Origin of the sequence: Salicibibacter cibarius, from assembly GCF_016495725.1 — a bacterium.
GTDB lineage: Bacteria > Bacillota > Bacilli > Bacillales > Marinococcaceae > Salicibibacter > Salicibibacter cibarius.
On the sequence record NZ_CP054705.1, the window covers coordinates 1,955,674 to 2,011,795 of the forward strand.

At 46.5% G+C, this 56,122-nt stretch carries 68 protein-coding genes and 1 tRNA gene (2 of these 69 running past the window's edge); 60 read left to right on the plus strand and 9 right to left on the minus strand.

From position 1 onward, the window contains the following. The 3 genes in view from gcvT to gcvPB are tightly spaced (at most 47 nt apart) and all read left to right on the plus strand, a layout consistent with a single transcriptional unit that may run on beyond the window. Positions 1-13: the 3' portion of a glycine cleavage system aminomethyltransferase GcvT gene (gcvT, locus tag HUG15_RS10240; RefSeq protein WP_200128532.1), read on the plus strand. 1,085 nt of this gene lie to the left of the window's left edge; only the last 13 of its 1,098 coding nucleotides appear in the window; the start codon falls outside the window, past its left edge; it ends in the stop codon at positions 11-13. 33 nt (positions 14-46) lie between these two features. Beyond that, entirely contained in the window at positions 47-1,408 is a 1,362-nt protein-coding gene (gene gcvPA / locus HUG15_RS10245) for an aminomethyl-transferring glycine dehydrogenase subunit GcvPA (protein ID WP_200128533.1), read from the plus strand. Between the two features lie 47 nt (positions 1,409-1,455). Then, on the plus strand, positions 1,456-2,916 hold the full coding sequence (gene gcvPB, locus HUG15_RS10250; protein ID WP_200128534.1) for an aminomethyl-transferring glycine dehydrogenase subunit GcvPB: 1,461 nt from the start codon (positions 1,456-1,458) through the stop codon (positions 2,914-2,916). A 405-nt stretch (positions 2,917-3,321) separates the two neighbouring features. On the opposite strand, the gene HUG15_RS10255 is transcribed toward gcvPB, so the two are convergent. Beyond that, positions 3,322-3,723, minus strand: a complete 402-nt coding sequence (locus HUG15_RS10255; RefSeq protein WP_200128535.1) for a rhodanese-like domain-containing protein — start codon at positions 3,721-3,723, stop codon at positions 3,322-3,324. 138 nt (positions 3,724-3,861) lie between these two features. Here HUG15_RS10255 and HUG15_RS10260 point away from each other — a divergent pair, with 138 nt between their 5' ends. The 3 genes from HUG15_RS10260 (at position 3,862) to HUG15_RS10270 (ending at position 5,868) form a co-directional block, all read left to right on the plus strand. Then, complete coding sequence (locus HUG15_RS10260; RefSeq protein WP_200128536.1) at positions 3,862-4,698, plus strand: lipoate--protein ligase family protein; 837 nt, start codon at positions 3,862-3,864, stop codon at positions 4,696-4,698. Continuing rightward, positions 4,680-4,838: a hypothetical protein gene (locus HUG15_RS10265; protein WP_200128537.1), complete on the plus strand. Its 159-nt coding sequence runs from the start codon at positions 4,680-4,682 to the stop codon at positions 4,836-4,838. The genes HUG15_RS10260 and HUG15_RS10265 overlap by 19 nt, the downstream gene beginning before the upstream one ends. 643 nt (positions 4,839-5,481) lie before the next feature. Continuing rightward, positions 5,482-5,868 carry a DinB family protein gene (locus HUG15_RS10270; RefSeq protein WP_246516580.1) on the plus strand — a complete coding sequence of 129 codons (387 nt, stop codon included), beginning with the start codon at positions 5,482-5,484 and terminating at the stop codon, positions 5,866-5,868. A 1,100-nt stretch (positions 5,869-6,968) separates the two neighbouring features. On the opposite strand, the gene dat is transcribed toward HUG15_RS10270, so the two are convergent. Beyond that, complete coding sequence (dat, locus tag HUG15_RS10280) at positions 6,969-7,826, minus strand: D-amino-acid transaminase (RefSeq protein WP_200128925.1); 858 nt, start codon at positions 7,824-7,826, stop codon at positions 6,969-6,971. Between the two features lie 157 nt (positions 7,827-7,983). Between dat and mntR the strand changes: the two genes are divergently transcribed. Further along, positions 7,984-8,400, plus strand: coding sequence for a transcriptional regulator MntR (mntR, locus tag HUG15_RS10285; RefSeq protein ID WP_200128539.1), 417 nt, complete (start codon positions 7,984-7,986; stop codon positions 8,398-8,400). A 172-nt stretch (positions 8,401-8,572) separates the two neighbouring features. Here the strand turns inward: mntR and ytvI are convergent, their stop codons facing one another. Next, complete coding sequence (ytvI, locus tag HUG15_RS10290; RefSeq protein WP_246516581.1) at positions 8,573-9,661, minus strand: sporulation integral membrane protein YtvI; 1,089 nt, start codon at positions 9,659-9,661, stop codon at positions 8,573-8,575. 200 nt (positions 9,662-9,861) lie between these two features. Between ytvI and HUG15_RS10295 the strand changes: the two genes are divergently transcribed. From HUG15_RS10295 to HUG15_RS10305, 3 genes are all read left to right on the plus strand, one after another. Beyond that, a complete protein-coding gene (locus tag HUG15_RS10295; RefSeq protein WP_200128540.1) occupies positions 9,862-10,059 on the plus strand; it encodes a hypothetical protein in 198 nt (65 codons plus the stop codon). Positions 10,060-10,160: 101 nt separating this feature from the next. Continuing rightward, positions 10,161-10,667 (plus strand): spore coat protein, encoded by a 507-nt coding sequence (locus tag HUG15_RS10300; protein ID WP_200128541.1) that lies wholly within the window; start codon positions 10,161-10,163, stop codon positions 10,665-10,667. Positions 10,668-10,856: 189 nt separating this feature from the next. After that, positions 10,857-11,741, plus strand: coding sequence for a patatin-like phospholipase family protein (locus HUG15_RS10305; protein ID WP_200128542.1), 885 nt, complete (start codon positions 10,857-10,859; stop codon positions 11,739-11,741). Positions 11,742-11,859: 118 nt separating this feature from the next. Here HUG15_RS10305 and HUG15_RS10310 read toward each other — a convergent pair whose 3' ends face one another. Together HUG15_RS10310 and HUG15_RS10315 are read right to left on the minus strand one after the other, a co-directional pair. Then, on the minus strand, positions 11,860-12,171 hold the full coding sequence (locus HUG15_RS10310; RefSeq protein WP_200128543.1) for an SA1362 family protein: 312 nt from the start codon (positions 12,169-12,171) through the stop codon (positions 11,860-11,862). Positions 12,172-12,189: 18 nt separating this feature from the next. Beyond that, positions 12,190-13,143 carry a DUF1385 domain-containing protein gene (locus tag HUG15_RS10315; RefSeq protein ID WP_246516582.1) on the minus strand — a complete coding sequence of 318 codons (954 nt, stop codon included), beginning with the start codon at positions 13,141-13,143 and terminating at the stop codon, positions 12,190-12,192. Between the two features lie 135 nt (positions 13,144-13,278). On the opposite strand from HUG15_RS10315, the gene HUG15_RS10320 reads away from it, so the two are divergent. The 29 genes from HUG15_RS10320 (at position 13,279) to HUG15_RS23360 (ending at position 36,816) form a co-directional block, all read left to right on the plus strand. Continuing rightward, positions 13,279-13,767, plus strand: a complete 489-nt coding sequence (locus HUG15_RS10320; RefSeq protein WP_200128544.1) for a YqhR family membrane protein — start codon at positions 13,279-13,281, stop codon at positions 13,765-13,767. A 66-nt stretch (positions 13,768-13,833) separates the two neighbouring features. Then, positions 13,834-14,901: a M24 family metallopeptidase gene (locus tag HUG15_RS10325; protein ID WP_200128545.1), complete on the plus strand. Its 1,068-nt coding sequence runs from the start codon at positions 13,834-13,836 to the stop codon at positions 14,899-14,901. Between the two features lie 14 nt (positions 14,902-14,915). Further along, complete coding sequence (gene efp / locus HUG15_RS10330; protein WP_200128546.1) at positions 14,916-15,473, plus strand: elongation factor P; 558 nt, start codon at positions 14,916-14,918, stop codon at positions 15,471-15,473. A 267-nt stretch (positions 15,474-15,740) separates the two neighbouring features. Continuing rightward, on the plus strand, positions 15,741-16,925 hold the full coding sequence (locus tag HUG15_RS10335; protein ID WP_200123767.1) for an IS256 family transposase: 1,185 nt from the start codon (positions 15,741-15,743) through the stop codon (positions 16,923-16,925). 607 nt (positions 16,926-17,532) lie between these two features. Continuing rightward, entirely contained in the window at positions 17,533-18,456 is a 924-nt protein-coding gene (gene spoIIIAA / locus HUG15_RS10340) for a stage III sporulation protein AA (RefSeq protein ID WP_246516583.1), read from the plus strand. Then, positions 18,453-18,965: a stage III sporulation protein SpoIIIAB gene (spoIIIAB, locus tag HUG15_RS10345; RefSeq protein WP_200128547.1), complete on the plus strand. Its 513-nt coding sequence runs from the start codon at positions 18,453-18,455 to the stop codon at positions 18,963-18,965. The genes spoIIIAA and spoIIIAB overlap by 4 nt, the downstream gene beginning before the upstream one ends. A gap of 31 nt (positions 18,966-18,996) precedes the next feature. Continuing rightward, positions 18,997-19,203 carry a stage III sporulation protein AC gene (spoIIIAC, locus tag HUG15_RS10350; RefSeq protein WP_114370173.1) on the plus strand — a complete coding sequence of 69 codons (207 nt, stop codon included), beginning with the start codon at positions 18,997-18,999 and terminating at the stop codon, positions 19,201-19,203. A 4-nt stretch (positions 19,204-19,207) separates the two neighbouring features. Next, a complete protein-coding gene (spoIIIAD, locus tag HUG15_RS10355; protein WP_114370175.1) occupies positions 19,208-19,603 on the plus strand; it encodes a stage III sporulation protein AD in 396 nt (131 codons plus the stop codon). A gap of 14 nt (positions 19,604-19,617) precedes the next feature. Then, positions 19,618-20,847 (plus strand): stage III sporulation protein AE, encoded by a 1,230-nt coding sequence (spoIIIAE, locus tag HUG15_RS10360; RefSeq protein ID WP_200128548.1) that lies wholly within the window; start codon positions 19,618-19,620, stop codon positions 20,845-20,847. Between the two features lie 48 nt (positions 20,848-20,895). Continuing rightward, on the plus strand, positions 20,896-21,468 hold the full coding sequence (gene spoIIIAF, locus HUG15_RS10365) for a stage III sporulation protein AF (protein WP_200128549.1): 573 nt from the start codon (positions 20,896-20,898) through the stop codon (positions 21,466-21,468). Continuing rightward, positions 21,461-22,111: a stage III sporulation protein AG gene (spoIIIAG, locus tag HUG15_RS10370; protein WP_200128550.1), complete on the plus strand. Its 651-nt coding sequence runs from the start codon at positions 21,461-21,463 to the stop codon at positions 22,109-22,111. The genes spoIIIAF and spoIIIAG overlap by 8 nt, the downstream gene beginning before the upstream one ends. A gap of 16 nt (positions 22,112-22,127) precedes the next feature. Next, positions 22,128-22,841, plus strand: coding sequence for a SpoIIIAH-like family protein (locus HUG15_RS10375; RefSeq protein WP_211202373.1), 714 nt, complete (start codon positions 22,128-22,130; stop codon positions 22,839-22,841). 464 nt (positions 22,842-23,305) lie between these two features. Next, complete coding sequence (locus HUG15_RS10380; RefSeq protein WP_246516584.1) at positions 23,306-23,734, plus strand: hypothetical protein; 429 nt, start codon at positions 23,306-23,308, stop codon at positions 23,732-23,734. A gap of 15 nt (positions 23,735-23,749) precedes the next feature. Beyond that, entirely contained in the window at positions 23,750-24,163 is a 414-nt protein-coding gene (locus HUG15_RS10385; RefSeq protein ID WP_200128552.1) for an Asp23/Gls24 family envelope stress response protein, read from the plus strand. Between the two features lie 31 nt (positions 24,164-24,194). Next, positions 24,195-24,623, plus strand: a complete 429-nt coding sequence (nusB, locus tag HUG15_RS10390; protein ID WP_200128553.1) for a transcription antitermination factor NusB — start codon at positions 24,195-24,197, stop codon at positions 24,621-24,623. Next, positions 24,604-25,461 carry a bifunctional methylenetetrahydrofolate dehydrogenase/methenyltetrahydrofolate cyclohydrolase FolD gene (gene folD, locus HUG15_RS10395; protein WP_200128554.1) on the plus strand — a complete coding sequence of 286 codons (858 nt, stop codon included), beginning with the start codon at positions 24,604-24,606 and terminating at the stop codon, positions 25,459-25,461. Before nusB ends, folD begins: the two co-directional genes overlap by 20 nt. Then, positions 25,451-26,830: an exodeoxyribonuclease VII large subunit gene (gene xseA / locus HUG15_RS10400; protein ID WP_246516585.1), complete on the plus strand. Its 1,380-nt coding sequence runs from the start codon at positions 25,451-25,453 to the stop codon at positions 26,828-26,830. The genes folD and xseA overlap by 11 nt, the downstream gene beginning before the upstream one ends. Positions 26,831-26,873: 43 nt before the next feature. Further along, positions 26,874-27,077: an exodeoxyribonuclease VII small subunit gene (gene xseB / locus HUG15_RS10405; protein ID WP_246516635.1), complete on the plus strand. Its 204-nt coding sequence runs from the start codon at positions 26,874-26,876 to the stop codon at positions 27,075-27,077. Positions 27,078-27,229: 152 nt separating this feature from the next. Next, on the plus strand, positions 27,230-28,123 hold the full coding sequence (locus HUG15_RS10410; RefSeq protein WP_246516586.1) for a polyprenyl synthetase family protein: 894 nt from the start codon (positions 27,230-27,232) through the stop codon (positions 28,121-28,123). Positions 28,124-28,349: 226 nt separating this feature from the next. Further along, positions 28,350-30,239: a 1-deoxy-D-xylulose-5-phosphate synthase gene (gene dxs / locus HUG15_RS10415; protein ID WP_200128930.1), complete on the plus strand. Its 1,890-nt coding sequence runs from the start codon at positions 28,350-28,352 to the stop codon at positions 30,237-30,239. Further along, positions 30,236-31,033 (plus strand): TlyA family RNA methyltransferase, encoded by a 798-nt coding sequence (locus tag HUG15_RS10420; RefSeq protein ID WP_200128557.1) that lies wholly within the window; start codon positions 30,236-30,238, stop codon positions 31,031-31,033. The genes dxs and HUG15_RS10420 overlap by 4 nt, the downstream gene beginning before the upstream one ends. 61 nt (positions 31,034-31,094) lie before the next feature. Continuing rightward, positions 31,095-31,544, plus strand: a complete 450-nt coding sequence (gene ahrC, locus HUG15_RS10425) for a transcriptional regulator AhrC/ArgR (protein WP_200128558.1) — start codon at positions 31,095-31,097, stop codon at positions 31,542-31,544. 14 nt (positions 31,545-31,558) lie between these two features. After that, entirely contained in the window at positions 31,559-33,271 is a 1,713-nt protein-coding gene (recN, locus tag HUG15_RS10430) for a DNA repair protein RecN (protein WP_200128559.1), read from the plus strand. A gap of 152 nt (positions 33,272-33,423) precedes the next feature. After that, on the plus strand, positions 33,424-34,665 hold the full coding sequence (gene spoIVB, locus HUG15_RS10435; protein ID WP_246516587.1) for a SpoIVB peptidase: 1,242 nt from the start codon (positions 33,424-33,426) through the stop codon (positions 34,663-34,665). Positions 34,666-34,963: 298 nt separating this feature from the next. Further along, a complete protein-coding gene (gene spo0A / locus HUG15_RS10440; protein WP_200128560.1) occupies positions 34,964-35,752 on the plus strand; it encodes a sporulation transcription factor Spo0A in 789 nt (262 codons plus the stop codon). Between the two features lie 59 nt (positions 35,753-35,811). Then, the gene (locus HUG15_RS10445) at positions 35,812-36,036 is read left to right on the plus strand and encodes a hypothetical protein (protein ID WP_200128561.1); all 225 of its coding nucleotides are present in this window, start codon (positions 35,812-35,814) and stop codon (positions 36,034-36,036) included. Between the two features lie 12 nt (positions 36,037-36,048). Then, complete coding sequence (locus HUG15_RS10450; RefSeq protein WP_200128562.1) at positions 36,049-36,198, plus strand: hypothetical protein; 150 nt, start codon at positions 36,049-36,051, stop codon at positions 36,196-36,198. 49 nt (positions 36,199-36,247) lie between these two features. Next, entirely contained in the window at positions 36,248-36,382 is a 135-nt protein-coding gene (locus HUG15_RS23355) for a hypothetical protein (protein ID WP_281393612.1), read from the plus strand. Positions 36,383-36,681: 299 nt separating this feature from the next. Continuing rightward, a complete protein-coding gene (locus HUG15_RS23360) occupies positions 36,682-36,816 on the plus strand; it encodes a hypothetical protein (protein ID WP_281393613.1) in 135 nt (44 codons plus the stop codon). A 37-nt stretch (positions 36,817-36,853) separates the two neighbouring features. Here HUG15_RS23360 and HUG15_RS10465 read toward each other — a convergent pair whose 3' ends face one another. Beyond that, on the minus strand, positions 36,854-37,081 hold the full coding sequence (locus HUG15_RS10465; RefSeq protein ID WP_200128565.1) for a DUF2627 domain-containing protein: 228 nt from the start codon (positions 37,079-37,081) through the stop codon (positions 36,854-36,856). Between the two features lie 147 nt (positions 37,082-37,228). Here HUG15_RS10465 and HUG15_RS10470 point away from each other — a divergent pair, with 147 nt between their 5' ends. The 10 genes from HUG15_RS10470 (at position 37,229) to HUG15_RS10515 (ending at position 47,790) form a co-directional block, all read left to right on the plus strand. Continuing rightward, positions 37,229-39,286: a sigma-54 interaction domain-containing protein gene (locus tag HUG15_RS10470; protein ID WP_200128932.1), complete on the plus strand. Its 2,058-nt coding sequence runs from the start codon at positions 37,229-37,231 to the stop codon at positions 39,284-39,286. A gap of 226 nt (positions 39,287-39,512) precedes the next feature. Then, on the plus strand, positions 39,513-40,586 hold the full coding sequence (locus HUG15_RS10475) for a Glu/Leu/Phe/Val dehydrogenase (protein WP_200128933.1): 1,074 nt from the start codon (positions 39,513-39,515) through the stop codon (positions 40,584-40,586). Positions 40,587-40,629: 43 nt separating this feature from the next. Continuing rightward, on the plus strand, positions 40,630-42,054 hold the full coding sequence (lpdA, locus tag HUG15_RS10480; RefSeq protein ID WP_200128566.1) for a dihydrolipoyl dehydrogenase: 1,425 nt from the start codon (positions 40,630-40,632) through the stop codon (positions 42,052-42,054). Between the two features lie 11 nt (positions 42,055-42,065). After that, positions 42,066-43,058 carry a thiamine pyrophosphate-dependent dehydrogenase E1 component subunit alpha gene (locus HUG15_RS10485; RefSeq protein WP_200128567.1) on the plus strand — a complete coding sequence of 331 codons (993 nt, stop codon included), beginning with the start codon at positions 42,066-42,068 and terminating at the stop codon, positions 43,056-43,058. A gap of 15 nt (positions 43,059-43,073) precedes the next feature. Beyond that, on the plus strand, positions 43,074-44,057 hold the full coding sequence (locus HUG15_RS10490; RefSeq protein ID WP_200128568.1) for an alpha-ketoacid dehydrogenase subunit beta: 984 nt from the start codon (positions 43,074-43,076) through the stop codon (positions 44,055-44,057). A gap of 13 nt (positions 44,058-44,070) precedes the next feature. Next, positions 44,071-45,270 (plus strand): dihydrolipoamide acetyltransferase family protein, encoded by a 1,200-nt coding sequence (locus HUG15_RS10495; RefSeq protein WP_200128569.1) that lies wholly within the window; start codon positions 44,071-44,073, stop codon positions 45,268-45,270. A 359-nt stretch (positions 45,271-45,629) separates the two neighbouring features. Continuing rightward, on the plus strand, positions 45,630-46,091 hold the full coding sequence (locus tag HUG15_RS10500) for a BrxA/BrxB family bacilliredoxin (protein WP_200128570.1): 462 nt from the start codon (positions 45,630-45,632) through the stop codon (positions 46,089-46,091). Positions 46,092-46,145: 54 nt separating this feature from the next. Further along, entirely contained in the window at positions 46,146-46,505 is a 360-nt protein-coding gene (locus tag HUG15_RS10505; protein WP_200128571.1) for a hypothetical protein, read from the plus strand. Between the two features lie 83 nt (positions 46,506-46,588). Next, positions 46,589-46,663 (plus strand) — tRNA-Arg (locus tag HUG15_RS10510). Positions 46,664-47,250: 587 nt separating this feature from the next. After that, on the plus strand, positions 47,251-47,790 hold the full coding sequence (locus HUG15_RS10515) for a L,D-transpeptidase (protein WP_200128572.1): 540 nt from the start codon (positions 47,251-47,253) through the stop codon (positions 47,788-47,790). On the opposite strand, the gene prli42 is transcribed toward HUG15_RS10515, so the two are convergent. Beyond that, the gene (prli42, locus tag HUG15_RS23655) at positions 47,787-47,879 is read right to left on the minus strand and encodes a stressosome-associated protein Prli42 (protein WP_200128573.1); all 93 of its coding nucleotides are present in this window, start codon (positions 47,877-47,879) and stop codon (positions 47,787-47,789) included. The two genes, HUG15_RS10515 and prli42, sit on opposite strands and share 4 nt — an antisense overlap. Positions 47,880-48,071: 192 nt before the next feature. Here prli42 and HUG15_RS10525 point away from each other — a divergent pair, with 192 nt between their 5' ends. From HUG15_RS10525 to HUG15_RS23025, 5 genes are all read left to right on the plus strand, one after another. Then, positions 48,072-48,524 (plus strand): YaaR family protein, encoded by a 453-nt coding sequence (locus HUG15_RS10525; RefSeq protein WP_200128574.1) that lies wholly within the window; start codon positions 48,072-48,074, stop codon positions 48,522-48,524. 13 nt (positions 48,525-48,537) lie between these two features. Next, positions 48,538-49,002: a low molecular weight protein-tyrosine-phosphatase gene (locus HUG15_RS10530; RefSeq protein ID WP_200128575.1), complete on the plus strand. Its 465-nt coding sequence runs from the start codon at positions 48,538-48,540 to the stop codon at positions 49,000-49,002. Continuing rightward, a complete protein-coding gene (locus HUG15_RS10535; protein WP_200128576.1) occupies positions 48,993-49,841 on the plus strand; it encodes a fructosamine kinase family protein in 849 nt (282 codons plus the stop codon). The genes HUG15_RS10530 and HUG15_RS10535 overlap by 10 nt, the downstream gene beginning before the upstream one ends. A gap of 290 nt (positions 49,842-50,131) precedes the next feature. Then, complete coding sequence (gene iscB / locus HUG15_RS23015) at positions 50,132-50,725, plus strand: RNA-guided endonuclease IscB (protein WP_246516589.1); 594 nt, start codon at positions 50,132-50,134, stop codon at positions 50,723-50,725. Positions 50,726-50,850: 125 nt separating this feature from the next. Then, positions 50,851-51,378, plus strand: coding sequence for a hypothetical protein (locus HUG15_RS23025; RefSeq protein WP_246516720.1), 528 nt, complete (start codon positions 50,851-50,853; stop codon positions 51,376-51,378). Between the two features lie 76 nt (positions 51,379-51,454). On the opposite strand, the gene uppP is transcribed toward HUG15_RS23025, so the two are convergent. Next, positions 51,455-52,276 carry an undecaprenyl-diphosphatase UppP gene (gene uppP / locus HUG15_RS10545; protein WP_200128577.1) on the minus strand — a complete coding sequence of 274 codons (822 nt, stop codon included), beginning with the start codon at positions 52,274-52,276 and terminating at the stop codon, positions 51,455-51,457. A 48-nt stretch (positions 52,277-52,324) separates the two neighbouring features. On the opposite strand from uppP, the gene HUG15_RS10550 reads away from it, so the two are divergent. Next, positions 52,325-52,846 carry a TlpA family protein disulfide reductase gene (locus tag HUG15_RS10550; protein ID WP_200128578.1) on the plus strand — a complete coding sequence of 174 codons (522 nt, stop codon included), beginning with the start codon at positions 52,325-52,327 and terminating at the stop codon, positions 52,844-52,846. Positions 52,847-52,867: 21 nt separating this feature from the next. Here HUG15_RS10550 and mciZ read toward each other — a convergent pair whose 3' ends face one another. Next, complete coding sequence (gene mciZ, locus HUG15_RS10555; RefSeq protein WP_200128579.1) at positions 52,868-52,990, minus strand: Z-ring formation inhibitor MciZ; 123 nt, start codon at positions 52,988-52,990, stop codon at positions 52,868-52,870. A 356-nt stretch (positions 52,991-53,346) separates the two neighbouring features. On the opposite strand from mciZ, the gene HUG15_RS10560 reads away from it, so the two are divergent. The 5 genes from HUG15_RS10560 to xerD form a co-directional block, all read left to right on the plus strand. Next, positions 53,347-53,877, plus strand: a complete 531-nt coding sequence (locus HUG15_RS10560) for an NUDIX hydrolase (RefSeq protein ID WP_200128580.1) — start codon at positions 53,347-53,349, stop codon at positions 53,875-53,877. Positions 53,878-54,071: 194 nt separating this feature from the next. Then, complete coding sequence (gene spoIIM, locus HUG15_RS10565; RefSeq protein WP_200128581.1) at positions 54,072-54,725, plus strand: stage II sporulation protein M; 654 nt, start codon at positions 54,072-54,074, stop codon at positions 54,723-54,725. A gap of 105 nt (positions 54,726-54,830) precedes the next feature. After that, positions 54,831-55,313 (plus strand): ferric iron uptake transcriptional regulator, encoded by a 483-nt coding sequence (gene fur / locus HUG15_RS10570; protein ID WP_200128582.1) that lies wholly within the window; start codon positions 54,831-54,833, stop codon positions 55,311-55,313. A 106-nt stretch (positions 55,314-55,419) separates the two neighbouring features. Further along, positions 55,420-55,647, plus strand: a complete 228-nt coding sequence (locus HUG15_RS10575) for a DUF4227 family protein (RefSeq protein ID WP_200128583.1) — start codon at positions 55,420-55,422, stop codon at positions 55,645-55,647. A 15-nt stretch (positions 55,648-55,662) separates the two neighbouring features. After that, a protein-coding gene (xerD, locus tag HUG15_RS10580; RefSeq protein WP_200128934.1) for a site-specific tyrosine recombinase XerD crosses the window boundary here: on the plus strand, positions 55,663-56,122 show its 5' portion. It continues 434 nt past the right edge of the window; only the first 460 of its 894 coding nucleotides appear in the window; the start codon lies at positions 55,663-55,665; the stop codon falls past the right edge of the window.

Here is a 56,122-nt window from a genome sequence, read left to right on the forward strand (position 1 = left end):
CTATTCTCGATAAGGTGTTATAAAAAGACAATTGGAGGGATTCAAGATGGAAAAAACCCATCGCTATTTACCGATGACAGAAAATGACCGCCGGGAAATGTTGGAGACCGTGGGGGCGGGTGACGTTGCCGAGTTATTTTCCGATATCCCGGAAAACGTTCGTTCCCAATCGGACTTGAACATACGGAAAGCTTTGCCCGAGCAATCACTCGTCGAGTACTTTCAATCGTTAGGATCCAAAAATGAAGCGGTGAAAGATTACCCATCCTTTCTCGGTGCCGGTGTATATGACCATCATATCCCGTCAACGGTGGATGCAGTCATTTCACGGTCCGAATTTTACACGGCCTATACGCCATATCAACCTGAAATTTCGCAAGGAGAGTTGCAAGCGATTTTTGAATTTCAAAGTATGATTGCAACCCTCACCGGCATGGAAATTGCGAATTCCTCGATGTACGACGGCCACACCGCTCTCGCTGAAGGCGCATTGATGGCCGCTACACAGAAGAGAATGAAAAAGCAGACGATATTGATCTCCGAAACCGTACATCCGGAAGCAAGAGACGTAGTGCAAACGTTTGTGAACGGTCCGAGGCTTACATTGAACACGATCCCAAGCAAGGCAGGGAAAACAGATGTCCAAATGTTAAAAGAGATGCTTAATGATGATGTTGCCGCGGTCGTCATAGAGTACCCGAACTTTTACGGAACGATCGAAGATCTGAAAGCGCTTCGTGAAGCGGCAGATGCCGTAGATGCGTTGCTTATTGTAAAAAGCAACCCGCTTGCGCTCGGCGCCCTTACTCCTCCGGGTGAATTCGGAGCGGATATCGTCGTAGGCGACACCCAACCGTTTGGCATTATGGGCCAGTATGGAGGCCCGCACTGCGGTTATTTTGCTACGAAAAAAGCTTTTATGAGAAAAGTGCCGGGCAGACTTGTCGGCGAAACGGTCGATGAAGAAGGGCAACGTGGCTATGTGCTAACGCTTCAAGCACGTGAGCAGCATATCCGGCGGGATAAAGCTACCTCTAATATTTGTTCTAACCAAGCATTAAACGCGCTCGCTTCGTCGGTAGCCATGTCTGCATTCGGAAAACATGGCATCAAGGATATGGCTACGCAAAACATGCAAAAAGCCCATTATGCAAAAACGTCTTTGCAGGCCGCCGGTTTTAACCTCGTGTATGACGGTCCGCATTTCAATGAGTTTGTCATCGATGTCGGTTCTTCGGTCACAGACGTGAATCAGTCGTTATTTTCCAAGGGAATAATCGGTGGATTGGACTTGGGCCGCTTTAATGGAGAGCAAGATCATCATATGCTCGTTTGCGTGACGGAACTGCGTACGAAAGCGGAAATCGATCAGTTTGTGGAGGCTTTAAAGGAAACGGCCGCTAAATAAGCTGCGTCATAAATGCTTTTAGATATAGAAAGGAAGTGGACATCCCTATGAAAAGGAAAGAACAAGCGCTCATCTTTGAATTAAGCAGAAAAGGCCGGAGCGGAGCATCGTTGCCGGAAAATGACGTTCCCGAAGTCGATGTCGAAGATTTATTGCCGGATGATTATGTGCGAACCAAGGCACCTGAACTTCCGGAAGTGTCGGAGCTACAGCTGATACGCCATTACACGGCATTGTCAAAACGAAATTTCGGTGTGGATTCCGGTTTTTATCCACTCGGTTCCTGCACGATGAAATATAATCCGAAAATCAATGAAGTGATCGCCCGAATGCCGGGCCTTGCCCATCTGCATCCTTATCAGCCGGAATCGCACGTGCAAGGTGCGCTGCAATTAATGCACGAGTTGCAGGAATCTCTGGCTGCCATCACCGGCATGAAAGAAGTTACGTTACAATCCGCAGCCGGTGCCCACGGGGAATGGAGCGGGCTCATGATTATTCGCGCCTTCCATGAATCGAACGGGGATTTTAACCGTACGAAAGTGATCGTCCCGGATTCCGCACACGGCACAAATCCGGCTTCGGCAAGTGTGGCCGGATTTGACCCGGTAACGGTGAAAACGGATGAACGTGGACTCGTTGACATGGACCATTTGCGGGAAGTGACCGGTGAGGACACGGCAGCGTTAATGCTTACGAATCCGAATACGCTCGGGCTCTTTGAAGAAGACATTGTGGAAATGGCTGAAATCGTTCACGGGGCGGGCGGCAAGCTGTATTATGACGGCGCCAATTCCAACGCGATTTTAGGAAAAGCAACGGCAGGAGACATGGGCTTTGACGTTATTCACCTGAATTTGCACAAAACGTTTACCGGGCCGCACGGAGGAGGTGGGCCGGGAAGCGGGCCCCTCGGTGTGAAAGCGGAACTTGTTCCATATTTGCCCCGGCCATTGCTTGTGAAGGAAGACGGGCAGTATAAATGGGATTATGACCGTCCAAAGTCTATTGGGCGCATTAAACCGTTCTACGGCAATTACGGCATTAACGTCCGTGCCTATGCGTATATCCGTTCTATGGGACCGGAAGGATTGCGCCAAGTGTCCGAAGATGCCGTTTTGAACGCCAACTATTTAAGAAAACGGCTGGAACCTTATTACGATATTCCTTACCCGCAATATTGCAAGCATGAATTTGTTTTATCGGCGAAACGGCAAAAGAAACTGGGTGTGCGCGCCCTTGATATCGCCAAGCGTTTGCTCGATTACGGGATGCATCCGCCAACAATCTATTTTCCGCTCAATGTGGAAGAGTGTATGATGATCGAGCCCACCGAAACCGAAGCGAAAGAAACGCTCGACGAGTTTGCGGACGCAATGATCGCGATTGCCAAAGAAGCAGAAGAAGATCCGGACCTTGTCTTGGAAGCGCCGCATGAAACGGTTATTTCCCGGCTCGACGAAACAAAGGCTGCGAGGAAACCGGTATTGACGTATTTGGATCAATAGTTAGAAACGGCTCATCATTCTATGGTGGGCCGTTTTTTGGGTGCGTAATCCCTCAAACGGAAGTCGAGCTGCTCCGAGAGGGACAAGAGAAGCGAAGTATCCCTCAAACGGAAGTCGAGTTGCTTCGAGAGGAACAAGAGAAGCGAAGTAATCCCTCAAACGGAGGTCGAACTGCTCCGGGAGGGACACAAGAGAAGTCAAGTAATTCCGTCCCTCTATGCACGCCTTAGAGGGATGACAACGTGTACCCTGTCCCATACCATCGGGAGGAAAAATGGGTATGGCGAACAAAGGGAAAAAGAACAATACTCAGGAAAAACACGCCTTGCTATCAAACATTTAAAATAAATATATTATGTAAACTTTTAAACAGGTTGGAAAACCCTTATCAACAACAAGGGTTTCCTATTTTTTCTTTTTCTTTATTTTGCCTGTCCATTTTTTAAAGCCGTTTTTTAAATAATGAAGGTTATCGTTGCCGGTTTTTTTCTTGAGAATGCGCGCGGCCTGGCGGCTTTTCGCGCCTGAATTGTCATAAAGATAGACTTGTTGGTCTTTGCGAACTTCCTGCAGGCGTTGTTTAAGTTGTGACAGGGGGATGTTCCGTGCTCCCCAAATGTGGCCGCCATCATAGTCCTTCTGCTCACGCACATCGATCAATTGCGCTTTTCTGTACCCTTGGATAAATTCATCCTGGGTAAGCGGTGTGAGGTAAGAAGGCGTTCGTAAGCGGCGTATAAGCATGGTAGCGGCGAAAACAATGAGTCCGCCCCAAAGAATGATTGATAAGATCTCATAAAAATCCATCTAAATTGCTCCTCCTTTTCGTTCCCCTTCATATTATAAGAAACTTACTGGCGAGACGCAAAACAATATCCTTATTATTTTTTATATGTTGCTGAATTTGATAAACTAAAAAAGAAGACAGAAGGGCGTGAATACAATATGGAAAAAGAAAAATGGTTGTTCATCGACTCCGGAGCTTGTTCACCTTCGTATAATATGGCTTTGGATGAAATGCTTTTACATTGGCATAGCGAGGGGCTTATCCCGCCGGTCATCCGATTTTATGAATGGAATCCGGCCACGCTTTCCATCGGTTATTTTCAAAAAATACATAAAGAAATCAATTTGGAAGCGGTAGAGCGGCACGGACTCGGGTTGGTGAGGCGTCCGACGGGCGGTCGAGGCGTTTTGCATGATAAGGAATTAACGTACAGCGTGATCGTGTCCGAAGATCACCCGTACATGCCCGCGACTGTTACCGAGGCCTATCGCGTAATTTCGACGGGGCTTTTGGAAGGGTTTAAAGCCTTGGGATTGAACGCTTCCTTTTCGGTACCCTCATCCGAAAGCGCGCGGGAGGAACTAAAACAACCGAGGTCTGCCGTATGTTTCGATGCGCCTTCTTGGTATGAGATGGTTGTCGAAGGGCGTAAAATTTCCGGCAGTGCCCAAACGCGCCAGAAGGGCGTGATTATGCAGCATGGCGTCCTTTTGATCGACCTGGACACAGAACAGCTTTTTGATGTCTTTTTGTATCCGAGTGAACGCGTGCGCAGACGAATGCAAAAAGCGTTTGCGGACAAAGCGGTGCCCATCAATGACTTAACGAATGAAAAATTGGATGTTGATGATATACGCGCGGCTTTTACGGAAGGCTTTGAACGCGGTTTGGAGATTAACTTGTCCCGTTACGAATTAACGCCTACCCAGGAAAAAGAAGTGCGGGAGCTCGCGAAATCACGCTATGAAAATGAGGAATGGACGTATCGAAGGTAGCCTTGCGATTATCGGTTTTTCATCGTTGGGGGTTGCTGCTGTCAATGTGTCCGTTGCTCCATGATATACGTGGCATGGATCTCAAAGTAGACGACGGCAGAAGCGAACTTGGTGTTACTCTTAAGCAACCGGTCATTTAATGGAATAAAGCACTGAGATTAGGAATGATAGGGTGAATATTAGATCAAACAATAAAACAGAAGTCAAGAAAATAGTAGAAATATGGTATGAAGGCTCTTTAATAGCACACGACTTTATTGATAAGAATTATTGGAAGTCGCAGCAAACGGAGATGGAAGAAAAGTATATCCCATTCATCATAAAAAAATGAATGGGCGGTAATATAAAATTATTGCAATTGATAACAAAAGTGATACTGAAACAACGGTAAAAGAAGATGTCGAAAAAGATTCAGAATTAAAGTAGAAGTTGTTACAGTCTAAAAAGGATATTAAAGAAGGAAATTATTTCACCTTTGAGGAAACGCGAGAAATGATTCGAAGCGGTCAAATATAAGGTGGAATTTATTTGGTTGAAAACAAGAAGGAGTCATTTGAGAATAATGATAGTAAACATTTTTCTCATAGTGAAACCATCGAATATAAATTAAGGTTGGTAGAACGTATTGAGGATAAGATACAAACACTTGGTACGAGTACAAGAGCAGACAAACAGAGTGGAAGGCGAGTCATAAAATCCTCGTAGAGAAGAGAGATTATCTTGAAGGGGTGAATAGTCATAGATTCTGATGGTTTTCTTTATGCAGCTGAGATGACTAATATTTTGGCAAAGGAAATTCCGGAAAATAAATGGGATATTCAGCTGATTGAAGAATTAGGGTCACTAAGGAAATTATTTATCCATATCATTCGGGTTAGAAACATTTATAGGGATGGGCTAAGAACCGGCATCGTAGAATTTCCAGGTGAGCCACCATTAAGTGACGACAATTTAATTGAGCAATTGGACAGATCAATGAATGATTTAGCTTTTACATTTACACAAGCGAGTAATCAACGTATTAAAATGGGTGAAAAATCTTTATCTATAGAAGAGCTTCTAAACACTGCGGTTCAACATGAAGGTATTCATCAAGGACAGTATTTTGTTGCCCTAAATCAAGCAAACATTAAGCTACCAAAACAATGGATTCAAGATTGGGGTATGTAAGTATGTTGTTTCTTTGACGTGGCGCTATTCTGGAATAAGATCTGCGCCGCCTTGACGACGCGATAGTTGAATAGCAATAATTAAGTGAGCCGCATTTATCCGAGGATAAATACGGCATTTTCACCTAGCACTAGTAGAGCGTACTAGAAATTGTTTCCTTGCGAGAACTGTTTTCGTCCCTCAAAGGGAAGGAATGTTGCACCTAGGGGTACGGCAACTCCGTTCTTGTCCCTCTAAAGGAATAATACTACGCTTAGAGGGACGCCAAACCCGATCTCATCCCTCAAATGAGATGAATTCGTCTATTTTTTGAAAACTACATCACCATAGGAAAGAATTTTTGAAACGTTCCACGAGTGCAACGTGGCTTAATTACCAATTATGGAGACAGTTGGAAGAAGTTCGGTCGGCAACGCTTCTGGCTCCCTAACGGACAATTTACCGCATCATGGCGACCGAAAAAGCGGTCGGTTCTCGTGTTCGGTCGCCATGAACTGTTTCATGGAGACCGGGGAGCCTGCTTCGCAAGAAGACATTCGGTCATTGACGATAGCCTTTGATACCTTAACTCGGGCTGCGGCAGTTTAATCCAATCGACCACTAAACCCAGTTTGAAGCTCCAATCCGAGCTTTCGGTCGTCGATGTGATCGCTTATTTCCGACAGGCTGCACTAGTGTCTTGTTTCCGAAGTTCTTTCCAAAACGCCTGTTCACGTTTCACCGATAGATTGATAAAGCGGATAACCCATCGCACCTCCGAGTAGTGGTTACGGTCTTTTTAAGCTCCACAACGTCCCCTGATTTGGCAGAAATTGCTGATCCGAGGGACGTTGAAAGATCCAACGTCCCCCGATTTGGCAGAAACTGTTGATCCGAGGGACGCTGAAAGGTCCAACGCCCCCTGAATTGACAGAAACACCTGATCCGGGTGCGTTGAAAGGGGCAAATTGGAGGTGGAATAAAACCTCTTGATTACATCCCGGAGTAGCGCTTTTTGTATTTGAGGTACATTGTGGCTTTTTTAGCTATAGCCACTAATGATGGACCGTTACTGTCTTCCGGCAGGAAAGAACTTATGAAACGTTCCACCAGCCCTCATTTCATTCCCCGCTGCGAGTTCTTTCGATATCTGCTTGCAACTCGCTTTGCAATTGTTTGGTGATCGGACCGATTTTCATCATTCCGTGTTTCGTCCCCCGCCATTCTATGATCGGCGTAATCTCATTAATGGTGCTCGTAATGAAGGCTTCATCGGCTTCAAGCATTTCTTCGGTTGTAAATGCGGTCAATGATACGGACAGCCCTTGTTTCTCTGCCAAATCGATAACCACTTGCCGGGTGATGCCATTTAAGATCAAGTTATCAGCGGGATGAGTCTTTAACTGTCCGTCCTTGACGATGAACAAGTTGGAGGAAGAACCTTCCGTGACCGTATCCCCCCGGTGTTGAATCGCTTCCGAGCAGTCATGATCGGCTGCTTGCCGTTTCGCCAACACATTGCCGAGCAGGTTTACGGTTTTGATATCACAACGCAACCAACGGATGTCTTCGGTCAAATAAACCGCTATCCCTTGTTCTTGTTGGTTTAGAGGGGTTTCCATCTCTTTTGTGAAAGCAAAAATAAACGGTTCAATATGCCGCTCATACAAGTGATCACGTGCAGTGGCCCCGCGAGACAATTGAAGGTAGACATAGCCGTCACCGTTAAGGTTGTTTGTGTCGATTAATTCCATCACGCTTTTTTTAAGCGATTGTTTTTCTTTAATGGAGTAAGGGATGTCCAATTCATCAGCACTTCTTTGCAGCCGTTGCAAATGCATCTCCAACTTATAAGGGTGTCCACTGTAAACGCGAATCACTTCATAAACGCCGTCGCCAAAATACATGCTGCGGTCATCAAATGAAAAGGAAGCGTTCTCGCGGTCAATCATTTTATCATTAAAAAGAACTTTTTCCATGCATTCCATCCCTTTCTCGCCAACGTTTGTAAGTAAAGTTTTGTTTATCATAACATTTTTCCGGAATAGTTCGCGAGCCCTTTGTTGAGGCTTGTCATCGATTTATGTACAATAGAGGATAGCATAGCTATTGATATGCAGATTTGGGGGTGGTTAAATGGCGACGGCCAGTATGGAAGATTACTTGGAGCGTATTTATCAATTAATAGAGGAAAAAGGATATGCTCGGGTTTCAGATATCGCGGACACACTTGAGGTTCATCCGTCTTCAGTGACGAAAATGGTTCAAAAACTGGATAAAAGCGGCTACCTCGTTTATGAAAAATATCGAGGATTGGTCCTCACCGCTAAGGGAAATAAAATCGGCAAACGTTTGGTTTACCGGCACGAATTACTCGAAGATTTTTTACATATGATCGGCGTTGATGAAAGCTATATTTACCGTGATGTTGAAGGCATCGAACATCATCTCAGCTGGGACGCGATTGACCGAATTGGGGACCTCGTCCAGTATTTTCAAGCGGATGAAAATCGATTAAAAGCGTTGCAGGAACATCACAAAAACCCGGAATAAAATTCCAGTCTCTTCATCAAAATTATCATTGATGTCAGTGGATAATTATGGTAATGAAACTAGCTAGCGTCGTGTTTTTCCGTAGCAGTTATCATAGTGCATGACCCATTTGTCAACCATAGAGTTTAGTGTTGACCAAATTCCAAAAGCAAGAAAAGCGAGACGTCCTTCATCAGGGTTGGTCTCGCTTTTCTTCATCATCTGTCAAATTTAACTCAAACAATCCGGATTCTTTCGCAGATTTAAATGCCATATACACGAATGGTCCAAGAATCAAACCCATCACGCCGAAAAACACAAATCCGAAATACATGGAAAGAATCGTTGGCAATGCATGAAGACCAATGGAATCCCCGAGCACTTTCGGTTCCACAATACGGCGAATGACGAGCAGAATGACGGCCAAAACAGTCAATTGAATCCCCATCGTCATATCCCCGATGATCATCGCGAATACTCCCCACGGCACTAATATCAAGGCAGGGCCTACATAGAGAGGAATAATATCAACGACCCAAACGAGAAGGGAAACGAGTAATGCCGGCCCGGGTGCGATGTAGAGCAAACTTAGATATGAAAGAATGAAAATCCCCAGGCTCATAATAAATTGAGCCTTCCACCAGCCGAGAAACACTTTTCCCATCCGCTGAAACACGTAACGTAGTTTATCGGAGGTTTCCCTTTTAAACATGTTGAAGAAATTGTTCAGCAACCTCGGCAGGTCCAGGCTGAACAAAAATAAGGTAATTAAATAGACGAGCCCGATAATGAGCATGTTCGGAACAGACATGATGATTTCGTATAAATAGGCAACAAAATTGGTAGACCAATTTAATGCCGTGTTAATCGCATTGTTGGCTACTTCATCCACCGCCCGCACAATTTGCGGGCCTTGGGGAAATTCGGCAATGAATTGATCAAATGCTTGAATAAGCTCATTTACAACCAGTTCGATCTCACTTATGTATCCCGGTATTTGCCGGGACCAGTCAATCAAACTTTCAATTAAGTAGGTCAACATGATGTAGATTAAAAAGGTGCTCACAATGAGAAACACGGTAAAAACAATGGAAACGGAGAGAAGGCGTTTGTGAATGTTTAACTTTCTCATTAAAAATCGAACAAAGGGTTCAAAAATCATCGCCGTCAGCAACGCGAGCAACACCGGCATAAAGGCAGATAAGTTAAAATAGACGAATAGCCCAACGAGGATGAGCGCAATGATGATTAATATCCGTTTAACGAGTGGTTTGCTTATCAATGACAACCTCCTGGAAAAAAGATGTGGCTTCATACTTTGAATGGTTTCGCTGACCGTTCTTTATTATAACAAATTTAGCACTTGAACGTATAAAAATTCGTGGCTTTGGCCTATTTTCTCCTCCCCTCCTCATCCCCCCAAACGAATCGTGGTCCGGTGACATATATTGTGGAGAATCTGATTTAGGGGGAGGGATCTGTATGGATATGCAAAAGCTGATGAATGTAATGGTAGAACGAGTGCTGGCAAAACGCAATGTTACAAAAGAATCCGTAGACATTACGGAGGAGGAAAAAGCGCGTATTCGCGAAGTTGTGGAAAGTATTCAGGAAGAAGTGAACGACTTTTTAGAAAACCAAACGACAACCGTAACGGATGAAGGCGAGGACGAAGCGTAAGGCTTTTGAAAAAACAACGAATTGATCATGGCGTTCTGTCCACGCAAATGACAAGGGAGTATCATATCGTGTAGTAGACTTTTAAAAAGGAGGGAAAATATATGTCCATCCATTTAGGACAACAACGAGGCCGAAGTTGTTATGATCCAACACCTTATCAGGGTGATCAAAAATGGAGCGCGTTGTGCGATGATCGTGGAAAGCACCCCATGGCGTGCCCTGTTGATGACGATGAAGGTGTCACTCAAGAGGGCACCCAATCCAACAAAGAGGTGCAAGTGTCGGAAGATTTTATGCTGATTAAAGATTCTTGTGATGTGAATGTTACAACCACGGACGTTCAAGCCGCCGTCAATTTGCAGGCAGCTCTGCAAGCCGCGATTGTATTGGTCATTCGAATCTCGCTCGCCGGCTCCACGGACGATGCCGAAGACATCACGCAAGAACTTTTCCAAGCATCAAAAATCAAGCAAAGAACATCCCAAAAGACCATTGTTGAGAATTCCCGTGATGTGAACGTGACTTCTACAGATGTGCAAGTGGCGCTTAACATCCAACTCTTGTTGCAAATATTAGTCGCCCTCGTCATTACCTTAGATATTCTCTAGAATATGCAGGTGAATGTCCGAGTGGAACTTTTCTAACCTAAAAAGCACTCGGGACATCTGATGTTAGCTATGCCAGGCTACGGGCGTTGGCATAGCTTTTTCTAATACACTCAGTGCTATTTCCATCGGACAACACGCAAAAAGTGATGGTTTGCATAGGCTGGATGTGTAGAGGCAGGTGATTGAAACGTGTTGATTGACGGCGTATTTGCGGGCGGAGGGGTAAAAGGTTTCGCCTTTATCGGTGCTTTGGAGGAACTCGAAAAACGCAATTACCGATTTAAACGTGTCGCCGGCACGAGCGCTGGGGCCTTGGTTGCCAGTTTGATCATGGCCGGATATACGAGCGAAGAATTAAATGACATGATGGAAGAATTGAATCCGCAAACCTTATTGGACCCGACACCTTGGACGCAACACTTTCCGCTGTTGCTGAAATGGCTAGGTGTCTATTGGGGACTGGGTTTATATAAAGGCAACCGCTTGGAAGAGTGGGTCGGAGAAAAATTGGCAGCGAAAGGCATTCGCACATTTAATGATTTACCGTCAAAATCGCTGCGGATTGTGGCTTCGGATTTAACGAGGGGACAGTTGCTTGTTCTCCCCGATGATCTGCATGTGTACGGGATCATCCCCGAAACGTTTCCAATTGCGCGAGCAGTGCGCATGAGTTGTAGCTTGCCGTATTTTTTCCAACCGGTAAAGCTTTTCGATAAAAATGGGGAAACGGCGATCATCGTAGACGGTGGGATTTTAAGCAATTTTCCCATGTGGCTTTTTCGGAGGGAAGAACGGGTGAAGCGCCCCCTTCTGGGTTTTCAGCTGAACCCCGAGCCCGATGACACGAGAAATACGATTAACAATGCCCTGGAACTGTACAGTTCTGTGTTTGAGACGATGCAAAAAGGCCATGATGCCCGCTACGTTGAAAAACATAAGCAAGAAAATGTCGTTTTTATCCCAGTGAACCGTATAAAAACAACTTCCTTTTCCCTCACAAAAGAAGATCGAAAGCGGCTCGTTCAGCTCGGTAGGGAAGCAACGCAAAATTATTTAAAAAGCTGGAGCGGTTAGATAAACTTGACTTATCGCCAAGGATGGCGAAAGTCAAAGTCTTCTCTTATACTATCATCCGAACAATTTATACATTCTGATAGTGTTAGAAAAGAAACGCGCGATACTCGCACGTTTCTTATTTTTTTCGATTGCCGTCGATCACTTTTAGATGGCGTTTCTTTTTTTGGTTATTTTTTCTCGCGGATTCTTTTTGTTTTTGCCGTTGCTTGCTCTGTTTTAACGCTTTGCGATAATTGCTGTCCATGCCGTTTCTTCGCTTCGGCATGACCAGACGCGTGAGTAAAAAGTAGAGACCGACGGCGATCAACGCGGTAATGGCGAGACCGAGGAAAAAACCGCCGGGATTGGTGGCGAGCCGGTAAATGAGTCCGATTGCCGCCAGCGCTAAAATCACGATGATCACCGGGTTCCGGATACCCTTAGCCATACATTCACCTCCGTGTGATTAGACGATAGGGCCTCCAACCTTTTCCTCGTCCTCCAGTGTCTTTTCTCGTTCCAACATTTTTTCAAACGAAGCGATAGAGACTTCGACTTGATCATCTTTTGGCTGCTTGGTCGTTAAGAGTTGCAACCATAAACCGGGCAGACCTAACCATTTCAACACGGGAATGTTTCTCAGTTTATTCGTCCCTTGCAAAACTTCATAGGAAACGCCCAATACAACGGGGATGAGCAAGAGGCGATGGACGACCCGTTCAATGATATTGTCAAAAGGGACGAGCAAATAGATCATCACACCGATAATGACGGTGAAGAGCATGAAGCTGCTGCCGCAGCGATAATGGAGCCGGGAATGTTCCTGAACGTTTTCAACGGTTAACGGTTTACCCGCTTCATACGCGTTGATCACTTTGTGCTCGGCTCCGTGGTATTGAAAAACACGTTTGATTAACGGCATAAATGTAATCAGGTAAATGTAACCGACGAGAATGAGAAACTTAAAGAAACCTTCAAGCAAATTCTGCGCTACGTGCCCCGGGAAAATAGGGGAGAACAATTCCGCGATAAAAACAGGGATCGCGGTAAATAGAACGTTGCCGAACAGAAAAGCAAATACGCCAACGGCGGCAACACCAAAGATCATAGCCATTTTTGATGTTTTTTCTGCCGATTCAATCTCCCCATCGTCATCGGGATGGACGTCCAAGCGGTCGGAGGCATAATTGAGGTGCTTATTGCCAACCGAAGTCGCTTCAATCAAGGCGACGGTTCCTCTTACAAATGGGATTTTTTTAAGCTTTTGCAGTACGGGACGGTTAACTTTACGTTCTTCGTAATACTCAATCGCATTATTTTTTCTGCGAATGGCGGAAACGGTAATTCGCTTACCGGCAAACATTACGCCTTCGATGATTGCTTGTCCGCCATATGCAGGTTTTTGGTTTTGTTGACTCAAGTCGCTCACCAGCCTATTCAGATGTATCGATCCCCATTTTACATGAAAGATCTTTCAACCTCCATCTTTTCGCAAAAATAATTGTTTGGCATGATTCGATTGATGAACGATCATACTAACAAATGAGGTGATCAAATGAGCGGAAATCGCAATGAACCTAAAGAGATGTCTTTTGCGGTAAAAGTTTTGCTTACAGGCCTTTTCGGCGGCTTATTATGGGGTTCCATTTGGTACGGGGCTTATTTTTTCAATTTTACCGATGTGGGACCTTCGCTCTTTTGGATGGCTTGGTCAATGGGCGATTGGGAAGATCAGATGATTGGTCAATGGGCGGCTGTCGGTATTTTTACGCTCTTGTCCATCGTTGTTGCTTTTTTTTACCGGTATGTGTTTGCCCGTATCAAAGGCATGTGGATGGGTTTTTTTTTCGGGGTGATTTTATGGATTCTCGTTTTCTTCGTTGCCAATCCCCTGTTTGTTGATCTGGAACCACTTCTTGAAATGGAAGGCATTACGATTGTTACGACCCTTTGTTTATTTATTATGTATGGCCTTTTTATCGGGTACTCCATTTCCTACGAATACGAATTGTTACAATTTGAGCGAAAGTACGGCAGCAATTAAATCGCAGTGTTAACGAATATATGCTAAAATGGGGGACGTTGATCGTTAGCAAAAGGAGGAAAAACAATGAACCGTCTCGAACTGGTTCGTATGCAGTTGGAACAGGAAGGCATTGACGCGCTTCTCGTGGAAAGCCCGACAAACCGAAGGTATATAACGAATTTTACGGGAACGGCAGGTGTTGCACTAATTACCTCCCGTGAAGCTTTCTTTGTCACCGATTTTCGTTACGTGGAACAAGCGAAAAATCAATGCGAAGGTTTTACGGTTATTGAGCATGAAAACGGGCTGAGTAAAGAGATAAATAGACTCTTAGAGACACAAAAGGTTACTTCTGTCGGCTTTGAAAAAGCGCATACGACATATGAAAAATATGATACGTATCAAGAGGCATTTAACGCGGAGCTGGTCCCGGTTGCCGGCATCATTGAAAATCTTCGCTTGTTTAAAAGTGGGGAAGAACTGAAAACGATGCAAAAAGCGGCGGAAATCGCTGATGCTGCTTTTGAACATATTGTTACGTACATAAAGCCCGGGGTCCGTGAACGTGAGATTGCCAATGAACTTGAATTTTATATGCGCAACCTCGGTGCGGAATCGTCATCATTCGACATCATCGTCGCTTCCGGTGAGCGCGGTGCACGCCCGCACGGGGTCGCAAGCAACAAACAGGTCGAAAAGGGCGACATGATTACGATGGATTTTGGCGCTTATTATGAAGGGTATTGTTCCGATATTACCCGTACCGTGGCCGTTGGGGAACCGAGCGATGAAATGCAACGCGTCTATGACACCGTTTTAAAGGCGCAACTCAAAAGCTTGGAATACATTAAAGCCGGTATGACAGGAGTAGAGGCCGATAGAATTGCCCGGGACTACATTTATGCCGAAGGGTATGAAGGCTATTTTGGACATGGGCTTGGCCATGGCCTTGGCATGGACGTTCATGAAGAACCCCGTTTGTCGCCGAAAGGCAATTTACAATTGGAACCCGGCATGGTCGTCACTGTTGAACCGGGCATCTACCTCCCGGGCAAAGGGGGCGTCCGGATCGAAGATGACATCGTCATTACAGAGGATGGAAATGAACGCTTAACGTTATCGGAAAAATCATTGAAAAAGATTGAATCATAAAGGGGGAGGAAGAAATGGTATCGGTAAATGATTTTAGCACCGGATTAACGATTGAAGTCGACAACGATATTTGGACCGTCGTTGATTTTCAGCATGTAAAACCTGGGAAAGGAGCAGCGTTTGTTCGCTCCAAACTTCGTAGCCTGCGTACGGGAAACATCCAGGAGAAAACGTTCCGGGCCGGCGAGAAAGTCAATCGGGCACATATCGAAAAAAATCGCATGCAATACTTGTACGCAGATGGCGACAACCACGCCTTTATGAACATGGAAACGTTTGAACAAATCGAGCTCTCGGGCGAGCAGATCAAATACGAGCTTAATTTTTTAAAAGACAACATGGAAGTACAAATGATTTCCTATGAAAACGAAACGCTCGGCATCGAGCTCCCGAATAGCGTCGAGTTGACGGTAATCGAAACAGAGCCTGGCATTAAAGGAAACACGGTGTCCGGTGGCTCAAAACCGGCAAAACTTGAAACAGGTTACACCGTGCAAGTGCCGTTGTTTATCAATGAAGGCGAAACGCTCGTTATCGACACCCGCAAAGGGGAATATACGCAAAGAGCTTAGAGAAGAATGGCAAAAGACCCCGATGAGGGGTCTTTTTTTGCTTCATGGTGCCCGAAAGCTGGAGAGAACCGAGAATTCGGTCGTCATGGGGCTTCATGAAGCCCGAAAGCCGGAGAGAATCGAGAATTCGGTCGCCATGGGAGCTTCATGGTGCCCGAAAGCTGGAGCGAAGGTATAGTCCATATAATTGTGTAAAAAGAAAAAGGGTCAAGTCGACTCCCGTGTTACAATGTTTTCAGCGAAAAAAACAAACAGGAGGAATCGACAATGACCCAGTTCCATCTTACCCTAAACGCGGATCAATTAAAAGAAGAGCTCATGAATTCAGACATGAGTGCCGTCGCGAAATCCTCGATGGTCCTCGTCCTGAATCAAATCATGGAGCAGGAGCGCGATGATTACTTACAAGCAGCAGCCTATGAACGCAATGGCGCGCGTGTGGACTATCGAAACGGCTATTACGAACGTGATTACACGATGTCTTTTGGGAAAGTCACACTGACCGTTCCACGCACGCGCAACGGCGAATTCTCTCCCTCTGTGTTTGAGAAATATGCACGTTCCGAACAAGCCTTTCTCTTAGCGATGTTGGAGATGGTCGTTAACGGCGTATCCACGCGGAAAGTCACGAAGGCTGTGGAAGAGCTTTGCGGCGAGCGTGTGTCCAAATCTTTCGTGTCCTCGCTCACCGAAAAATTAGACCCGGTCGTCAACGAATGGGCCCAGCGCCCTTTGAACGTGAATGCCTACAGGTATGTCTACGCCGATGCCATGTATATTAAAGTCCGTGAGGATCAAAAGGTCGTCTCCAAAGCCGTTTATATCGCGCTCGGGGTCAATGACCAAAACAAACGGGAAATCATTGGTCTTCAAGTGAATCATGCCGAATCCAAAGAGGGATGGTTTCAATTCTTTCAATCGCTTCAAGCCAGGGGTCTGGCATCGCCACAATTGGTGATTTCCGATGCGCACGAAGGCCTGAAACAGGCCATTCAACAAGCGTTTGTTGGAACCTCGTGGCAACGGTGCACGGTTCATTTTAAGCGAAACTTGTTTGAACACATCCCCAAAAAAGGTTCAGAAGGCTTTCGTTCGCTCGTTAAGGAGCTCTTAAACGGGAGTTCTCCTGCAAGAGCCCGCCAGTTACGCACCGAGATCTTTGATCAATACGAGGGCGTCAAAGGTTATGAAAAAGCGTTAGAGAAACTCGATGAAGGATTTGAAGATGCGATTCAATTTATGAATGAACCCATCGCTTATCATGACCAATTGCGCACGACAAACAATCTCGAAGGGATAAATTCCGAGGTTCGCCGCCGCGAGCAAGTCATTCGGATTTTTCCAAATACCCAATCCGCCTTTCGATTAATTGGAGCGTTGCTCAAGGAACATGAAGAAAGCCTTGATCGTGGTAACCGAACGTTTTTAAAAGGAAAACCAACCGATTTGTAAGCAAATGAAAAGGCAAGAAAGCAAGGGTGATTCAGCAAAATTTTCCTTCTAGGGCGCCCGCGGGCGCCCTAGAAGGAAACACCCCAAGTTCAAAACCTATCTCCCACTCGCTGATTCATTGTGATACTTTTACACATAATTAAGGACTTGACTGGAGCGAAGCGGAGTTTCGGTCGTCATGGACGCTTCATGGTGCCCGAAAGCCGGAGCGAAGCAGAGTTTCGGTCGCCATGGGAGCTTCATGATGCCCGAAAATCGGAGAGAAACAAAGCTTCGGTCGTCATAACCGCTTCATCAACTGAATTTGGACTACATATTAAAATTTCACATACCATAATAGAAAACCATCGCAATGTCTTCACACATCAAACCAGAGTGCTTAACAAAGAATCTTTCGCATGAACCTGATTGATTTTTCATACACATGTACAACAGAAGCGGTCCATTGCCAAGGAGGTAAAGCAATAAGTGATGAATAAACAACGCAATAACACCAACCGAAGGTTCTAATATTGATCTAGTTTCATACATTGTACAAGCAGACTCCCATGGGGTTTTTAATGGAATCGATGATGGGCCCGAAGTTGACAAATGGGGGTGGTAAAAAGTGTCCGACACGCTAAGGGAGAGCACCATCGTTTCAAAACAAACGATTGTTGCCCTTGTTCCTGAGCGATTCAAAGAAAATATTCGTGCTGCGTTACGGTCGAATGATTTAGAAGAAATTCGTTTGCGTGTGAACCGCCCGCCTGAACTCATTTTTCGAAATGACACTTATTTTATGGGTGCTGAAAAGCTGACAAAACATGATGCAGAATTTGTCATGAATCAATTAAGCCAACATTCCGTATACGCTTTTGAAGAAGAACTGCGCAATGGTTTTCTCACGTTGGCCGGTGGTCATCGAGTGGGATTGGGCGGAGAGACAATTGTAGAAGCGGGAATGGTGAAAACATTAAAACATGTGCGTTCCTTTAATATACGGATCACTCGGGAGATGAACGGCGTAGCCGGTCGTTATCTAACGGAGTTGTTTCGCGGGCAATGGCGAAATGTTTTAATCGTTGGACCGCCCCAGTCAGGAAAAACAACGCTTTTGCGGGATATTGCGCGTACAGCCAGTTACGGCCATCAATCAAAACAAATTCCTTCGCGGAAGGTGGCGATCGCTGATGAGCGTTCGGAAATTGCGGCTGCATTCGAAGGCGTGCCGCAACATGATCTCGGTCCAAGGACCGATGTGTTGGACCGTTGTCCGAAAGCAGAAGGCATGATGATGCTCGTCAGGGCGATGAGTCCGGACCTTCTTATCGTTGATGAAATCGGCAATGAACGCGATAAATCAGCGCTGCGGGAAGCGATGAACGCCGGCGTCTCCGTTATTTGCAGCGCGCATGGGCGCACCATTGAAGATATGGAAGACCGACAGCTTCTTCGAACATCGTCCGGTCGTCCGCTCTTTGATCGTTTGCTTCTTCTCGACGAAGATAAACGCGGGAAGCTCATCATGCCAAGGAAGGTGAGAGCGTGAGGTGGATCGGTGCCCTTTTCGTCTTAATATCGCTCACGGCTGTCGGGTTTGAATGGTCTCGGCGGCTGTCCGGACGGTCGCGGCAAATTCGCCGGCTCACGACTGCTTTACAAATGTTGGAAGCGGAAGTGATGTATGGCCATACGCCGCTCCCAGTTATTTCCCGAAAGCTGGAAAAAACACTCGAGTTGCCACTTTCCTTAATTTTTGCCACCTTTGCGCACTTTTTGGAAACAGAAAGCACGGATGTGCAGGAGGCATGGGAGCGAAGCATTGAACGGCATTGGTCATCAACCGCTTTACGGCACAAAGAAAAAGAAGCGCTTTTACAGTTCGGACAAACGCTTGGCCGGCACGGGCGTGAAGAGCAGCGAAAATATATTCAACTCACACTTGCCCATTTGCGTTCCGAGGAATTTGAAGCCATTGAAGAACAGCGAAAATATGAAAAAATGGCGAAATCATTAGGTTTTCTCGGAGGGTTACTTGCCATCATTGTCATGATTTGAGAACACGGGCGCTTCGAAGGGGGGGAATGCGGTGGGTTATGATGTGGACACGATTTTTCAAATTGCCGGAATTGGCATTGTCGTTGCCATGATACACACCGTTTTAAAACAAATGGGCAAAGAGGACTGGGCGCAATGGGTAACGTTGATCGGGTTTGTGGTGGTGCTTTACATGGTCGCTACCATTGTGGACGATCTGTTCCAAAGAATCCGCGGCATCTTTCTTTTCATAGGGTAGTCCAATGTCCGCAGAAATGATTCAAATCGTTGGAATCGGCCTGATTTCTGTATTTCTGGCAATGATTGTTAAAGAGCAAAAGCCAGCATTCGCTTTTTTGTTAACGTTATTCGTCGGTGCGATGATTTTTCTGTTTCTGCTCGATCACATCGTAACCGCGTTTCAATTGATTGAAACATTGGCAAATGAAGCGAATATTAACATGGTTTACCTCGAGACGATGCTGAAAATTATCGGGATTGCTTACATTGCCGAATTTGGGGCACAAATTGCCAGGGATGCGGATCAAGGCGCAATTGCACAAAAAATAGAGCTTGCCGGGAAGGTTTTGATCGTTGTGATGGCGATCCCCATTTTTAACGTTTTGATTGAAACGGTCATTTCCTTGATTCCGGGGTGAAAGAGTGGGTCGATATGAAAAAGCAGTGGGCAATGTTGTTCTTGATCGCCATCTTGATAAGTGTTCCGTTCGTTGTATCGGCAGAAGAGGATGGCGAATTGGAACAGGGATTGCCCATCGAAGATGAAGAAGACGTCCCTTCGGCCGAAGAAATGCTCGATGAACAAATGGACGAGCAGATGGATAGGCTCGGCCTCTCGGATATCGAAACGTTCTGGGAGGACATTCGCACGGAATACGAGTCGTTTTTGCCGGAGAGCCAACGCGGGGAATTGAGCGATTTCATTCAGGGAGAGCGGCAGTTCAATCCTGTTGATTGGGGACAAGCTTTTCTTCGCTTCATTTTTAATGAAATTACCTCGAATTTGGCGTTGCTCGGCACTTTGCTGTTATTGACCGTTTTCACGATGGTACTCAGGGCGTTGCAAAATGCATTTGAACATGCCGCCATTAGCAAAATTGCTTATAGCGTAACGTTTACGGTGCTTATCATTATTGCAATGAACAGTTTCTATGTGGCCATGTCATACGCACAAGAAGCAGTGCAAAGCATGGTGAGTTTCTTGATTGCCCTGTTGCCGATGCTTCTGTCTCTGTTGGCCATCACCGGTGCCGCAACATCGGCCGCCCTGTTCCATCCGTTAATCATCGTCCTCGTGAATACGAGCGGGTTGTTGATCGATCGTCTCGTTCTGCCTTTATTGTTCGTATCGGCACTTTTGGCTGTCATTAGTACGATGAGTGAAAAATTTCAATTATCGAAACTCGCGGGACTTATTCGCAATGCAGCGATGGCGATACTAGGTGCTTTTTTAACGGTATTCCTGGCAGCCATTTCCGTTCAGGGAGCAACTGCAGCCGTTACCGATGGGATCACGGTGCGGACGGCTAAATATATCGCCGGAAACTTCGTTCCGGTTATCGGCCGCATGTTCACGGATGCGACCGATACCGTGATTGGCGCGTCTTTGCTATTAAAAAATACAGTCGGGGTTGCTGGCCTGGCGATTCTTTTCGTCATTGTTGCCTTCCCGGCGCTTAAAATTCTCGCGCTCGCGATTATTTTTCAAATGTCAGCGGCTGTTATGCAGCCCCTTGGCGGAGGACCGCTCGCGGCATGTCTCAGTTTATTTGCAAAAACAGTGTTATTTATGTTCGCGGCCGTGGCCGTCGTTAGTTTAATGTTTTTTCTCGCGATCACGATTATTATCACATCCGGAAACTTGTCGTTAATGGTGAGGTGAAAGACAATCGCCTATTTTAATGAATGGATAACGACGTTAATCGTTTTTTTGCTCATTGCTGTCATTCTTGAACTATTGTTGCCGACATCAACGATGAAACGGTATGCGGATTTAATCCTTGGCTTAATTATGATGATTTTAATTTTGCAGCCGGTGTTTGATTTGCTGAATAGGGAACCGGAGACATGGTTCGATTGGGGGGATTTTCAAGTGACGGAAGGTGTCGATGAAATGGAAATTGCTATAGATGAGAAGAAAAGTGAAATACAAGCCAGTCATGATGCATATATTTCAGAACAAGTAGGTGCTCGTCTTGACAGTGAGGCTGAACAGGTGCTGGAAGAGGAGTTCGACCTTGGCATAAAAGAGATTGCAGTTTCTTCGGATGCCGAGTTGGAAGTAGCTTTGGTTGTCGGAGAGATAGACGAGCTGGAAACTGAGACGGTTTCCGTCCAACCTGTTGAAGAAATATCCACGGACCGTACAACCGAAACGGATGATTCCCCGCCGCTAGGAGAAGATCATGAGACCGAGGAGGTGCGTGCACGTCTTGCTGAAGTATGGGAAATCGATGAAGACAGTATTGACGTCAGCCTGGAGGAGGAGGGGCTGAATGAGTGAAGAAAAAAAACCACCATTTTCCAAGTGGTTTCCGCCCGGTGATGGCTCCCGTAAATTTCGTTGGTATTATTTAGGCGGATTACTTGTCGTTGGCATACTATTTATGTTTATAGGCACGAGCGGAGGTGATGAAGAGGAACAGCCCGGGGGTTCTCCTTCCTCCTCATCCGGTGTGAATGAGGAGCAGGAGGAAACAGGCGTTCCAAGTAATGACACAGAGGGTCAGCAGCACCCCCTTGGAGATATTGCAGAGCTTGAGCATGCGTATGCCAATCAATTGGAAGAAACGCTCGAATCAATGAGCGGGGTATCAGGCGTTGACATTGTTGTGAACCTTGAAGCTTCTGAAAGCAAAGTGTATGAAAAAGACACAACCAGCCGCGAACAAATAACGGACGAGACCGATACGGAAGGCGGAAATCGAACATTGGAGGAAGGGACGGACGAAGAAACTCTCGTCCTCATTCAAGAAGGAGATTCGGAGCAACCTCTGCTTATTCGTACGGAGAAACCGGACGTTACCGGAGTGCTTGTCGTAGCCGAAGGTGTAGAGGAGCTTGACCATAAAGAATCCGTGATTGAAGCTGTCACCCGTACACTGGATGTTCCCGCCCATCGCGTATCCGTATTGCCTAAACAGTAAAGAAAGGATGAGTGATTTGGTTTTGAAAAAACAAACGGTTTGGCTGTTGACGATGCTAAGTTTAGTTGCGGTTCTCGGTGTTTACTTCTTCACACCTGATGGTCCGGCGGAGCACGAAACGGCCCTTGTCAGTGATGAAGAAGAGTCTTTGGAAGAATTTGAAGGCGACCTATGGGAACAATTTTTGGAAGAAAATCCTGACAGTGCCGTCGTCGTAGAAGAATGGGAGGAAGACGGCGAACCTGAAGAAAGTACCGAAGAAGCGCCTGCCAAGGGAGAGGAAGAAGAGGAACCTCCGGCTGATGAAGATGCACCCTCCGACGAAGAAACAAGCGAAGATGTAGAAGTATCCGCAGACGCCTCGGATAGCAGTGACTGGTTCAGCGCCTTGCGAATTCAACGCGAGGAAAATCGCAGCGAAACGAGAGAACATTACACGGATGTGCTGGCTTCAAGCGATGCGACGACAGAAGAAAAAAATGAAGCGCAGGAAGAGCGGGAAAGGCTTCAATCAATTGCTGATCAAGAACATGCGCTAGAGCAAACAATCCAATCCCAAGGGTACAACGATGTGATCGTCATGAGTGAAGCCGATGAAGTTCGAATTCTCGTTGAGGCTGAAGAGCTTTCCAGAACCGAAGTCGTGGAAATTAATCGGATAGCAAGCGAAGAGTTAGGCGAACGCCCGGTTTCCGTAGGGTATCATTTTGATGAAAATGAAACAGGTTGACGTTTTCGGGATCCGCCATCGGGTCCTTTTTTTACACTATCAGAATGTATAAATTATTCGGGTGATAGTATAAGAAAAGACTTTGACTTTCGCCATCTTTGGCGATAAGTCAAGTTTTTCTAAGTCACCAAGAATCCTCGTCCAAAGGATGAAATGAACATCGCTACGTGCTATAATCAACCATATAAAGTGAAACTGCCATCAGAGGGGCTTTGCCTCTGAATAAGGAAGTCGCCTAAAACCGCCACGTCCTGTGGCAATGCCGGCACTAGCCCGTCCCGGGCGTCGGAACGAATCGGGGTGTTAGTCACCCGCTTTCCCGGAAATCAGACTACAGAGGCCGGAAGTTGGAAGAGAATTGTTCGCTTCCTAAAAAAGCTTTTTCCGACCTCTGACCTCTGGAATCACGGGCGCTTATCACCGGGAGAAATGCACCGTACTTAACTAAGGAGAGGTTCTTTTACATGGAATGGAACGATTTGACGGAAGGCGCCAAAGCCGTTTTGGAACAAACCCGCAATTTAAAAAATGACCATATACAAATTGTGGAATTTGAAGTTGGGTATGAAGAAGAGGCCTCTGAAGATAATCCGTACCCGGTATCGATTCAAGAAGACGACTATGAAAACCTTAAGAAGTTTACGAAAGAGAATGAGTATGAGGAACATTACCATATGGCGAGAAATAAAAACATGGTAAAGATTATTTTGCTGGAAAATAAAAAAATCCCGGATAATCTTTCGGAGTTTCCGGTGTTTCGCCAGTACAGAATGGATCGTTTGCGTGAAGAACGGGAAAGGCTTGCAGCTGAACGGGAAGCAGAGGAACAAGCGGAACAGGCAGGAGAAGAGCCGGGGGCCGGGGAAACCGGAGAAGATACGGAACAATCCTAAGGGGGCAAGACAAAAATGAACGAATATCAAATGCTTGATATCGAGGAACAGGAAAACGATTTGGGCAAGGTGGAAATATCCCCGGAAGTGATTGAAGTAATTGCCGGGCTTGCCACATCTGAAGTGGATGGCATTGCAGCTTTACGCGGGAATTTGGCGACGGATGTTGCCGAACGTTTTGGAAGAAAAAACCACGGAAAAGGTGTGAAAGTAGAGCTCGGGGACGAGGGTGTCGTCATTGATGTTTCGATTGTTGCCTACTACGGAATCTCTGTCCCTGATGTTGCCAACCAAGTGCAACGAAACATTCAACAAGCGTTGGAAACAATGACCTCCATCGCGATGGACAAAATTAATGTACACGTCGTGGGCATTTATTTCGAACAACCGGAAGAACAACAAGGGCAATTGGAACAAACGGCCGATTGATGGATCCGAAGACAAGTCGAGGTATCGAGATATGAATCGAAGATTGGCACGAATACGGGCGGTACAAGCATTGTACCAGGTTGAGATGACAGGAACCGAATGGAAACAGGCTCTCCAAGCCTCAATGGAAGATGAGGAAGAAGCAGACGATTATCTTTTTGACGTGATTCCCGGCGTTCTCGGGACGCTCCTGGAGATCGATGAACAAATTGCAAGGCAGTTGGAACATTGGGCTTTGGAGAGAGTGGGCAATGTTGACCGGGCCGTCATGCGTCTGGCCGTTTATGAAATGCAATACTGTGATGATATTCCCGTAAATGTAGCGCTTAATGAAGCGATTAATACAGCGAAGGCATTTGGCGGGGATGAAGCAGGCAAATTTGTCAACGGAGTGTTATCGAACTTACGCAATGCGCGTGAATTGGGGGCAAAGAACGAGTATGACAGCAAAGATCATTAGCGGCAAAGAGTTATCCACACAATTGCGAGGCGAATTGGCTGACGAAGTCCGTGAGTTAAAAGTGACGCCATCGCTTGCAGTTATTCTGGTCGGGGATGACCCTGCTTCGCACAGTTACGTGCGAGGGAAGGAAAAGGCCTGTAAAGCAGCAGGCATTCACTCGATTGTCAAGCACCATCCTTCGTCATTGCGGGAAGATGAATTGCTGGCTGAAATCGATGCGTTCAATGAAGACAGCAGTGTCCACGGTATTCTAGTGCAGTTGCCGTTGCCGGAACATATATCCGAAAACGCCGTTATCGAAAGAATTGCCGTAAACAAAGATGTGGATGGCTTTCATCCGGTCAATGTCGGGCGGTTATTGACAGGGAAAAAAGCATTTACGCCTTGCACGCCGCTAGGAATCATGAAGATGTTGGAAATTAGTGGCGTAGAGCCGAGAGGCAAACGCGCGGTCGTCGTTGGCAGGAGCCAACTCGTAGGCAGACCCGTTGGGCAGCTTTTGTTGAATGAAGATGCCACGGTGACCTATTGCCATTCGAAGACGAAAGATTTGGCGTCAGTTACAAGCCAAGCGGATATTCTCATCGCTGCTGCCGGACGCGCGGGCATGATCGGCGAAGCCCATGTTAAAGAAGGTGCGGCAGTGATTGACGTCGGCGTGAACCGCGTGGAGAGCACAGGGAAACTGACCGGTGATGTGCAGTTTGAAGACGTCAAAGAAAAAGCAGGTTGGATTACCCCTGTCCCCGGTGGCGTAGGTCCGATGACGATTACCATGCTCTTACATAATACCGTAGAAGCCGCCCGAGGAACGATGTTCGATGATGAATCCTGAGCAACGTTATCTTTCCGTGACCCAACTGACGAGGCAAATCAAAGGATTAATTGATAAAAGCCCGCTTTTGAACGACGTTTTTTTACGTGGGGAAATCTCGAACTTTAAGCACCACAGCCGTGGCCATATGTATTTCACGATTAAAGATGAAAAGGCGCGAGTGTCGGCAGTCATGTTTGCCGGCAACAATCGCGCCTTGCGCTTTCGGCCCGAAAGCGGGATGAAGGTGCTTGTGCGCGGCAATGTATCTGTGTATGAGCCGTATGGCCAATACCAATTGTACGTGCGGATGATGGAACCGGATGGGATTGGGCAATTGTATCTCGCCTATGAACAATTGAAAAAGAAGCTGGATTCGGAAGGATTGTTTCACGCATCAAGAAAACGGCCGCTTCCCAATTTTCCGGATCATATCGGGGTGATCACTTCAAAAACCGGAGCCGTTATCCGCGACATTTACACGACTGTAAAGAGAAGATATCCTCAAGCTTCCATTTCCCTCTATCCGGTCGCTGTTCAAGGTCCTGAAGCAGCCCCGGGTATCGTACGTGCTTTAAAGCAAGCGAACGAAGATGGCAATGATGTTTTAATTGCCGGAAGGGGGGGAGGGTCAATCGAGGATCTGTGGGCGTTCAACGATGAACAGGTCGTCCGTACAGCCGCTGCTTTAAGCACTCCGCTCATTTCCGCTGTCGGCCATGAAACGGATGTCACATTAATGGATTTCGTTGCAGATATACGGGCGGCTACACCGACAGCCGCGGCCGAAATCGCTGTTCCATCGCTCATCGAATGGCAACAAAAAATTGCCACTCAAAAAACGCGCTTGCAACAAATCATGCAACAAATCATTAATGCCCGCAAAGAAAAATTGGCCTATATGAAGAATGCTTATGCGTTTCGTTACCCGGAACAATTGCTTAAGCAAAAGGAGCAAGAGCTCGACCGAAATCTCGATCAATTGCATCGCGCCATGCAAACGCGCATGCAAATGCAAAGACAACAAGTGAATGAGCAGCGCCGGCGTATTGCTTCGCTAAAGCCAACGCATCTGCTCGAACAGAAAAGGAAATTGCTTGAAACGGATACGAAGCAATTGGAAGGAAATTTTCAGCGGTTGTTGGCTGATAAGGCAAACCGATATGAACGTTTATTGGAAAAACTGACCCTTCTTAATCCAATGGAAACATTAAAACGGGGATACACCGTAGCGTATAGGGATGAGCAGTTGGTAAAAACCGTTGAAGCCGTTGATTTGGAAGATGAATTGCGTCTTTATTTCCAAGATGGTTATGTGAAAGCAGAAGTCACGGAAAAAGGAACTGAAACATTTGTAGCTGATAAGGGGGATGCAACCGGTGGAAGATGAAAGAAACGAAGAGACAGATGATAAACAGACATTTGAAGCGGACATGAAAAAACTTGAATCTATTATTCAGCAACTCGAAGAAGGGGATGTCCCGTTGGAAAAAGCGATTGAGATGTATCAAACGGGAATGAAGCTATCCAAACGTTGCCATGACCAATTGCAGAGCGTCGAGAAGCAAATGGACCGCATTGTCAATGATACGGGAGAAAGCGTTCCGTTGGAATTGGAAGATCAACAGAGCAATTAACGCTTAAAGTATTGGAAAAGGAAGGTGAGCGTCTGCATAGACGCTTGCGGGATATTGTGAAAGGAGAGAAACAGACTTTTGCGTTCCCTCCCATTTTTTTACGATTAAGTACCAAAAAAGTGGGCTTCCGCGCATCTGGATCTGGTTTTGGATTGACAAAAGAAAGACTCGATCAACTGAATGAAACACACATTCCGCCTCTGACGGAAACGATAAAGGTGCACGTAGAAGCTTTAGAGGCACCGCCCCGGTTAAAAGAAGCGATGCTTTACTCATTAAACACGGGGGGGAAACGGATTCGACCCCTGCTTTTAATCGCGGTTGCCGCCAGCTATAAGCCTGTCAACGGAGAAATGTATAAACTCGGAGCCGCCATTGAAATGGTACACACGTACTCGCTTATCCATGATGATTTGCCGAGCATGGACAATGACGATATGAGACGAGGCAAACCAACCAATCATAAAGTATATGGGGAAGCGTTGGCGATCCTTGCCGGGGATGCACTTTTAACAGAGAGCTTTTCCTTGCTCGGAAACATAACCGAACAAGAGCTGTCTCCCCGTGATGCCTTATATTTAACCCGCCGCTTATCGGAAGCGAGTGGCGCAACTGGAATGGTTGGAGGCCAGATCGCTGATTTGGAAGCTGAGAACCGAGGGGTGACGCTCGCAGAGCTTGAATGGATCCATCGGCATAAAACCGCCGCCATCTTGAGTTTTGCCGCAGAAGCAGGAGGGGTGATTGGGGGAGCGCCACCAGAAGACATATCACTGCTTAAGCCATTCGCGGAAGAAGTAGGCATCGCTTTTCAAATTAAAGATGACATCCTCGATGTCGAGGGGAACGAATCAGCGATTGGAAAGCCGGTGGGGAGTGACGAAAACAATGGGAAAAGCACTTACCCGAGTTTGCTTACGCTTAGCGAGGCAAAGCGTAAATTGCGCAGTCATATGGAAAAGGCCGAGCATATGTTGCGGTCGCTTTCCGTACCCGCCCCCGATCTTTTTTCTGTCCTCTCCTATATAGAAGAGAGAGATCGTTAAGGTGAAAATCATATTACGAATTCATAAAGTGCTGCCGTACAGGTAGCATTTTTGCTTTGTTAGAAGTAAAATAGAAGCACACATCGATCCAGTACAAATTTTTCATATTATAAAGGAGGACAAGCGAGGTCCGAAAGGATGATTTGTAAACGATCGGTTGCTTGGTTTATGATATAAAAAACGGTTGAATAAAGTAACAGATTTAAACGAAAGCGAGGGTTTGCGCATGGATTTGGAAACCATTCAGCATCCCGGGTTCCTGAAAAGTTTATCACGCAAACAATTGGACGAGCTTGCCGAGGATATACGTTCGTTCTTAATTTCAAAACTATCCGTTACAGGCGGACATTTGGGGCCAAATCTGGGTGTTGTGGAGTTAACGCTTATGCTTCATAAACTTTATGATAGTCCGAAGGATAAAATCATTTGGGATGTGGGGCATCAGACATATGTTCATAAAATCCTGACGGGACGGGCGAATCGATTTGATTCGTTAAAGCAATTTCAAGGTTTATGCGGATATGCGAAACGAGACGAAAGCGAACACGACGTTTGGGAAGCAGGCCATAGTTCTACCTCCCTTTCCGCAGCGATGGGCATGGCTACAGCCCGGGACTTGCAAGGCGAAGATTTCAACGTCCTTCCCGTTATCGGGGACGGGGCTCTAACCGGGGGCATGGCACTCGAAGCCATGAACCATATTGGCCATGAACAAACGGATCTGACCGTTATTTTGAATGATAATGAAATGTCCATTGCGCCAAATGTCGGTGCAATGCATAACATGTTGGGACGTTTGCGCACGACAGGCGGCTACCGCAGAACGAAAGAGGATCTTGAGTACTTTGTCAAAAAAATCCCGGCTTTCGGCGGCGCATTAAGCGCAACAGCCGATCGGTTAAAAAGCAGCGTTAAATACTTGCTCGTCTCCGGTATATTTTTCGAGGAAATGGGCTTTACGTACCTCGGCCCGATTGATGGCCACAACTTTGACGAACTCCATAGCAACTTGACCTATGCAAAGCGTACGAAAGGGCCTGTGCTCTTGCATGTGGTTACGAAGAAAGGGAAAGGGTACAAGCCTGCCGAAGAAGACGCGAGCGGTGCCTGGCACGGTCCCGGGCCATACAAAATAGAGTCCGGAGATATGATAAAGAAATCGGGTCCGCCCGCGTATAGTGCCGTGTTTAGCGATACACTCGCGAAGATCGCGGAAAATGACGATCGGCTTGTCGCGTTGACAGCGGCGATGCCCGGTGGTACGAAGCTCGATAAATTTGCAAAAAAATTCCCGGCACGCATGTTTGATGTGGGGATCGCTGAACAACACGCGACAACGATGGCTGCCGGTCTTTCCACCCAGGGAATGAAGCCTGTGTTCGGTGTGTATTCGACGTTTTTACAACGGGGATATGATCAGCTCGTTCATGACGTTTGCCGCCAAAATCTGAACGTTGTTTTCGGTATTGACCGTTCCGGACTCGTCGGCGGAGATGGGGAAACGCATCAAGGCGTCTTCGATATCGCTTATCTGAGACACTTGCCGAATATGAAGATCGTCATCCCGAAAGATGAGAATGAGTTGCAGCACATGATTCATACCGCTATCGTTAATGATGACGGGCCAATGGCCGTTCGTTTTCCGCGCGGGAACGGACTTGGCGTTAAGATGGATGAGGAGTTAAAAACCTTGCCTGTCGGCGAATGGCCGGTGGAACAAAAAGGAAACGATGCTGTTATCCTTGCGTTCAGCACGATGTTGCCGATTGCGAAAGAAGCGGCCGCACAGTTGAAAAAAAGCGGGATTTCCACTCGTGTCGTGAACGCCAATTCCGCGAAACCATTGGATGAAAAACAGCTTGATCAAATCGCCGATGAAAACATTCCGATTTTAACGATGGAAGAAGCGGTTTTAAAAGGCGGCTTCGGAAGTGCCGTTCTCGAATATTTAAACGATCAAAACCATATTGGCTTGCAAGTGAAGCGAATGGGTTTACCCGATCGCTATATCGAACACGGAAACCCGAGCAACTGGTATGAAGAACTGGGACTCACGGCGAACGAAGTCGCGAAAACGATTGATGAAATGGTGCCGAGGAAGAAACAACGCGCATGAAAAAAGAACGAGCGGATGTTTTACTCGTTGAGAAGGGGTTACTCTCTACACGTGAAAAAGCGAGGCGGTCGATTATGGCCGGCCTCGTATATACGGATAAAGAACGAATAGAAAAACCGGGGATGAAGGTAGACCCAGAACTACCGCTTTATCTGAAAGGCGACATCCATCCATACGTGAGCCGTGGCGGCCTCAAGCTCGAAAAGGCGTTACAAGTCTTTCCGATTAAAATAAAAGAAAAAATCGTGCTCGATGTCGGCGCCTCTACGGGAGGGTTTACCGACTGCGCCCTTCAACACGGGGCAAAAAGTGTGTATGCCGTTGATGTCGGCTATAATCAATTGGACTTTGGGTTGCGTTCCGATCCCCGTGTCCATGTGTTAGAGCGTCTGAATTTCAGGTATGCAAAGCAGTCGGATTTTGTCCACGGGACCCCGGCTGTTGCTGTGTGTGACGTATCTTTCATTTCATTGAAACACCTTTTGCCGAAGATGAGTGACGTTTTGTCTGAACATGGAGAAGCATGTGTATTGATAAAACCACAATTTGAAGCAGAGCGGGAAGAAGTAGGCAAAAAGGGCATCGTTCGCGACCGATCGATTCATGCGCGGGTGATTGAATCCGTGATGAAAGTAAGCGTCATCTCCCACTTGCAACCCGCCGGGTTGCAAGTATCTCCGATTACAGGCAGCGGTGGAAATGTCGAGTATTTGCTTTATTTGCGGAAATCGAAGGAAGAAAAGCCTATCCCGGTTGAATGCATTGCAAAAGCGGTGAATCCTCTCTCTGAGTAGCATAATTATACAATTGCAGGTATAATAAAAGGCAACGGCACACTTCTATGGGGTGGGTTCAATGACTAAGGGAAAACGTCACGTGAAAATCCGTGAAATTATAAATGAACAAGAAGTAGACACGCAAGAAGAACTCGTTTTTCAATTACAGGAAGCAGGGTTTAACGTCACCCAAGCAACTGTCTCCAGGGATATCAAGGAGTTGCATCTCGTAAAAGTGTTGACTCAGGACGGGCGCTATAAGTACAGTCTCCCGGCAGATAGACGTTTTAACCCCGAGGAAAAGCTGAAGAAACATCTTTTCGACAGTTTTGTGAGCATTGATTACTCCGATCATTTAATCGTGCTTAAAACATTGCCAGGGAATGCGCACGCGATTGGAGCATTGATCGATAACCTAAATTGGGAAGATATAATGGGAACGATTTGTGGAGACGATACGATCCTCATTATTTGTAAACAAGCAAAACAGTCTCCCGCCCTTACCGATCGGATCTTGGGAATGCTGTAAAGAAGGTGTTAGGATTGCTTGAAGAACTGACGATTCGTAATTTTGCGATCATCGAAGAACTGACGATCCCGTTTGGGTCGGGGTTAACGGTGCTTACCGGGGAAACGGGTGCAGGAAAATCGATCATTATCGATGCCCTCGGCTTGTTGGCAGGCGGTCGCGGTTCTGTCGATTTTGTGCGCCATAACAGTAAGAAAGCAGAAATCGAAGGTCTGTTTATCGTATCAAGCGACCATCTGGCCTATGAACGTATGTCATCTGCCGGTATAGAATGTGAAGAAGGAATGATCGTGTTACGAAGAGAGATTTCCCGAAAAGGGAAGAGCGTTTGCAGGGTCAATGGGCATCTTGTCACGTTGACGACGCTAAGGTCAATTGGCCAGACACTCGTGGATATTCACGGGCAGCATGAACATCAGGAATTGTTGCAAATGGACAAGCATAGCGGAATGGTCGATAATTACGCGAATTCGACATTGTTTGCGCTAAAATCCGAATATGAAGATCACTATGATGCGTATTTGTCGATTAAAAGTGAATTGCAACGCTTACGCAACAGCGATCGCGAAAACATCCAACGACTCGACCTCATCCAATACCAACTGGAAGAAATTTCCCGGGCAGCATTATCCGATCCCGATGAAGACGAGCAGTTGGAACAAGAACGCTATAAATTGGCGCATGCAGAGAAGCTTTACGAGCTTCTGCAATATGCCTACACGTATTTGCACGACGAGGGAAAAGGGTTGCAGTGGGTGAGAGAATCTGCAGGCCACCTGAAAGAGGCTAGCGAAATAGACCCGGCGTTAATGCAAACGAGCGAACAAGTGAATTCCAGTTTTTATATGATTGAAGAAGCTTCTTATTCCATTCGGGAACACATTGACCAACTCGACTTTGATCCGGCTCGATTGGAGCAAATCGAAAGCCGCTTGGCCGAAATCGAGCAACTGAAACGTAAATACGGGGGCTCGATTACAGAAATAATGGCATTTGCCGATGAAATCGCCCGGGAGCAAGAAGCGCTTGTAAACTTGGATGAGCACATTCGTCACTATGAAGAAAAATTAAACGAAAAGGCCGTTGAACTTTTCTCTGCAGCCAATGCCCTTACAAAGGGGAGGAAGGAAGCTGCCAAAATGCTTTCTGAAGCCGTTGAACTTGAATTGGCCGATCTGTTTATGGAAAAAACGCGATTTTCCGTATCTTTTCAACCTCCGATTCATGGCGAAGAAGTACAAAGCGACGGTCAGGTAAAAGCATTTACAAGAGATGGACAAGAACGTCTGGAGTTTTACATGTCGCCCAATGCCGGGGAGCCGGAAAAAGCTTTGGCAAAAATCGCGTCAGGCGGCGAAATTTCCCGAATTATGCTCGCCCTAAAGCGAATATTGTCACATTCATCGCAGCGAACGGCGTTGATTTTTGATGAGGTGGATACAGGCGTAAGCGGACGGGTCGCGCAAGCCATTGGCGAAAAAATCGCCGCGATCGCCGCCGCTGAAACGCAAGTGCTTTGCATCACCCATCTGCCGCAAGTTGCGGCACTGGCAGCATCGCATATGCATATCGCCAAAGAAGAAAATAAAGGACGTGTACACACGACGGTTACCGAACTTGGCGATACTGCCCGTGTTGATGAGGTGGCACGCATGCTTTCCGGGAGCGCGGTAACCGCGGCAACGCGAGAAAATGCGCGTGAACTGTTGAATTTTTCAACACCATGATCTGTTAAGCCAACTGTATACTGCCATGAATTCGCAATGCCGACCAGTTTAGGTCGGCATTTTTATTTGCTGTAAGTTATAATCCGACTCCCGCAAGGCAACATTATAAGTAACAAACGCGATGTGCGGGCGGGAGTGAGGAGTGAGCGAGGGTGAAATCCGACAGAAAAAGAAAAATGTTAGGCGCAATCTTACTCATCGCTGTGATGAGTTTAGGTTTTTTGCAGCCGGTTCAATCGTGGATACAGCTTCCTGACCAACTGACGATGACACCCGGTGAGGAGACTTCCGCTTTGGTGAGCTTCGAAAACAAAGTGCCTTCCATGTTTTCGGTAGAAGATCAAAAAGAAGATGCCATTCAGGTAACGGCAGGTTCCACACCGATCAAAAATATAACGAAAAACAAAGAGCCAAGAATCGAGGTCATCCCGGGAGGGCAATCCGTCGGAGTACGGTTAAGCGCACAAGGGGTCACGGTCGTCGGCTTCCATGCGCTTCATACGGAACAAGGGCAACAATCGCCTGCGGAAGCGGCAGGCATTCAAAAAGGGGATATTATCGTTAAGATTGATCAGCAGCCTGTTGAAGATTTGACGGAAGTCACGTCCATATTAAATTCTCCGGATGACCCGAAAACCATTCAAATCGAACTTATTCGTAATGGAGAAAAAATAGTAAAAAGCGTGCAACCAAGCGTCACTGCTTCCGAGGACTCGCAGCAGTTGGGGATGTACATTCGTGACTCCTCCGCCGGTGTGGGAACGATGACGTTTTTTGATCCGGACACGGGGCAGTATGGGGCATTGGGCCATGTGATTTCCGATGTGGATACAAAACAACCGGTTTCCATTCATGAAGGAGAGATCACACGTTCATCCGTGAAGTCGATCGAAAGAGGGAAAAGCGGCATTCCCGGCGAGAAACAAGCATCCATTGCCAATAAACAGGATGTGCTCGGAACGATTACAAAAAACAACACGTTCGGCATTTATGGGCAATTAAATGAAGGGCATGATTTGGAAAATGAAGGACAGGAACCGATGCCAATTGCATACGCGGAAGAAGTGGAAGAAGGACCGGCAAAGATTTTAACCGTCGTGGAAAATGAAGAAGTTGAAGCGTTTGATGTTGAAGTTATCCGTTCATCACCACAAAAACACGCAGCGACAAAGGGAATGGTCTTAAAAGTCACCGATGACCGTCTCCTTGATAAGACCGGGGGCATTGTGCAAGGAATGAGCGGCAGTCCGATCATTCAAAATGATAAAATCATCGGTGCTGTTACCCATGTATTTGTTAACGACGCCGCCACAGGGTATGGTTCCCATATCGAATGGATGCTGGATGAAGCCGGAATCGATACGGATATGGGAGAAGAAAGAAAGGCAAGCTAATTCAGCTGCCTTTTTTACACTTTAAGAATGTTTAACTTGTTAAAGGATTAAAGTATAAGATAAACTTAGGCTTCCACTATAAAGACTTGGTGGAAGCCAAGTTTTTATAATTTGCCTCTGCAAAACCGTAAAGATTTTTCGACAAAAGAGTGTCATAACGGTTCTTTTTACCAAGAATTTTGACGGATTATTATAGATAATAAAGTAAATTCAGTTATTTGATTGATTTTAATTTCAAATTATGGATAATCAACTATGAGGGCTTAGGACAAGTCATTTTTGAAGGAGGCTAAATGAATTGGAACCGATCAAAGTTTGTATTGCAGATGATAATCGTGATTTAGTACAAATGGTGGAGGAATATGTATCCTTGCAAGAAGATATGGAAGTTTCGGGTGTTGCTTACAATGGCAGAGACTGCCTGCAGGTTGTAGAGGAAACGCAACCGGACGTACTTATTCTTGATATCATTATGCCATATCTTGACGGCCTCGCCGTTTTGGACCGATTACAAAACAATAGTCCGGAAAAATCGCCTAAAGTTTTAATGTTAACCGCGTTTGGCCAGGAAGATGTGACGAAAAAGGCGGTGAATCAAGGTGTTGCTTATTACGTGTTAAAGCCGTTTGATATGGACATGCTTATTGATACGATAAGGGATTTAAGCGGCCAACCCGCCCCGCAAGCCGTATCCGTGCAAAGCAAAGAGCTGGGCAACGTGAAACAACCAAGCATCAATCTGGATCAGCGGATAACCGGCATTATACATGAAATTGGTGTTCCGGCACATATTAAAGGCTATATGTATATGAGGGAAGCGATTACAATGGTGTATAATAATATTGAATTGCTTGGTTCGATCACGAAAGAATTATACCCGGACATTGCCAAGAAATACAATACAACGGCCAGTCGCGTAGAAAGGGCGATCCGGCACGCGATAGAAGTTGCCTGGAGCCGCGGGAATATCGACTCCATCTCCCATTACTTTGGATACACGGTAAGCATGTCAAAAGCGAAACCCACTAATTCGGAATTCATCGCGATGGTCGCTGATAAGCTGCGGATTGAACATAAAGTGAGCTAAGCGTTTTATATGCCTCCTCCCATGGATCGGAGATACGTCCGGAATGTGGGAGGTTTTTTGTGAAAAAAAGAGTGCCCGCACAAGGCGGACACTCCCCGACACCGACATGGCCAAATGCAGGCGTCTCCCTAGGAAATAATAACGGACGGCGCAACCGTATCGGACGCCTAATCTGTTATAATTTCTATCTTATCAAAAAAATAAGTAAAATGCAAATTTTAATATTAAATACACGTTTTTTAGAGCATCTGCGTTTTGGGCATACTAATGGGAAGCAGTGGTAAAGGGGCAAAAAGATGAAGATAGGGGCGACAGAAGGAAAGCTTCATCATTTGGAATTTGATGTGAAGGCTTCGCACATAGGGAAGATTAATTTGGAAGATCTTTCGGAATATCATATGCAACAATTATTGAAAAAAGGCATTAAAGTGATCGTAAATCTTTAAAACCTCCTTGCAAGCAGCCGAGGCGCAGCTGGACGTATTTTTAACCTTAATGGCAAAAGCCGCCGCAACAGCAACAGGCCGCAGCCCTCTTTTTATCATTACTCCGACAAACGACGATGAACGTGCGCTTGTCGTCGTAAAACGCTATTTAAAAAAATTAACCCACATTTATTATCGTGCTTGACCGAGCGTGTCATACTGCGAGGAAAATGGGTTTCCATCCCGATCAAGCGCGCCCAGAGAGAAGATCTCGCGGAAGGTGCCCGTCTCATCGTTCCGTTAAGCCATGAAGGCAATGATCAAGCCTCTATCGTTAGGTTGCACCAGTTACAATTAACGTATACAACGTGCGAGTGGTTTGCAGGATTTGAAGAGACAGCGAGCGCGTTCTGTTAGTAACGGAACAATTTTTATGCTTGGCGGCGCTAAAAGTATGAAAGAAGCGAAAGCGCGAGGAAAGGTGGAAATTGGCGGGGCGAGCTCATGCAACTGTGGTTTGGTTCGGAAATCGTTGATGTGAAAGGGGTGGCAAAATTATTCGAACGGCCGGCCATCAACGGTTATCGCCTCGATTGGCCGGGACGATATCAAGTGTTGATGGATGGCTTTAAAAATTAACCCCACGCCATAAAAGCTTGGCGAAAAGCCAAGCTTTCTAACGAAAACGTGGGGAAACTTTGTTGTTTTTACGATCGCGATGAAAAATGAAACCGCCGATAAACGCTAATCCGGCGATGAAAAGCACAAGTCCGCCCGTGAATTGGAGCGCGTAGTTAGGGAACGGATCATGAAGAATGGAGAATAGCACATCCCGCATCCACTTTATGCCCAAGCCGGCGAAAAATACAGGGATCAATAATATAATAAGCGCAACGAGCCGCATTGTTTATCCTCTCTTTTCTCAGTATGGATCGCTGATTGCTCTCTTTAGTTTAACATGTTTGACGCCAGTGTCCCATTTTTTCCTTGCATGTCACGAAAAAATCAAGGATAGTAAAAGGAGGAATCCTTTTCGATTGGGGTGGGAAGGTTGAAGCGGGCAATGATCGTCGGGGGCGGCAAAGGGGGCACAGCGTTGCTCGGGAAGTTGAATGGCCTCGATTATATGGAAGTGGTCGGTTTGGCCGATCTTAATCCGGAAGCAGAGGGGATGCGCATCGCTCAAGCTCATGGTTTGAAAACGAGCCGCAATGCGTTTACATTATATGAAGAATTGTTACCGGCACCGGACATTGTTTTCGAAGCAACGGGGGATGATTCGGCACTCACCGAATTGCAAAGACACATAGGGGTACAAACGGCTGTCGTTCCCGCCCATGTTTGTCATTTGCTCTATCAATTGCTCGTCGGAAAAGATGAATTGATTACCGAGCTTAGTCATCAGGAACGATTGCATTATACGGTTTTTCAGTCCACACATGATGGAATGATCGCGATTGATAATAATGGAAAGGTTCTTCTTTTTAATCAAGCAGCTGCACGAATGACCGAGATTAATCGTGAAGAAGCGATCGGACATTTGATTCACTCGGTCATGCCGGAAAGTAAGCTTCCGCGAATTTTAAAAACACGTACAATGGAATCCAATCAAAAACAGACGTTTGCCAATGGACGCCAAATTGTCACCACACGGATCCCGCTGTGGATCAATGACAACTTTGTCGGCGCGTTGGCTGTGTTTCAGGATGTTACGGATATGGTAGATATGGCTACAAAAGTCACGGATTTGGAAAGTGTGCAACAGTTGCTGCAGGCCATTATCCATTCTTCTGACGAGGCCATTTCGGTTGTAAACGAGGATGGACAAGGACTGATGATTAATCCTGCGTACTCTCGTTTGACAGGGTTAAACGAACAAGATGTGATCGGCAAACCGGCGACAGCAGACATTTCTGAAGGCGAAAGCATGCATATGCGCGCGTTGCATACGCGAATGCCGATTCGAGGGACGCAAATGAAAGTGGGGCCTCATAAGAAAGATGTGATCGTGAACGTGGCACCGCTGCTCGTAAATGGGGAGCTGAAAGGGAGCGTCGGCATCCTTCATGATGTCTCTGAAATTCGCGCGTTAACCAAGGAATTGGAAAAGGCGAAGCAACGGATTCGGCGATTGGAAGCAAAATATTCGTTCGACGATATTATCGGCTCTTCCCCCGCGCTTGCATTCGCCAAGGAACAAGCGTTTAAAAGCGCTCAAACACCGGTCGATGTGTTGCTTCGCGGCCAATCCGGAACAGGAAAAGAACTATTTGCCCACGCCATTCACAATGAGAGCGGGCGTCGCTATCACCCTTTTATTCGCGTGAACTGTTCGGCCTTGTCCCCGGCATTGCTGGAAAGTGAATTATTTGGATATGAAGAAGGTGCATTTACGGGAGCGAAACGGGGAGGGAAGCGAGGGTTATTTGAAGAAGCCCACGATGGCAGCATTTTTCTCGATGAAATTGGGGAAGTGCCGAAAGAAACACAAGTGAAACTTTTGCGTGTCCTCCAAGAGAAAGAAATCGTACGTGTGGGAGGGACGACATCCATAGCGGTGAATGTTCGCATCATTGCCGCTACAAACATTCATATCGAAGAAGCCATCCGGCGGGGGGATTTTCGCGAAGATTTATTTTATCGGTTGAACAAAATGCCGATTTTTATCCCTTCTTTACAGGACAGACGGGGAGATATTCATGAGTTATGCCATTATTTGTTACATAAAATCAATCAGACGTATGGCCGGTCGGTATTAACGATAACGGATCAGGCGATGCAACAGTTGCTCGCTTACGAGTGGCCGGGAAATGTGCGTGAACTGGAAAACATTCTTGGGCGGGCGGTTATTCATATGAACTATCCCGAGCAGGAGCTGACAGCGGAACACTTGCCCCCTTTGTCAAGCGAGGACCGTACCTACAAACCCTCGCTTCATGAATATGGAAAACAGAGTGGGAGTTTAGCCGAGCGAATGGCCGCTTATGAACAAAAAGAGTTGAAAGCAGCTTTGGCCGAGCATCGGGGGAATAAAACCGCCGCGGCTCGCGCGCTAGGAATTTCCGTGCGAAACCTGTATTATAAGTTGGAGAAACATGGGATTGTGTGAAAAAACGTAATCGAATGCCCAAGAATGGTGACATCCATTTCGGCAATGAAAAAAATAGCATGCAATAATTGTCACGGCATGAAAGAAACTGCAGGCTTTTTTCTGTGGACGCCGCGCCATTGTAAGCATTTTTTTGGCATCGCCTTTGCATTGTTTATTATAAACCGTTCACTATTATGAGCCATCATTCTTGAAGGAGGCCTTTACCGTGAAATTATTTGAACATATGTCGGAAGAAAACTTTGAACAAGTCGTCTTTTGCCAAGAAGAATCTTCAGGGTTAAAAGCGATTATTGCTATACACGATACGACCCTCGGTCCTGCATTGGGAGGGACGAGGATGTGGCCGTATGAAAATGAGGAGGAAGCGCTCGTCGATGTATTGCGGCTAGCAAAAGGAATGACGTATAAAAACGCAGCAGCCGGCCTTAATTTGGGAGGGGGAAAAGCGGTTATCATCGGAGATAGCCGTCATGAGAAAAACGAATCGAAACTACGGGCATTCGGTCGCTATATTCAAGGTTTGAGCGGTCGTTACATTACAGCCGAGGATGTAGGGATGGCAGAGCCGGATATGGATACAATTCACTTGGAGACCGATTACGTAACCGGACGTTCGCCAGCCACGCCCGGCGGAGGCGGGAACCCTTCCCCACTGACCGGATACGGTGTGTACATGGGAATGAAGGCGAGCGCCAGAGAAGCGTTCGGCTCTGATTCACTGGAGGGCAGAACCGTGGCCGTGCAAGGTGTCGGCAGCGTCGCTTATCACCTGTGCAAACATTTGCATGCGGAAGGAGCGAAACTCGTTGTAACCGATATTCATGAGCCGACGGTACAACGTGCGGTGAATGAATTTGCGGCTCGCGCTGTCGGGACGGAAGAGATCTATGGTGTGGAGTGCGATATTTTTGCCCCCTGCGCCCTTGGAGCGGTGATTAATGATGACACGATGGATCGCATCACTGCAAAGATCATCGCGGGGTCTGCAAATAATCAGTTGCATCATTCCCGTCACGGCGACGCCCTTCATGAAAAAGGAATTCTTTATGCGCCGGATTATGTGATTAACGCGGGAGGCGTCATTCACGTGGCCGATGAATTGCAAGGATACAACGAGGAGCGGGCGATGAGAAGCGTAGAAAGTCTGTATGACCAAATGGCAAAGGTGTTTGAGATTGCCAAGCGGGACGGGGTGCCTACGCATCAGGCAGCCAATCAACTCGCCGTAGAGCGGATCGAAAATGTTCGCAAAGCAAAAAAAGCGTATATCAAAGATCCAAAAGATATTTTTTCTTGATTTCGTCGTGTGCAGGCGTTGAAAATAGATGAGGAGGTACACAATGGCCGATGAATATGACCTTGTCGTGATCGGAGCGGGAACCGGAGGCTACGTGGCTGCCATCCGCGCCGCCCAACTCGGAAACCGGGTGGCAATCATTGAGAAAGGGGCCCTCGGCGGGACTTGCCTTCACAAAGGCTGCATCCCGAGTAAGGCCCTGTTGCGAAGTGCGGAAGTGTATAGGGAAGTCAAAGAATCGGCAGCGTTCGGGGTCGAAACAGAAGGGGCGAAACTTGATTTTACAAAAGTGCAGACCCGTAAACAAGCGGTCGTTGATAAGCTGCATGCCGGTGTTCAACAATTGCTTCAAAATGAAAATATTAACGTGTTCGCAGGCCATGCACGTATTTTGGGACCTTCCATTTTTTCACCGAGTGCCGGCAGTATATCAATCGAGTACACGGACGGCACGGAAAACGAAGTGCTCGTTCCCAAACACGTGCTGATCGCGACCGGGTCACAACCGAGACGTCTCAAAGGGATGGATTTTTCCCATGAAAACGTCATGACGTCGGACGATGCGTTATTTATGGAACGATTACCTTCGTCGATGACGATCATCGGCGGCGGGGTAATCGGAACGGAATGGGCTTCCATGCTCATTGATTTTGGGGTCGAAGTCACCGTATTGGAAGCGCGGGACCGTTTGCTTCCGGGTGAAGATGAAGCTATTTCCGCTGAAATGAAAAAACAGTTGGAAAAGAGGGGCGTCCGTATTTATTTAAATGCGGAAGTGCAAACAGAGGGTATGCACGTTGAGCCTGAATATATCGGTGTGCAGGCGCTGGTGGATGGAGAGAACTATACATTTGCTGCAGAGTGTTTGCTCGTTTCCATCGGTCGGGAAGCTAACATTTCCGATATCGGCCTTCAAAATACGGAAATTGAAACCGAAGATGGCAAAATCGTCACCAACGAGTGGGGGCAAACAAAGGAAGCGCATATGTACGCCATCGGTGATGTGACGCAAGGGTATGAGCTCGCCCATGTGGCTTCGCACCAGGGGGTTGTTGCTGTGGAACATATGAATGAGCAAAGCTCCGCAGGATTAAACGAACGGCAAATGCCGAGGTGCACGTACAGCCATCCGGAAGTTGCGTCCATCGGTTTAAGCGAGTCGGAAGCAAAAACCCAAGGTTTTCAAGTGAAAGTCGGTACGTTTCCGCTTCGCGCGATTGGGAAAGCACTTATTAATGGGGATGCGGAAGGTTTTTGCAAATTTATTTCCAACGGGGAAAACAACGATTTACTCGGAGTTCACATGATAGGATCGAATGCAACGGAATTGATTTCGGAAGGAGCCCTTGCCATGTTGTTGGATGCGGCCGATTGGGAAGTGGCAGAGACGGTTCATCCGCATCCGAGTCTATCCGAAGTGTTTAAGGAAGCGGCCCTTCATGCAGATCGACGTGCCATTCATAGATAGGAGGGATACCTATGGCCGAAAGTAAACACGAGAAACTGGGCTTAAACCGTGAACAATTGCTGGAGATGTTTCAAACGATGCTCACCGCCCGCAAAATCGATGAACGGATGTGGTTATTGAACCGGGCCGGAAAAATCCCGTTCGTCGTGTCCTGCCAAGGGCACGAAGCAGCACAGGTGGGAGCGGCAATGGCGTTGGATACAGAAAAGGATTATCTTCTCCCCTATTACCGGGATGTAGGGATGGTCCTACACTTTGGCATGACGGTGAAAGATTTAATGCTCGCCGGCTTTGCCAAAGCAGAAGACCCCAATTCCGGGGGACGACAAATGCCTAATCACTTTGGCAGCAAAAAACATCGAATCGTCACGGGGTCATCCCCTGTGACGACCCAAGTGCCCCATGCAGTAGGCATAGCCTTTGCCGGCAGAATTAAAAATGATCCTTTTGTTTGTCTGACCTCTTTTGGTGAAGGATCCTCGAATCAAGGAGATTTTCACGAAGCCGCGAATTTTGCAGGTGTTCACCAGTTGCCGGTTATTTTTTTCTGTGAAAACAACAAGTACGCGATCTCTGTGCCTGCGGATCGTCAAATCGCTACAGAACGTGTTTCCGATCGAGCTTACGCGTATGGAATGCCCGGGGAAACCGTTGACGGTAATGATCCTCTCGTTGTCTATGAGTCGGTCAAAAAAGCTGCCGACCACGCGCGCGATGGAGGCGGGCCGGCATTGATTGAAACCTTATCTTACCGTCTAACACCACATTCAAGCGACGATGACGACCGTTCATACCGCGAGCGGGATGAAGTGGATGACGCCAAGAAAAAGGACGGCATTATAACCTTTGCCGACTATTTAAAAGAACACGGTTTGTTGGCGGATGCGGACGAAAAAGACATTCATGAACGAATACAAAAAACGATTGATGAGGCAACGGAAGTGGCGGAAACGGCGGCTTACGCGGAGGCGGAAACAACGTTGGACCACGTTTATGGCCAGTAAGAGAGGAGGCGTACAATGGCGACGAGAAATTATATCAGTGCAGTCACGGAAGCATTAAAAGAGGAAATGGAAAAAGATGACGGGGTTTTCGTTCTCGGTGAAGATGTAGCTGCCAAAGGTGGCGTATTTCGCGCGACCGAAGGGCTTTATGAACAATTCGGCGAAAACCGGGTGCTTGATACCCCCTTGGCGGAGTCGGCAATCGCAGGTGTAGGCATCGGAGCTGCCATGTACGGACTGCGCCCGGTAGCAGAGATGCAATTTGCCGATTTTATGCTCCCGGCCGTTAATCAGATTATTTCGGAAGCGGCGAAAATCCGCTATCGTTCCAATAATGACTGGCATGTGCCAATCACGATTCGCGCACCTTACGGCGGGGGGATCCACGGAGCGCTCTACCATTCCCAATCCGTAGAAGCGCTGTTCGCGAGCACTCCCGGACTGAAAGTGGTCGCCCCATCGACGCCGTATGATGTGAAAGGCCTTTTGAAAGCAGCCATTCGCGACCCTGATCCCGTTTTGTTTTTTGAACATAAAAAAGCCTACCGTTTAATCAAGGGGAATATCCCCGATGACGAATATACAGTGCCCATCGGGACGGCGGATGTGAAACGGGAAGGGGAAGATGTCACGGTGATGACGTATGGACTGTGCGTCCATTTTGCATTGGAAGCGGCTGAAAAGCTGCAAGGCGAAGGGATATCCACTCACGTGCTGGATTTGCGCACGCTTTATCCGATGGACCGTGAAGCCGTTGCCCATGCTGCCCGGCGAACAGGAAAAATTTTGCTCATCACTGAAGACAACAAAGAAGGCAGTGTGTTGAATGAAGCTGCGGCGACGATTGCCGAGGACTGCTTGTTTGACCTTGATGCGCCTGTCCGGCGTCTCGCGTCTCCCGATGTCCCGTCTATGCCTTACGCGCCTCCGTTGGAAAAGTATTTCATGATGAACGCGGAAAAAGTAGAGCAAGCCATTCGCGAACTGGCGGAATTTTAGGAGGTGCTTTTCAATGAAAAAAGAGATCGCTATGCCTCAACTAGGAGAAAGCGTAACGGAAGGAACGATCACCCAGTGGCTCGTGAATCCCGGGGACAACGTGAATAAATATGAACCGATCGCGGAAGTGGACACGGACAAAGTCAACGCGGAGGTTCCCTCTTCCTACACGGGTACGATAAGTGATATTGTCGCGAAGGAAAATGAGACGGTGCAAGTCGGGGACGTGGTGGCTTATATCGAGACGGAGGATGCCCGGGAGAAAAAGCCGCCGGAGCGTGAACCGCAGAAGGAGCAGCAAGTGGATCAAAAAGAAGAACAGTCACAAAAGAAGCGCTATTCCCCGGCCGTTCTTTCACTGGCACAAAAACATAACATTGATTTAGATAAAATCGAGGGCTCAGGCAGAGGCGGACGCATTACCCGAAAAGATGTGGAAAAGAAACTGGATGAAGGGGAGACAATGACAGCGAAAGCATCGGAGCCGCAACGTGAGGAACAGCTTGCCTCAAGTTCCTCCGCCGACGAGATCATCCCCGTGACCGGCGTGCGTAAAGCCATTGCTGCAAACATGAGTCAAAGCAAACAGGAAATCCCCCATGCATGGACGATGGTCGAAGTGGATGTCACCAATATCGCCCGCTACCGCGAGAAAGAAAAAGAAGCGTTTCGCAAACAAGAAGGGTTCCCGTTAACGTTTATGCCTTTCTTTATGCAAGCGGTGACTGCGGGGCTTCGGAAATACCCCGAACTTAACGCGACCTGGCAAGGCGATCATATTATACGCAAAAAGGACATCAACCTTTCGATGGCCGTCGCCACCGAGGAAGCGCTTTATGTTCCGGTGATCGCAAATGCCGATGATAAGAATATCCGGGGATTGGCGCGTTCCTTGCATGCTCTCGCCGAGAAGACGAGAAACGGGGGACTGACGAGCGATGATATGCGCGGGGGGACGTTTACATTAAACAACACGGGGGCTTTCGGTTCCGTGCAGTCGATGCCTATTATTAATTATCCGCAAGCCGCGATTCTTTCCGTGGAATCCATCGTTAAACGCCCGGTTGTGAAAGAGGACGATATGATTGCCGTGCGTCATATGGCCAACCTTTGCCTTTCACTCGATCACCGCGTGCTGGACGGATTGATTTGCGGGAGGTTCCTCGCCTATGTGAAAGAGCAGCTGGAACAGTTTAACGGGGAAGGGATGTAAAAGTAAGAGGCGGAGGGGGATTGGGCTTCATGACACCAGTGAAAGGAAAATATTGGAATATTCTCTCATGAAAGGTTCATGGCCCCCGAAAGCAGAGAAAGCAGGTGAAACGGGTCGCCATGAAGGCTCCATGGTGACCGAAATCGTTGATCCGTCGTCTGTTCGGGTTTCATGAACGGGTCATGGAGCCCGAAACCGAGAACTCGTAACCCGTACGGTCGTCATGAAGTACTCATGATGACCGAAACGGAGTAATCGTATCGAGAGAGGTTTCATTTCCTCCCACTTCCCACTTCCCACCTCTCACTTCCAGTAAGCATGGTATTTGAGTTTTCCGTTTACAATCGGTACAATAATGGATGAACATATCCCCCCTTAGGAAAGGAGAAATACTCGTGCAGTTTGAATATTTCATGAATGATGTCGTACAAGCGGCACGCGATGAGATGACAGAGGCAGGCTATGAACATTTAAGCACGCCTGAAGACGTAGATAAAACATTTAAAGATGAAGGGACTACATTGGTGATGGTCAATTCTGTATGCGGGTGCGCAGGTGGAATTGCACGTCCGGCAGCTGCCTATATGCAAAATTATGAGACCAAACCTGATCGCTTCGTGACTGTCTTCGCCGGGCAAGACCGGGAAGCAACTGATCATGCACGTGAATATTTTGAAGGCTATGGACCGTCTTCCCCATCGTTTGCGCTTATGAAGGACGGGAAAATTAAAACGATGGTTGAGCGCCATGAAATTGAAGGGCATGAACCAATCGAAGTCGTGCAAAGATTGGAAGCCGCGTTTGATGAACATTGCTCGTGAAGCCGCCGTTAGCGGCTTCACGCTTTTCACAACATACATAAGAGGTGTCAACGGATGAACGATTTATATCAACAAGTACAGGTTTACCTAAACATGGAAGGCGAAATTGATTTTAAGGAATTTCAGGATTTCTACAAAAAAGTCATCGATTACCTTCAGGAACACGGGAATGAACTTGAGGAAGAACAAATTTGGCAAGGGTTGCTCGTCGTTGAAAGTATTGCTTCAAACGCTGAAAATCGTTTCAAGGAAAACCGCAAAGGGAAAGAGGCAAAAAAATATAAGCGAATGCGTGAACGCGCAAAATTGTGGGCGCAAAACTTCACGAAACGTTTGCAAACCCTCGGTTACAACGATGAACAAATCAACGACCGCTTCCACGCCATGTTAGAGGAACAATCGGAAGAACAATAAACGTGTCTCTCAGCTCCCACCTCCAACATCTAGCATTTGACAGGGCGTCCTTCTCCTCATATAATAAAAGTTGTCTGTTTAGGGCGCCTATGGTGAAATGGATATCACGCGAGATTCCGGTTCTCGTATTCCAGGTTCGAATCCTGGTAGGCGCGCCAATACATAATGCAAGATCTCCGTTCCGGAGGTCTTTTTTATTTTGGAAGATAAGAAAGTCTAAATCAACTTTCTTACTTAGGGATTGCTGAATAACGGAAAAAGATTGGCACATAAGCATTTTCCGTTGATGTTGTCAAAACTGGATGCAAGGAAATCTATCCTAAAAGCAGAAAACCCTTGCACGTCTGGAAACATACGGAGGGATGACGCTGCAATGGCGAGACTCCAGCGGAAAAACGGACACGTCAAGACCCCGCAGCGCCGGTTTTGCGCGAGGAGGCTTGACCGTTCGTCCGCGAAAAAGCGAAGCCATGGAAGCGGCATCCCGGCTTCAGCTGATATCTGCAAGTTGCTCAGCAATCCCTACTTACATAAGTTGGATAAAGGCTTTTCACCATAAAAGCTTGGCGAAAAGCCAAATTTTCTAACGCTATCAGAATGTATAAATTGTTCGGATGATAGTATAAGAAAAGACTTTGATTTACGCCATCCTTGGCGATAAGTCAAGTTTTTCTAACGGAAAAAAGGTACATACTCTGCGAGAAAAAGCGAATGATAAAGAATAAAACAGGTAGGGAGGTACGTCATGTTGTTTAAATGTTTGGCTGCGGCTATTTTTCTTTTTGCTCCTTTGTGGCCGATGGATGTGGACCCCTTTCCGGGGGAACCCTTTATTATCGTTAACAAGTCTACGAATGAATTGGGTTGGATAGAGGATGGCGAATTGGACCACGTGTACGACGTTGCAACGGGAAAAGATGCAGATGACACGCCTGAGGGCATTTTTACGGTGATTGTGAAGGCGGAGCAACCTTATTATCGGGCGCAAGATATCGATGGCGGGGATCCAGATAACCCTCTCGGAAGCCGTTGGATCGGCTTTGATGCGGGCGACACCGACGGACGGACATATGGCGTGCACGGGACGAACGACAGCAGCACGATCGGCGAAAATGTTTCTTTAGGGTGCATTCGCATGCATAATGAAGAAGTGAACGGCCTTTATGATCAAGTGCCGATTGGAACAAAAATATGGATCGGAACAGAACCTGAACAAGAAATAGAAGATATAGCAAGAGAAAACGGAGTATTAAAAAACGAGAAAGGAATCCCTTTCTCGTTTTAAATCATGGCGCCGAATCCGGCTAAAAAGGTGCCTACCACCAACACAAAAATCATTACGAAAACAATTGTTTTTTGCAAATTGCGAGGCATTGTTTTATCCCTCCAACGTACATATTCTGTTACTCATATTTTACGAGTTTTTGACGATTTACTCAAGTCCCGAATATGGCAAAAGCCAAGCCCTTTCCCATCAAGATATGATAAAATGAAAGCAATCATACATATTTCGTTTGAAGCTGGCCCTATCCTGCGTCATAATGATTAAAACAAGGGGGACGACCATTGGACATTGAACATCTCGGGAAAACGGAAACTTCTTCGCGCATGATGAGGAGATCTATGACCGCGCCCTCGAATCAAGGGCTTCGGTCTCAGTCGTTTCAAGACATCATGAACCATCAGCGTCAATCTGTTAACGCTGATCGGTTGCAAGCCGCGATGAACACCATTGAAGACCAAGGGAAAATGTTGGCGGAGTTCCGGACCGCCAAAGAGTTACGTGAATATAAAAAACTAATCAGAAACTTTATGGATGATGTCGTCCGAAATGGATTGCAAATCGAAGACAGGCGCAGCTTCAATCGACGAGGAACAAACGCTTGCAGAATCGTTACGGAAGTCGATGAAAAACTGATGAGACTAACCGAAGACATGATTGAAAATGAAGCCGTCCATTTGGACATTCTGGCGCACGTCGATGAAATTCGTGGACTATTATTGAATTTATATAGGTAAAGAGGTGTTGGAAATGCTTCGTGTTTTATTTGTCTGTTTAGGAAATATTTGCCGTTCGCCAATGGCGGAAGCAATTTTACGAAAAAAAGCAGCCGATCGCGGTTTGGGCGAGCAGCTTCATGTTGAATCGGCGGGGACGGGACACTGGCATGTTGGGCAGCCTCCCCACGAGGAGACGATGAACATTCTCACTAAAAATGAGATTGATGCAAGCGGATTGATCGCGCGACAGGTCGTCAAAGAGGACTTGGACAGTTTTGACATTGTTGTGGCATTGGATGCTGAAAATCTTGGGTTTTTACAAACATTGCGGAAACAAACGCAAAAGGTAGAAATCGTCCGCCTTCTTGATTACTCCGAGCGGGAGGAGAGCGATGTGCCTGATCCATATTTCACCGGCAACTTTCAAGAAGTGTATGACATGGTCGATGAAGCTTGCGAAACGCTTCTCGAAGAGGTAGAAAACGAATGGCTGTGATTCCCGTGAATGTGTTAAAGGCAGCAGGAATCGATGAAAATGCATCAACCATGGCGATGAGTGGTGGCGATATTAATCAAACGTTTCAAATCCGTTCCAAAAACCGCCACTATTTTTTAAAATACCATGAAAATCCTCCATCCCGTTTTTTTCAAAAGGAGGCGAGACAGCTTTCCATTCTCGGAAATACCGACGGGGTGAATGTGCCGGAAGTTGTTCGCTTTGGCGGCCATTACTTGTTGTTGGCATGGGTCGAAGAAAACCCTGCGCCGCGAACAGAAGAACAACTCGGGGAACTCATTGCCGATTTGCACAATGAAAAAGGGGAATGTTTCGGTTTTGATGAAGACAATTTCATAGGCACCTTGCCGCAGTGCAATGTCATGATGGAGCGGTGGATTGATTTTTACAAAAATTATCGGTTGCTTCCGCAATTGGATGAAGCAGACAAACGGGGACACTTGCCGAAAGAACGGAAGAAAAGAGCCCATAAACTTGTGGAAAATCTTCATCAATGGTTGTCTGAGCCGGCATATCCAGCCCTTTTGCATGGGGATTTATGGGCAGGGAATTGGCTCGCGGGACCAGATGGAGCCCCATACATCATTGATCCGGCCATTTCTTATGGAGACCCGGCGTTTGATCGAGCGATGATGGCACTTTTTGGTGGCTTTTCGGCAAGAACGATGGACAGCTACCACGAAAAAATAAAACGGGAAGAACAAGAAGAGGAAATCGTACCGATTTATCAATTGTATTTCTTGTTGGCCCATTTAAATATGTTTGGAGAAATGTATGGGGGCGGTGTGGACCGTATACTGAAAAGGTATGTTGGGTGAACGATAACGCCGGCAGAAGATACAGTTGCCGAAGTGATTCGTGTGGGCAAATAGCGTCAATAACCCCCACCAATTCGTAGAATTGGAAGGGGCTTGAAAAGCCTTTATTGACTAGCCTAAGTCTTAACTGACTACGTTATCGGCCATGAAGAAACCTATGGATGATTCCCTAGTCCGTAGCTCTTTCGTGGCACTGTAAACATCTCTGAGGGGTAGGAGACGTCAACCACATCGCGAAGGGTCGATAACATTGGCGAAGGGAAACCACTCCTAGAAAGGAGGAACACTTCATGTTAGTGTTCGTAAAAAATAGGCATGGCGAGTCACTAATGCCGTGCAAACCGCAAAAAGCAAGGCGATTACTGAAACAAAAGAAAGCTAAAATCGTATCTTATGAACCCTTTACGATCCAGCTATTATATGGATCAAGTGGCTACAAGCAAAATGTGAATATAGGCGTTGATTTGGGCGCGAAGGATACAGGCGTTGCGATCACTAGCGAGGATAAAGTGCTTGCAAAAGGTGACATCGAAACCCGCCAAGACGTGAAAAATTTGTTGAATACAAGACGAGCGTATAGGCAATCAAGGCGTCATCGTAAGACACGCTATCGAAAACGCCCCGACGGATGGCTACCACCGAGTATCGAAAGTCGGATTCAAAACACATTCAGATGGATCGATAAATTCTGTTCCCTTGTGCCGAATCCAACATTAACAATCGAAGTTGGCAAATTCGATCCTCACAAGATGATCAATCCTGACATTCTAGGGATCGATTATCAAAAAGGACAAACACCTATGGCTACTATGATGTGCGGTATTTTGTGTTTGCCAGAGACAACTATACGTGCCAAGTTTGCAAGAAACAAAGCAAGATACTGAATACCCATCATATTGTCTATCGTTCTCATGGTGGTAGTGATCGTGCGGATAATCTCATTACTGTTTGTACCGATTGTCATACGCATGAGAATCATAAAAAAGGGAAAATCCTTTGGGAGTGGATGATGGAGGGCAAAAAGCTACCTAGCTATAAAGAAGGTACGTTCATGAATGTGTTTCGCAGGAGAGTGTTTGATAAATATTCGGATGCAAATATCACCTATGGTTCCGTTACGACACCTAAACGTAAAGCATTAGGGTTAGATAAAACCCATTATAACGACGCGATAGCGATCAGTGGGATAGATAAGATTGATTATGACACCCATTCCATCTTCAAGATCAAGCAGTTTCGCAAAAAGAAACGATCTTTACATGAAGCAACAGCACGAAAAGGAAGAAAATGCAAAAATATAATCAGCCAGCGAAATGTAAAGAACAAACCGTATCTAAAGGGATTTTATCTCAATGACAAAGTGATGTTTCAAGGGAAAGTGGGATGGATCTCGGGTTTCAATGGTACAAGCATGGCCTTTGTCAAAAACATCGAAGACCAGTATCTTACAAACCCAGATAAAAGTTACAAACAAGTTCCACTAAAAGAACTCACGTTTATCAAACACACAAACAATTGGCAATTCCTCCCCCACTAAATCACAGATTTTGAAGGGGAATCCTTGCCGAAACCCTTGTTGAAAATGCCTTTCTCGATTCGATAAAGTAAGGGTATCAAATGACGGTCGGATCAAGGAAGAAGATGACAACGAAGCCAATGATAAAGCAATAGATGGCAAAATAATATAATTTACTTTTTTCCAACCACTGAATCAACCATTTGATGCCAATAAGCGAGAAAACAAATGTGACGATGAACGAGAGGATGAGCGCGGCGACATTACCTTCCGCAAAACTGCCCTGAAAAATATCCCCGATCGCGAGGAGCGAGGACCCGGCGATGACTGGAATAGCCAATAGGAAGGAAAAACGAACGGCTGTTTTTCGTTCAACCCCCACCGCGAGCGCCGTGATTAACGTTGATCCTGATCGCGAAATCCCCGGGATGACAGCAAGTGTTTGTGCAAGGCCGATAATGACAGCATCCATCAGCTTCATCTCGTTTACCGAACGCGTATAACGATAATGGATATTTTCAATGATTAATAGGAAAATGCCGGTTAAAAGTAAAGCCCCGCCGATAACGAGCGGTGTTTTTAAAAATGCTTCCGCATAATCTTCCAGGATAAACCCGAGCACACCGGTAATTACGGTGGCCACAAGCAAGTATACACCGAATAGGAAAGAAGCGCGTTCATTCGTGTCTTTTTGCAATAGAAATCGGAAGAATCCGCGGATGATAGCGACCACGTCATGGCGGAAAAAAAGCAGTAACGCCAGTACAGAGGCAACATGTAAAATAATTTCAAACGTGAGCCCTTCAAAATTCGTCCCGAACAACCATTGCAAAATGACGATATGGGCGGTGCTGGAAATCGGCAAAAATTCAGTGAGCCCTTGGACAATGCCAAAGATGATTGCTTCAATAATACTCATAAAGAGAAAGACTCCTTTCAAAATGCAACGGATAGGGTGGAAATAGTGATGAAAAAATGGATCAGCGCTTTAGTAGTTTTCATTGCCGTCATCATCATAGGGACGATTGTCTATAAAAATGTAACCTCCCCGCCGGTCGGTGTCAATCAGGGGGAACAAGCTCCCGGGTTTGAATTGCCCGATGTAGATGGCGAAAACATGAGCTTGTCTGACTTTGAGGGTGATTTTGTTGTTTTGAATCTATGGGCTTCGTGGTGCGAGCCTTGCATACGTGAGTTTCCCGTCCTTGATCAAGTGCATGAAACGTACGAAAGCGACGGCGTGAATGTCGTTGCCGTTAATATGACGACGACAGAGCGAAGGCCGGAAGATGCGATAGAATTTTTAGATGAAAACCCTGTTACGATGCCGATCGTATTTGATGAAGACGGGGAATTTGCTGATGACTACCCGCCGACGGATGGAATGCCGACCACATATTTTATTAATGAAGATGGGATTATTGTCGACATCGTCGTCGGAGAGGTTACCGAAGAGATGCTTGAAGAAAGGCTGCAACCATTTGTATGACGAGTGAATCGTTCCCTTCATCTACTTTTCACGGGTCCACTCGCGTACACGTTCGTATTGCTTGCGATAGGCCTTTAACAGATGCAGCACTTGCCAAGCTTTTCCTTGAATAACGACTTTATCGGGTGATTTGTATATTTTCATGGAAGCACTCCCTATTCACTTCGTGTGATACTGTTCTATGTTTACAAGCCCATATTTATACATAGGGACTGCTGAATAACGGAAAAAGATTGACACATAAGCATTTTCCGTTGATGTTGTCAAAACTAGATGCAAGGAAATCTATCCTAAAAGCAGAAAACCCTTGCACTTCTGGAACATACGAAGGGGTGACGCTGCAATGGCGAGACTCCAGCGGAAAAACGGACGCGTCAAGACCCCGCAGCACCGGTTTTGCGGACCGTTCGTCCGCGAAAAAGCGAAGCCATGGAAGCAGCATCCCGGCTTCAGCTGATATATGTAAGTTGTTCAGCAATCCCTACATAGGAGGCAAATCAATGTCCGCGCACGACGAACCAACTCTAAATAAAAAAAACATCTATACTGGAAAAATCATTGATGTACAGCTGCATGAAGTGGAGCTTCCCGATGGGAAGACGAGTACGCGTGAGGTGGTGAAACACCCGGGAGCGGTAGCCGTCATTGGTCTAACAGACGAGGAGAAAATACCGCTCGTCCGCCAGTTTCGGAAAGCACCGGAAGAAATGTTGTTGGAGATTCCTGCCGGGAAAAGAGAAAAAGGCGAAGAACCGATAACAACGGCCGTGCGTGAATTGCAAGAAGAAACGGGATATAAAGCTGCTCATTTACATGAAATTGCCCAATTTTACACATCACCGGGCTTCGCGGATGAACTGATCAGTGTCTTTTTGGCGACCGGCTTACAAGCGGGCCCCTCGCAGACGGAAGCGGATGAATTTTTGAGTGTGGAAGAATGGACGTTATCCGATGCGCGCGCTGCTTTACGGGAAAGAAGACTACGCGATGCGAAAACGGCTTTCGCGATTCAGGCGTTGCTGCTTCGTTGATTCGTTTCTATCAGCGATTTTAGAAAACTCGGTTTCCCCCCAAGCTTTTATGGCGAAAGTCTTAGCCCAACTTATGTAGGTGAAAAAGTTGATTTATGCTTTCCTACCTATTAAAAAAAATCTAGCATTAAACATATCAAACGTTCTTCTCTCATAGGTTGTATTAACGGGACAAGCGTGAGGGAGGAATTGTCGTGGATGTTAAGCCGTTCATCGAGCGTCAAATCAGTTTACACGTTCAAGAACATCGTTCTTTATATATTTTCTCATCGGTGCTTTTATTTACCGGCATTATTTTTGGTGCAATTGTCGTCAACAGCCTGAGCTTTTCGCAAAAACAAGATTTGTTCACCTATCTTCAGCAATTTTTCGGACAGGTCAGCCAAGGGCAGTTTTCAAGCGGAAGCGCTTTGTTGTGGCAAAGCTTTAGCTTTTATGCCAAGTATATAGGGCTTATGTTTATTCTCGGGCTATCCGTGATTGGTTCTCCGTTGATTTTATTGTTACTTTTTCTGAAAGGACTCACGATCGGATTTACCGTCGGCTTTCTCGTTTATCAATTGGGCGTGACCGGATTTTCATTGTCCTTGGTGTCCGTTCTTCCGCAAAATTTGCTCATCGTGCCGGTCATGATTATCGTTTGCGTTTTATCCGTCGCCTTTTCATTGCGCTTGATTCGCCAACAGTTCGTAAAAGTCGCTCACCCGGAACCGATTTTTCCTGTTTTCATCCGTATATGTTTGGTGATGCTTCTTTTGCTTGGTGTTGCTTTCATTGCTTCCCTTATTGAAGCGTTTCTGTCCCCTGTGTTATTGGAGTTGGTCGCCGAGTGGCATATGAACAGATAGTTTCATTATAATAATTATTATTTACGAATGATAATGATTATTGATTGACACCATACGGAGACGATTTTATAATAAGTATACGCCTCAAAAGGGAGGATGAAACGGATGAAAGCACGTATGGACCAGATTAAAAACGAGTTGCATACCAAAAGCTACAAATTGACACCGCAACGGGAAGCGACTGTAGAAGTGTTACTTGAGAATGAAGAAGATCATTTAAGCGCGGAAGATGTATACTTATTGGTAAAAGAAAAAGCCCCGGAGATCGGCCTCGCGACGGTATACCGCACGCTGGAACTGCTAAATGAACTTGAAATCGTTGATAAAATTAATTTCGGTGACGGCGTCTCCCGTTACGACTTGCGAAAAGAGGGTGCGGACCATTCTCATCATCATCTCGTCTGTATTCAATGTGGTTCCGTATCGGAAATTGAGGAAGACCTGCTCGGGGATGTTGAGCGGATCGTGGAAGAAGAATGGATTTTTAAAATAAAAGATCACCGCCTGACGTTCCACGGTATCTGTTCCGGTTGCCAGGCCAAGCAGGGAACGGCCGCGGTAAGTCCTTCATTAAAAGCCACGCATTAATCTCTTTCAGTGTTTTGCTGGAAGGGATTTTTCGTTCGTAGTATGTATAACTCACGGACTTGCGGGCATATCCTGATAGTGATTTTTAACATCGGGAGGGGTAGGCATGCAAATGGGAGCGCGAGCTATTTGGAATGGTTTCAAAATACTGATTGTTTTTGCAGGATGCACGGCAATGTTTTACTATGGTATTCTATTTGTAATCGATGAATACCAAGGAGATGAAAGATTTGAAGAACCGGAGGGAAGTGCGATTAAAGTGTTTGACCAAGATTCGGGAGAGGACTTTTCTTTTCGGGAGCGGCTTATGTATTTGTGGATCCGCGGGGAGTAACCGCCGGTGAAAACGCTGACGGTACATATTGAAGATTTTTTGCATTACGGACTCGTTGAAAGGGGTTTTTCGAATAATACATTGGAATCCTATCAACGGGACTTATATGCATACGCGAACCACCTAGCTACGAGTGAAAAAATCGAGCAGTGGAATGACGTAGAGCGCCATCATATTTTGGATTACTTGTATTCATTGAAAGCGGAAAGCAGGTCACTTGCGTCACTCGCGCGGATGACATCGGCGATTCGCATGTTACATCAGTTTCTGCTGCGGGAAAAAATTAGTGATCACGACCCTGCCGACCTGATTGAAACGCCTAAATCGGGACGGAAGCTTCCTGTTATATTATCAATTGCCGAAGTTGAGGCATTGCTTGCCGAGGCCGCACAAGGAAACGATTCTTACGCCTTAAGAGATACGGCCATGTTTGAACTGATGTACGGTACGGGTTTGCGTGTATCGGAAATGTGTG

Excerpts from the sequence above, each read along its gene's own strand:
- gcvPA (WP_200128533.1), top strand. The coding sequence starts at position 47 with ATGGAAAAAACCCATCGCTATTTACCGATGACAGAAAATGACCGCCGG.
- gcvPB (WP_200128534.1), top strand. The coding sequence starts at position 1,456 with ATGAAAAGGAAAGAACAAGCGCTCATCTTTGAATTAAGCAGAAAAGGC.
- HUG15_RS10255 (WP_200128535.1), bottom strand. The coding sequence starts at position 3,723 with ATGGATTTTTATGAGATCTTATCAATCATTCTTTGGGGCGGACTCATT.
- HUG15_RS10260 (WP_200128536.1), top strand. The coding sequence starts at position 3,862 with ATGGAAAAAGAAAAATGGTTGTTCATCGACTCCGGAGCTTGTTCACCT.
- HUG15_RS10265 (WP_200128537.1), top strand. The coding sequence starts at position 4,680 with ATGGACGTATCGAAGGTAGCCTTGCGATTATCGGTTTTTCATCGTTGG.
- dat (WP_200128925.1), bottom strand. The coding sequence starts at position 7,826 with ATGGAAAAAGTTCTTTTTAATGATAAAATGATTGACCGCGAGAACGCT.
- mntR (WP_200128539.1), top strand. The coding sequence starts at position 7,984 with ATGGCGACGGCCAGTATGGAAGATTACTTGGAGCGTATTTATCAATTA.
- HUG15_RS10295 (WP_200128540.1), top strand. The coding sequence starts at position 9,862 with ATGGATATGCAAAAGCTGATGAATGTAATGGTAGAACGAGTGCTGGCA.
- HUG15_RS10300 (WP_200128541.1), top strand. The coding sequence starts at position 10,161 with ATGTCCATCCATTTAGGACAACAACGAGGCCGAAGTTGTTATGATCCA.
- HUG15_RS10310 (WP_200128543.1), bottom strand. The coding sequence starts at position 12,171 with ATGGCTAAGGGTATCCGGAACCCGGTGATCATCGTGATTTTAGCGCTG.
- HUG15_RS10320 (WP_200128544.1), top strand. The coding sequence starts at position 13,279 with ATGAGCGGAAATCGCAATGAACCTAAAGAGATGTCTTTTGCGGTAAAA.
- HUG15_RS10325 (WP_200128545.1), top strand. The coding sequence starts at position 13,834 with ATGAACCGTCTCGAACTGGTTCGTATGCAGTTGGAACAGGAAGGCATT.
- efp (WP_200128546.1), top strand. The coding sequence starts at position 14,916 with ATGGTATCGGTAAATGATTTTAGCACCGGATTAACGATTGAAGTCGAC.
- HUG15_RS10335 (WP_200123767.1), top strand. The coding sequence starts at position 15,741 with ATGACCCAGTTCCATCTTACCCTAAACGCGGATCAATTAAAAGAAGAG.
- spoIIIAD (WP_114370175.1), top strand. The coding sequence starts at position 19,208 with ATGTCCGCAGAAATGATTCAAATCGTTGGAATCGGCCTGATTTCTGTA.
- spoIIIAE (WP_200128548.1), top strand. The coding sequence starts at position 19,618 with ATGAAAAAGCAGTGGGCAATGTTGTTCTTGATCGCCATCTTGATAAGT.
- spoIIIAG (WP_200128550.1), top strand. The coding sequence starts at position 21,461 with ATGAGTGAAGAAAAAAAACCACCATTTTCCAAGTGGTTTCCGCCCGGT.
- HUG15_RS10380 (WP_246516584.1), top strand. The coding sequence starts at position 23,306 with ATGGAATGGAACGATTTGACGGAAGGCGCCAAAGCCGTTTTGGAACAA.
- HUG15_RS10385 (WP_200128552.1), top strand. The coding sequence starts at position 23,750 with ATGAACGAATATCAAATGCTTGATATCGAGGAACAGGAAAACGATTTG.
- nusB (WP_200128553.1), top strand. The coding sequence starts at position 24,195 with ATGAATCGAAGATTGGCACGAATACGGGCGGTACAAGCATTGTACCAG.
- folD (WP_200128554.1), top strand. The coding sequence starts at position 24,604 with ATGACAGCAAAGATCATTAGCGGCAAAGAGTTATCCACACAATTGCGA.
- xseA (WP_246516585.1), top strand. The coding sequence starts at position 25,451 with ATGAATCCTGAGCAACGTTATCTTTCCGTGACCCAACTGACGAGGCAA.
- xseB (WP_246516635.1), top strand. The coding sequence starts at position 26,874 with ATGAAAAAACTTGAATCTATTATTCAGCAACTCGAAGAAGGGGATGTC.
- dxs (WP_200128930.1), top strand. The coding sequence starts at position 28,350 with ATGGATTTGGAAACCATTCAGCATCCCGGGTTCCTGAAAAGTTTATCA.
- HUG15_RS10420 (WP_200128557.1), top strand. The coding sequence starts at position 30,236 with ATGAAAAAAGAACGAGCGGATGTTTTACTCGTTGAGAAGGGGTTACTC.
- ahrC (WP_200128558.1), top strand. The coding sequence starts at position 31,095 with ATGACTAAGGGAAAACGTCACGTGAAAATCCGTGAAATTATAAATGAA.
- HUG15_RS10450 (WP_200128562.1), top strand. The coding sequence starts at position 36,049 with ATGAAGATAGGGGCGACAGAAGGAAAGCTTCATCATTTGGAATTTGAT.
- HUG15_RS23355 (WP_281393612.1), top strand. The coding sequence starts at position 36,248 with ATGGCAAAAGCCGCCGCAACAGCAACAGGCCGCAGCCCTCTTTTTATC.
- HUG15_RS23360 (WP_281393613.1), top strand. The coding sequence starts at position 36,682 with ATGCAACTGTGGTTTGGTTCGGAAATCGTTGATGTGAAAGGGGTGGCA.
- HUG15_RS10465 (WP_200128565.1), bottom strand. The coding sequence starts at position 37,081 with ATGCGGCTCGTTGCGCTTATTATATTATTGATCCCTGTATTTTTCGCC.
- HUG15_RS10475 (WP_200128933.1), top strand. The coding sequence starts at position 39,513 with ATGTCGGAAGAAAACTTTGAACAAGTCGTCTTTTGCCAAGAAGAATCT.
- lpdA (WP_200128566.1), top strand. The coding sequence starts at position 40,630 with ATGGCCGATGAATATGACCTTGTCGTGATCGGAGCGGGAACCGGAGGC.
- HUG15_RS10485 (WP_200128567.1), top strand. The coding sequence starts at position 42,066 with ATGGCCGAAAGTAAACACGAGAAACTGGGCTTAAACCGTGAACAATTG.
- HUG15_RS10490 (WP_200128568.1), top strand. The coding sequence starts at position 43,074 with ATGGCGACGAGAAATTATATCAGTGCAGTCACGGAAGCATTAAAAGAG.
- HUG15_RS10495 (WP_200128569.1), top strand. The coding sequence starts at position 44,071 with ATGAAAAAAGAGATCGCTATGCCTCAACTAGGAGAAAGCGTAACGGAA.
- HUG15_RS10500 (WP_200128570.1), top strand. The coding sequence starts at position 45,630 with ATGAACATATCCCCCCTTAGGAAAGGAGAAATACTCGTGCAGTTTGAA.
- HUG15_RS10505 (WP_200128571.1), top strand. The coding sequence starts at position 46,146 with ATGAACGATTTATATCAACAAGTACAGGTTTACCTAAACATGGAAGGC.
- HUG15_RS10515 (WP_200128572.1), top strand. The coding sequence starts at position 47,251 with ATGTTGTTTAAATGTTTGGCTGCGGCTATTTTTCTTTTTGCTCCTTTG.
- prli42 (WP_200128573.1), bottom strand. The coding sequence starts at position 47,879 with ATGCCTCGCAATTTGCAAAAAACAATTGTTTTCGTAATGATTTTTGTG.
- HUG15_RS10530 (WP_200128575.1), top strand. The coding sequence starts at position 48,538 with ATGCTTCGTGTTTTATTTGTCTGTTTAGGAAATATTTGCCGTTCGCCA.
- HUG15_RS10535 (WP_200128576.1), top strand. The coding sequence starts at position 48,993 with ATGGCTGTGATTCCCGTGAATGTGTTAAAGGCAGCAGGAATCGATGAA.
- iscB (WP_246516589.1), top strand. The coding sequence starts at position 50,132 with ATGTTAGTGTTCGTAAAAAATAGGCATGGCGAGTCACTAATGCCGTGC.
- HUG15_RS23025 (WP_246516720.1), top strand. The coding sequence starts at position 50,851 with ATGGAGGGCAAAAAGCTACCTAGCTATAAAGAAGGTACGTTCATGAAT.
- uppP (WP_200128577.1), bottom strand. The coding sequence starts at position 52,276 with ATGAGTATTATTGAAGCAATCATCTTTGGCATTGTCCAAGGGCTCACT.
- HUG15_RS10550 (WP_200128578.1), top strand. The coding sequence starts at position 52,325 with ATGAAAAAATGGATCAGCGCTTTAGTAGTTTTCATTGCCGTCATCATC.
- mciZ (WP_200128579.1), bottom strand. The coding sequence starts at position 52,990 with ATGAAAATATACAAATCACCCGATAAAGTCGTTATTCAAGGAAAAGCT.
- HUG15_RS10560 (WP_200128580.1), top strand. The coding sequence starts at position 53,347 with ATGTCCGCGCACGACGAACCAACTCTAAATAAAAAAAACATCTATACT.
- fur (WP_200128582.1), top strand. The coding sequence starts at position 54,831 with ATGAAAGCACGTATGGACCAGATTAAAAACGAGTTGCATACCAAAAGC.
- HUG15_RS10575 (WP_200128583.1), top strand. The coding sequence starts at position 55,420 with ATGCAAATGGGAGCGCGAGCTATTTGGAATGGTTTCAAAATACTGATT.